A 55,646-nucleotide genomic window follows, 5' to 3' on the forward strand; every position below is an offset into this window, starting at 1 on the left:
GCCGAGCAGCGAAACCACCAGCGCCGTCGAATCGCCCAACGCCACAGCAGCCACCAGCGGCACATTGGCGCGCCGTCCGTGCGACATGGAATAGCTGATCACCGTGAGGATGGTCGGGCCGGGAATGATCAGCAGCACGGCCGATGCCGCCACGAAGGCGAGCCAGAGTTCAACGGGCATGAAAAGTCTCCAGGGTTGTTGTTGCGGTCAGGTGCCGAAGCGCGCGGCCGACCTGGCCTTGGCACGCTCCGCCTCTATGGCGCGGTCGCGCGGCTCGGCAGTGGTCACCAGCGAATCGATCAGGCGCGCAGCCGTTGCAGCCACTTCGTCGACCGCGCGCTCGAAGGCCTCCTCGTTGGCCTTGGAGGGCACGCTGAAGCCGCTGAGCTTGCGCACGAACTGCAGCGCCGCGGCGCGGATCTCCTGCTCGGTGGCGGGAGGCTCGAAGTTGTAGAGGGTCTTGATGCTTCTGCACATGGGCGAACTCCATTCGGCAGTATTCGGCAGTGGATGCGTCCGCCAGTCTAGCGAAGCAGCGCCATCGCGTGGGCGTCGTGATAGACGCCGACGATCAGGCTGGCGCGGCGCACGAGGCCTTCGTGCTCGAAGCCGAAGCGGTCGTACAGCGCCTTCGCATTCAGGTTGTCCGTGCGAACCGTCAGCTGAATGCGCGTGAGTCCGCGTGCCCACGACCTGTCGATGGCGGCCTGCAGCAGCTGCGCACCGAGCCCCTGGCCGCGTGCCTCGGGCAGCAGTGCGATGCCCAGGAGGCCGATGTGGGCGCGCGAATGGCCGAATACCGGCGACACGTCGCACCAGCCCACGACCTTGCCGGTGCCATCGACAGCAACGAAATGAGGGAAGCCCGTGGACAGCACATTCTGATAAAAGGCAAGCGACTGCTCCAGCGGCGGTGCTTGCGTGAGCGCGAGGTACTTCTGCTCGCGCGCCACGGCGTCGAGCGCCTTGTGCAGGCTTTCGAAGTGGTGTTCTTCGGTGGCAACGACGGAATGGTTCATGCGCGCGAGACGAAACGCGTGCTCATTCGATCAGCCCGCGCTCCGCGGCCTGCGCCTGGTTCTCGAAGACGGCCATGGCGGTCTTCATTCGCCTGAAGCCGAACTTTTCGTAGAAGGGCTCCTTGCCCGCCACCGCATACAGAATGATCTTGCGGTGGCCTTTTGAAAGCTCCATGAGCCGAGAGACGAGCTGCTTGCCGAGGCCCGTGCCCTGATGGGTGGGGTGCACCGCCACGTCACAGATGTAGGAGCAGTCGAGCCCGTCGGCCACTGCACGCCCGGCGCCGACCATGTGGCCGTTGTCGTACACGAAGCACTTGAACATGCTGTTGGAGAACACGAGCTTCAGGCCGTCGGGCTGCTTGTTGCCGAGCGGTGCGGCCTGGTAGAGCCGCGAGAGTTCTTCCCAGTCGATGCCTTCGAGCGAATGGCGCCATTCGAGTGTCATGGAGCTTGCCTTCTCTGTTCTCGGCCGGTCACCCGGCCGCGTTCAACCGCAGGATGGCCTCCGCCACGGCCTCGATGCCTTGGTCCGTGAGGTCCGGCGCAGCCACCTGCTGGCGCAGCGGCCACTTTTTGAAATGGCGCGCCTGCGAGCGTTCGTAGTGCGGATCGTAATGAAGCGCCATCAGTTCCGCAAAAAGCTGCGGCAGGTCGCCCGCCATCGCCCATTCCTGCCAGCGCTGTACCACGGCCTTGCCCTGCATTTCCTTCAGCCTGCCTAGCTGTTCTGCGAGCGCCGCGCGGTCGTCGCCCAGGTAGGCATAGTCGCGCAGCAGGTAGTCGAGCCGGGCGGCCGCATCCGCTTGAATTTCGATGCATGCCGCGGCGCGCATGTGCGCGACCAGGGGAATGGGAACCGAGAGCCTGCCGATGCGGGCGCTTTCGCCTTCCACATACAGCGTGCGCGAGAGGTCGAGCGCACCGAAGCAGGTGGCAATGCGCGTTTCGAACTGCTTTTGCGACGGCTGCGGCACGCCGGGCAGGGCGCCCAGCAGCGAGCCCTTGTGGCTGGCGTAGTGTTCCAGGTCGAGCACCTGTTCGCCGCGGTCAGCCAGTGCCTGCAGCACGCGCGTCTTGGCGCTGCCGGTGGCGCCGCAGATCACCTTGAGCCGAAGCTTCGGCACCGCGGCCTCGATTTGCGCCAGCACATGGTGGCGAAAGCTCTTGTAGCCACCGGCAAGCTGCTGCGCGTCCCACCCGACCAGGCGCAGCCAGGTGACCATCGAACCGCTGCGCAGCCCTCCGCGCCAGCAATACACGAGCGGCCGCCAGTTGGCGGGTTGCTCGCCGAAGCGTTCGCGCAGGTGCCGCGCGAGGTTGGCGGCCACCATGGCGCCGCCCACGCGACGCGCCTCGAATGCGCCGGTCTGCTTGTAGATGGTGCCGACGATGCGGCGCTCTTCGTCGTCGAGCACCGGGCAGTTGATGGCGCCGGGAATGTGGTCGAGCGCAAACTCGGAAGGCGAGCGCGCATCGATGACGGTGTCGAACCGGTGCAGGTCGGCCACGCGCGTGGGCTGGTGGCGCGGGTTGTCGTGCTCACGCATGGGCGTGCCCCAGGTTGCGCCGCAGCCGGCCGCTTGCCAGGTCGACAAGCGCCACCAGGACGAACATTGCAATCAATACGGTCATGGCCTGCTGCTGTTGAAAGATCGACAAGTGAAAGTAGAGAAGCTGGCCCAGGCCGCCGCCGCCGACAAAACCCAGCACGGCGGCCATCCGGATGTTCATTTCCCAACGATACAGCGCATAGGCCACCCATTGCGGCAGCACGAGTGGAAGGCTGCCGTAGGCAAAGGCCGCTGCCGCGCCGGTACCACTGAGAACCAGTGCCTGCTCGGGTTCGCGCGGCGCGTTCTCCAGGCTTTCTGCGAACAGGCGGCCCAGCACGCCGGTGGTGTGCAGCGCGAGCGCGAGCGCACCGGCAAACGGGCCGATGCCCGCGGCCAGCACCATGAGCGCGGCCCACACCAGTTCAGGCACGCTGCGCAGAAAGTTGAGGACAAAACGGCAGCCCTGCCGTACCAAGAGGCCCGACCGGCCGGAGGCCGGTAACGCCAGCGCGGCGGCACCCGCGGCAGCCAGCAGCGTGCCGAGCGCCGAGACGGCCAGGGTCTGCAGTGCGCCCCACGCCGTCTTGGCGAGAAAGGCGCTCGACAAATCGGGCGGAAAGAACTCGGCGATGAACTTGCCCATGAAGCCGATCGACTCCGCTGTGAACAGCGCACGGTAGTCGATGGCCAGGTAGGCGAAGCTGGCCACCACGGCCGCGAGCACCAGCGCCGATGCGATCCAGCAGCGGATGCAGCGAGGTGGTCCGGCCAGGTCGACGTGCCCGTTCATGCCAGCAGCCGCCGCAACGCATTGCTCAGCGCATCGGCGAGCAACACCAGCACCAGGAACACCAGCAGGATGCTGCTGGCTTCGCCGCCGTTGAGCATCTTCATCGACTGGTCCATGAGCTGGCCCAGGCCGCCCGCGCCCACGAAACCCATCACCACCGAGGCCCTGACGGCGCATTCCCAGCGGTACACGGTGTAAGAGATGAGCTCCTGCGCGGAGTTGGGCAACAGGCCGTACACCAGTGCGGCAAAGCGCCCGCTGCCGCTTTCCAGCAACGCGCGGGCGGGGCGGGTGTCGGTCGATTCGAGCACTTCGGCATACACCTTGCCGAGCATGCCGCCATAGGTGATGGCCAGTGCCAGCACGCCGGCCGCCGGGCCAAGGCCCAGCGCACGCACGAAGACCAGTGCCCAGACGATCTCGGGCACGGCGCGCAGCACCATCAGCACCGAGCGCCCGGCTTGCCGCACCATGCCGGCTTGCGCACGGCCAGGTCCGGGGCCGATGCGCGAAACCGAGAGCGCGCGGGTGGTCACAAAAGCCAGCGGCGCGCCGATGACGAATGCCAGCGCCGTGCCGGCGGTGGCCATGGCCAGCGTCTCCAGCGTGGCCTTGGCCAGCATCGCCAGAAAATCCGGTGCGGTTTCCGGCGGCAGAAAGCCAGCGAGGAAACCGCCGATCACCTGCAGGTTGCCGGGGGCGAACAGGGCCGAGGGCGCAAAGCCCGACAGCTGCAGCATCGGCCATGCGATGACGAACGCGGCCAGCAGCCACACTAGGCGGCGGCGCGCCAGCGGGTCGCGCAGCGCGGGCGCTGTGCGTTGCGGCAATGGCTGCTGCACGGTGCTCACAGGCAGTCAGGGCGTTCGATGGTGTTGGCGGCGCCCGAAGCGAATGCGCCCGACGCGATGTCGATCGGCCGTTCGCGTGCCTGCACCGGCAGCCCGCCTTCGCTTGCATAGAGCGCCACGAGCATCGGCTCGGTCACATTGCCGACTGGCTCGTCGAACACCACCTGCCCACCGCGCATGCCGACGATGCGAGGAAACCAGCGCAGCGCCAGGTCGACCGCATGCAGCGAGGCCACGAGCGTGGCGCCGGTCGATTCGCTTTGCGCCACCAGCTGCTGCAGCGCGGCATCGGCCAGCGTCGGGTCGAGCGCGGACACCGGTTCGTCGGCCAGCAGCAGCGCGGGCCGCTGGTAGAGCACGCGGGCGATACCCACGCGCTGCAGCTGGCCGCCGGAAAGACGGTCGCAGCGGTCGAACAACCGCTCTTCGAGCGAGAGGCGCGACAGCACCTCGTGCGCCCCTGCAAGGTCTGACGGGCGCAGCAGCGAAGCCAGAGCGCGCATTGCGCTCCATTGCCCCAGGCGCCCCGAGAGCACGGCGGTGACCACGCGCAGGCGCGGCGCGATCGGCGGGCTCTGGTGCACGGTTCCGATGCGGGAGCGCAGCTTGCGCAGTGCGGGCGCAGCCAGGCTCCAAGGCGATTGGCCGAGCAGCTGCACCGTGCCTTCGCCGGGCCGCAGCGCAGTGCCGAGCACGCGCAGCAGCGTGGTCTTGCCGGCGCCAGAAGGCCCGATGACGGCCACGCGCTCGCCCGCACGTGCGGCAAACGACACGCCTCGCAGCGCGCGATGGCCGTTCGGGTGAACCAGCCCGACGTGGTCGAGCGAGAAACTCACGCGACGGCTCCGCTGGCGCGCCGCAATCGCATCACTTGATCAGCCCAGCCGACTTGGCGGCGGCTTCGATGCCGTCGTAGTTCGACGACTTGGTGGCAATGAACTTGCTCGCGCGCTGAAGGTTCATGATGTCTTTCATGGCGGGGTTGGCCGGGTCCAGCTTCAGGAAGGCCTCGGTGAGCTTTTTCGTCAGTGCCGGATCGAGGCCGGGGCGCACCGTCCAGTTGTAGTCGTAGTAGGTCGGCGTGGTGGCCAGCACGCGCACCTTGGCGGCGTTCGGGTTCTTGCTTTCGACCAGCTTCTCCCACACCGACGCATTCAGCACGCCGGCTTCGGCGCGCGAGGCGGCCACGAAGGCCACGGTGGCGTCGTGCGCGCCGGAAAACGCGACCGTCTTGAAGTCCTTTTCAGGGTCGATGCCGGCCTGCATGAGGAAGTAGCGCGGCATCAGGCTGCCCGAGGTGGAGGAGGGTGCGCCGAACGCGAAGGTCTTGCCCTTCAGGTCGGCCAGCGTCTTGGCGGTGCTGTCCTGCGGCACGATGAACTTGCTGGTGAACACTTCGTCTTCCGCGCGCTGCACGATCGGCACCGCGCCGCCGTTGGTGCGAAGGCGGGCCTGCACAAAGGTAAAGCCGCCGAGCCACGCCAGGTCGATCTTGTTCGTGGCCAGGCCTTCGACCACCGCGGCGTAGTCGGTCACGGGCGTGAACTGCACGTCCATGCCGGTTTCCTTCTTCAGATAGTCGCCCAGCGGCGTGAACTTGCGCTGCAGTTCGGTGGGCGCCTCGTCGGGAATGGCGGAGACGCGCAGCACCTTGCCTTGTGCAAAGGCACCCAGGGCGAAGGCGGACAGCGAGAGTGCAAGGGCGATGCGAAGGATGGGTTTCATGGCGTGGCGCGGCATGGCGCAAGGGAGAAGGGACAACCTTCGATTGTAGAAACCCGTGTCCGGGCGCCGTTTGCGCGCGGCTTCGATAATGGGCGACTGCCCTGATACGGATTGCGCCATGACCGACACGCCGACGATTTCACCCCTCAACCCGCTGGCTCCGCTGCGGCTCACCAGCTTTTCGCACGGCGGCGGATGCGGCTGCAAGATCGCACCCGGCGTGCTGTCTGAAATCCTGAAGAACAGCGGCGGCGGCCTCATTCCGCCGGAGCTGATGGTGGGCATCGAAACGGCCGACGACGCGGCCGTGTACCGCCTGAACGACAAGCAGGCGCTGATCGCGACCACCGACTTCTTCATGCCCATCGTGGACGACCCGTACGAGTTCGGCCGCATTGCAGCCACCAACGCCATCAGCGATGTCTACGCAATGGGCGGCAAGCCGATCATGGCGCTGGCGCTGGTCGCAATGCCGGTCAACCAGCTGCCGGTGGAAGTGATCGGCGACATCGTGCGCGGCGGGCAGGACGTGTGCCGCGCGGCCGGCATTCCGATTGCGGGCGGCCACACCATCGATTCGGTCGAACCGATCTACGGGCTCGTGGTGATGGGCCTGGTCGACCCGGCCCACGTCAAGCGCAACGCCGAGGCCCGCGCGGGCGACGTGCTGGTGCTGGGCAAGCCGTTGGGCGTGGGCGTGCTCTCGGCTGCGCTCAAGAAAGAAAAGCTTTCGCTTGCCGGTTACCGGCAGCTCATCGAAAACACCACGCGGCTCAACACGCCGGGCATTGCGCTGGCCACGATGCCGGGTGTGCATGCGCTCACCGACGTCACCGGCTTCGGGCTGGCCGGCCATGCGCTGGAGCTCGCGCGCGGCGCCAAGCTCACGGCCACCATCGACTGGCCGCGCGTGCCGCTGCTGGACGGCGTGGCCGCCATGGCGGCGGATGGTTTCGTGACGGGCGCCTCCGGCCGCAACTGGGCCGGCTACGGCGCGGAGATCGAGCTTGCGAAAGGCCTCCCGGCCATGGCGCAGGCACTGCTGAGCGACCCGCAGACCTCGGGCGGCCTGCTCGTGAGCTGCGCTGCCGAGTCGGCCGAAGCGGTGCTGCAGGTCTTTCGGCGCGAAGGCTTTGCGGATGCCGCTGTGGTCGGCCGCATGGAGCAAGGCCCCGCGCGCCTGCTCGTGTTGGCCTGAAGACCGTGCGGATGACGCCGAAAGCGCCGAGTTCGAGCCAGAATGATGCCAGGGGCAGACAACAACGCCAGGCTCCGGCAGCCAACAGCGAGGGTCGCATGATGCGCACAACGGTCCTTTTCATTTCGGTCTTTGCAGCCGCGGCCTTGGCGCATGCTGCAGACGTGGTTCGCTGCACCGACGCCAGCGGCGGCATCGTCTACACGCAGGGCCAGTGCCCGCCCGGTACCAAGCTTTCGCGCCAGGTGCCTATTTCCGAGCCGTTGTCGGTGGTACCGCCTGCTTCCTCCTCCGAAGAAGCGCGCCGCCCGGCCTACACGCCGCCGCCGTCGAGCGCGGCGTTGCCGCAGCCCCCCGTCAGCAATGTGCCGCAGGGCCCCGCCATCATTCCGCGCAACGTCGAAGAGCCGCGCGTGGCCCCCGAGCCGCCGCCGGTCTACAGCTGGGGGCCCGATCCGTACTACGACGGCGGCCGCCCGGTCATCCGCCCGCGGCCTCCTCGCCCGCAGGACCCGGGCCCGCCACCGGGCCAGCGGCCGTGCCAGAACCTGGCGGGCATCAAGCGCAGCAACTGCTGAGCCGACGCAGCCGATGCAACTTCGCCCGTGGACCGTGTACTGCGACGGCAGCGCCATGCCGAACCCCGGCCGCATGGGCGCCGGCGCGGTCATCACCGAGCCCGACGGCACCCGCCACACCTTGTCGCTGGCCAGCCACGCCACCGGCTGCAACAACGAAGCCGAGCTGAGGGCACTGACCCTTGCGCTCGAAGAACTGAAGGCAAGGGGAGCGACCGCGGTGCTGGCCTATACCGACAACAGCATCCTCGTCGAGCAGCTCGTCGAGCCCGGCGCCAGACCGATCGCGCGCATGGCCGGCTTGTTCGAGGATGCCCGAGCGCTGCTCGGCTCGTTTGAAGAAGCGAGCCTTCGGTGGGTGCCGCGGCACCGCAACCAAGAGGCCGACGCGCTCGCGCGCGCCTCGCTCGGGTTTGCGCCCAAGGCGCCCGCCAAGGCAACAAAGAAGCGGCGTTAAGCTGCGCGGTTCAGTTTTTCAGATAGATAACCGTTTATTCCATGACCGAAGCCAATTCCCTCCCACCCCTTCCCGACCACCTGTCCACCGACCCGCGCAGCCCGCACCACGTCGCGGCCGTTTTCGAGCACGACATCGGCATCCGCTTCAACGACAAGGAGCGCCTGGACGTCGAGGAATACTGCATCAGCGAAGGCTGGATCAAGGTGCCCGCGGGCAAGACGGTGGACCGCAAGGGCAAGCCGCTGCTGATCAAGCTGAAGGGCAGGGTCGAGGCGTTCTATCGGTAAGAGAGCCTGCTGGTGACTCGATCTGCCGTGACCCACGGCGGATCAGAGATCAGGGCGGCGAGGGCAGGGAAAGAATCCAGCGCGCGAGCAGCCGCGCATCCGCTTCCGACACATGGGGCTGGCGCGGCATGATGACGCGCCCCCAAGTTCCAACGCTGCCGTTCCGGATCTTTGCTGCGAGTTGCGACGGCGCGGCCGGATCGTTGCGATACCGATCCGCAATCTGGGCGAACCCGGGGCCGACTTGTTTTCGAAGCATGCCATGGCATGCGGTGCAGCCGCGCTCATGCGTCAAGGCACGCATCCGCTCTTCGGCGGCGGTGGCACCCGCAACCGGTGCCATCAATCCGAAGAGCAGCGCGAGCTTGAAAAAACCCATACCCCGAACAATGTAGAAAGCGAGCCGCCGCCGCGTCGAAGGGCGGCGGTCGCGCTTACTTCGCCGCCTCCACCTTCACCCGCGCATTCGGCGTTTCGCCGAACATCTCGGGCGCATACATCGCTTCGACGCGGCTCGGCGGCAGCGCAAAGTCGCCCACGTTGTTGAGGCGCACGGTGTATTCCATCTTCACCACGCCCTTGGGCAGGTACTCGTAGTAGCTGCGGAAGGCTTCGAAGCTGCGCTCCTCGAAAGCCGGCCAGCCGGCGCCCGACTTCTTCTCGCCTTGCGTGGCGATCTGCGAATCGCGGCCCAGGCCGCTGCCCAGGATGGTGGCGCCGCCGGGAATCGGGTCGCTGATCACGACCCAGGTCATGTCGGCGCTGGCGTTCACCTCGATGCTCACGCGCAGCACGTCGCCGCGCGTGTACTTGCCCGCGGTGGCTTGCTCGACGGGCGTGATGGTCTTCTTGAGCGCATAGCCGGCGGCGAACGGCGCCTTCAACTGCACGGCGGCAATCGACTGCATCGTGAGCCACGGCTTGCCGGTGCCTTGCTGCGTGACCAGCAGCGTGTCGCGCACCGGCGCGCCCGAAGGCGATGCCGCCCACGGCAGGAACATGGTGTTGTTCTTCAGGTTGCCCGGTGACGCGGGCGCGCCGAAGAAGGTGCTCTGGTTCGGTGCGCCGGCCGCATCGGTGGTCTTCACGCGATCGACCTTGCTCCAGTCGACCTGCGCCTTGGCTGCGCCGAGCGTGGCGGCGGTGATGCCCGCCACCGGCGTGCTTTCGAATACCTTGGAGAACTTCTCGAGCGCGAGCCCGCCCCACAGGTTGGCAGTGGTGGTGTGCCAGGCGCCGTTCTGCTGGCGGCCGATGAAGCCGTTGGCGAGCTTGCCGATGTCGTCCTTCCAGGCCGGGTCGTCCATCACGCTGAGCAGCAGCCGCGCGGTGTTGACGTCGCCGTTGGTCATGAGCCACCACCAGTAGTCGTCCCGCTCGGTGCTGAAGACGAGCTTGGTGCCCTGGTAGGACAGGCGCGCTTTCAGCACGTTGTTGGCCTCGTCCAGCCGCTGCTGCCGCTGCGGCACGTCGGGCAGGCGCTTGAGGATGTTGAGCCAGTCGATCACGGCGCTGGTGGGCCACTGGTTCGGCGCAATGGTGATGCTGCCGAGCATGCTGGCCTTGGCACTGCCGTAGCGCGACAGCGCCTCGAGCGCGGCGAGCTTGCGCACGTCCAGGTCCTTGCGCGGGCTCCAGAACTCGCGCTGGATGCGGCCGTCGACAAAAGCGATAAGACCCGACTCCATGGGCGCGCGCACGTCGTCCGCCAGCGCGAAGGCCGGGTTCAGCGCGGCGGCCTCGTGCGTTGCGGCCAGCAGGTACGAGGTGAGGATGTCGCTGCCGCGGTTGGCTTCGCCGTCTCGCGGTGGAAAGTAGTTGGCCAGGCCGTCGCTGTCCAGGTAGGTTGGCAGCTGGGCCAGCACGCCTTGCCACATCTTTGCGTCGCGCAGGCCGACCGATTTGCTGGTCTTCTGTTCGAGGCAGATGAACGGGTAGTTCGCAAACCAGTCGCGCACGCCCGGCAGGCCTTCGGCGAGCTTGGGCTGCAGGGCGAGCTTGAGGCCGCCGCGGCCGGGCAGGGCATCGGCCGGCGGCGCCACGTCGATGGTGAAGGGGCCGTCGAGCTGCACCAGCGTGGCCTGCTGCACCGTGAGCGGCACCGAAGGCACGATGCGCTGGCGCACCTTGAGCGCGTCGCGCGCGCCGCCGAGGGTGTCCTTGGCCTCGATCTCCCACAGGATGGCCTCGGCACGCGTCTGCGCAAGCTGCGCGGGTGCGGTCACGGTCCATGCAACTTCACGCGCCTCGCCGGGCGGAATTTCCACCGTCTGCGTCTCCAGCGTGAGCAGCGTGGCACGCGGCGTGGCTTCCACCTTCATCGGCTTTTGCGTGGTGTTGCGTAGCGTGATCTGGGCGCGGAACTGGTCGTCCTCGCGCACCAGCGGCGGCAGGCCGCTGATGATCTGCAGGTCTTGTGTGGCCTGAATGCTGGTCTGGCCCGTGCCGAAGAGGCTGGTGCCCGAATCGGCCACCGCCACGATCTTGAAGGTGGTGAGCGCGTCGTTGAGCGGCACTGTCACCACGGCCTGGCCGTTGGCGTCGAGCACCACCTTCGGATTCCAAAGCAACAGGGTGTCGAGCAGTTCGCGCGTCTGGCCCTTGCCGCCGCCGCCGCCCGCGGGCACGGCCTTGCGCCCGTAGTGGCGCCGGCCGACGATTTCCATCTGCGCGGTGGAGGTGCTCACGCCCCAGCTGCGCCGCTGCAGCATGGCGTTGAGCAGGTTCCAACTCTCGTTGGGCATGAGCTCCAGCAACGCCTGGTCGACCGCGGCCAAGGCCACCTCGGCACCGGCCGCGGGCTTGCCGTCGGGCAGCTTGGCGGAAATGGTGATCTGCGCCTTGCTTCGCACCGGGTAGCTGGGCTTGTCGCTGGTCACGGTCACGTCGATCTGGTGCGCGCGCGTGCCGACGCGAATTTCTGCCATGCCCAGGCGATAGGCGGGTTTGCTCAGGTCGACCATGGCGGTGGGCGCGACATATTCCTTGCCTTCGTACCAGAAGGCGGTCCACCATTCGCGCGGTGCCTTGAAGCCCCAGGTGAAGAAGCTGTACCACGGCACGTCGCGCAGGCGGCCGCGCAAGGCGAGCACGCTCACATAGGCGTTCGGTCCCCACTCGGGCTTGACCTGCAGGCTCACGGTCGGGTCCTTGCCGTTGAGCTGCACCACGTGCGTTTCGATGATGCCTTCGCGTTCCACCGACACCAGCGCGGTGGCAAAGCGGAACGGGCTGCGCACCTGGAACTTGGCGATCTCTCCGGGCTGGTAGCTCTTCTTCTCAGGCAGCACGTCGATACGGTCGTTGTCCTCGCCGCCAAACCAGAGTTCGCCCTGCTTGGTCACGTACACCGAGCTGGCGGCGCGGCTGTCGCGGCCTTCGCTGTCGGTGGCGCTGGCCACCAGCTCGACCTCGCCGGCCTCCTTCAGCTCGGATTCGCACAGCAGCAGGCCGCGTGCGTCGCTCTTGCCGCTGCAGACCGTGCCGATGTCCTTGGTCTCGGTCTTGTTGTCGTAGGTGTAGAAGCCGCCCACCATGCGCTTGCGGCTGGTGGTGGTGATGCGTGCCACGGCGCGCACATTCAGCGTCACACCGGCCTGGGGCTTGCCCGAAAGGTCGAGCGCAAGCGCCTGGTACTTGAGCTTCTGGCTGGTGGAGACCCAGCCTTCGGTCTTGATGCCGGCAATGACGGAGGAGGGCCACAGCGTCTGCGTGCTGCGAATGGTCTGCACCTCGCCGTTCGGGTCGGCGTAGGTGGCTTCGAGCAAGAGCTCGCGCGCGGCCTTGACCTTGGGCACCTTGTCGATGGTGACCTTGCCGGCGCCGTCCTTGTTGAGCGTGAGGGGCAGCTTGTCGGCGACCACGCGGGTGTCGCTGGCGCTGTTGATGTCTTCCTCGCCGCCCGCGGCATCGGCGGCCGGCGTGGCCGCCTGGGCACCGTCGGCCTGCACGCGCGGCGGGCTGAAGCTGAAGGCCTCATGGTCGGCAAAGGCGAGGCTCTTGCCGCGCACCATGGCCGACACGCGCACCGGCAGGTTGGCGGCGCCGCCGCCGGCCACGTAGTTGATCTGCACGTCGGCCGGCACCGCGGTCACGCTCACCAGCGGCTTCTTGTCGGCGGGCGTGATGCGGCCTTCGAGCACCGGCAGGCGGAATTCTTCGACGCGGAACAGGCCGGTGGAGAAGCTCCGGTTGTAGTTGCCGTCTTCTCCGTCGCCTTCGGAGTCGCCGTTGCCGTTGCGCAGCATGACCTCGTACACGCCGAGCTTGGCGGCCGGCGGAATGGCGAAGGTGTTTTCGGCGCTCAGGCCGCCGGTCGGCGTCTTGCGCCATGCCAGCGGCTGCGTAAAGCGCTGGCCGCTGCCGGTGTGGGTTACCACCAGCGTGTCGGGCCGGTTTTCAGGCAGGCCGAAGCCCTTGCTGGTCTGGGTGCGGATCAGGTGCTTCATCGACACCGTTTCGCCGGCGCGCAGCAGCGTGCGGTCGAAGATGGTGTGGGCCACGCGGTCGGGCTCGGCCTGCAGGCTGGTGGGCACGTTGAAGCGCCAGGGCTCGATTCCGCGCTGCCAATCGCTCCAGGTGAAGGCCAGGTCTTCGATGCCCTTGTCGTCCTTGGCGCGCGCGCTGACGAACCATGCGCCCGCGTTGTAGTCGTCCGGGCCGCTGCAGTTGGGCGCCTCGGGCGCAACGCCCGCCAGGTTGACCACGCCGTTGGCGTCGGTCTTGCCCGATGCGACGGCCACGCCGCGGCAGTCGGACACGCGCACTTCGGCGTTCGGCACCACCTTGCCCTTGTCGAGCGTGGTGACCCACGCCACCGAGTTTTCACGGCCGAGCTTGAAGTGCACGGCCAGGTTGGTGGCCAGCGCGGTGGTGCGCACATACATCGTGCGGCTGGCGCCGTAGCGCTCGTCGAGCAGCGCGTCGCCGAGCTTCTGCGACGCGATCTCGAGCACGTGGAAGCCGGGCGTCAGCGGAATGCCGATGACTTCGAACGGGCGCGGATCGCCGCTCTCGGCCTTGGGCATGTCGAGCGCCTTCACGCCAGGCTGGCCTGCAAGAAGAGACAGCATGCGGGTCTGCAGGCTGGTGCGGTCGTCCTTGTCGATGACCGGCGGCAGCGCGCCCTTGATGTCCTTGCGGGCCTGCTCGCGCGAGACGGTGTAGTTGTCGTAGCGGCGCACCTTGCGGAACCACGCAATGATCTCGGCGTCCGTCTTGGGGTTCATGTCGCTCACCTTGCCGGGCGTGAGCGCCTGCACCATGAGCGCGGGTTCCACGCGGCGCACGGTCACCGGCATCATGGCCGGTGTGCCGGGCTCGGCCAGCCGCTCGACCACGCCGAAAGGCGAGGCGGCAAACTTGGCCAGCGGCGGCATGGCGCCGGTTGCCACGTTCAGCGGAAAGCTGCCGGGCGAGGCCAGCGGCCGGCCCGATGCGTCCTCGAACTTGGCGGGCAGCTCGACGGTGAACTTGGTGTCCTCGGCGAGCGGCGGGCCAAAGCTCGCAGAACTGACCACGTCGTCTTCGCTGGGTGTGCCGCCGTCGTTCTCAAGGGTGGCGGCAATCGACTTTCCGCCGCCCTTGAGCTGGATCTGCGAGGCCATCTTGCGCGTGACCGGCGCATTGAACTGCAGCTGCATCGGCCGCAGCGGCAGGCAGGCGGCCTGCGCGTTCTCGCGCTCGCAGGTGAAAGACACCGCGAACGGCTCGCGCACCTGGAAGCTCAGGCGGCGTTCCACGTTGTTGGCAACACCCGAAGGCGTGGCCACGCCCTTGCCGTAGACGATCTGCACCTTGCTGCCGGGCGTGAGCGTACGGTTGCACTGCAGCGCAATAAAGCGCAGCGGGTCTTTCGCGGCTTCCTTCTCGCGGCTGAAGGCCTTGAGCAGGCCGGCGCGCTGCTCGCCTTCGAGCAGCCTGACGGGAATGCGCTCGCCAATGCCCTCGGCCGCGCACCACACGTTCTGGCGCACGCTTTCGACGGTGGCCGCGCCGTTGAGCTCGAGCATGAACATCTGCTGCTCGTCGATCCGCCCATAGCTGCCCGGCATGAAATTGCGCACGAACGGGCCGCCGCTATTGAATTGATAGCGCTCCGGTCCGGTCAACTCGCCGCCGCCGCTCGGCTTGAAGGTGGAAATCCGCGTGACGGTGCAGCGCACGCCGGGCGGCAGGTCGTTTTCGAAGTCGTACACCCACTGCTTGGCATCGGTCCAGCGGCCCGTGCCCTTGCCGGCCTGGGCGTCGGTGCAGCTCACGGCCAGCGGCGCGGGCGCCTTGGGGTCGCCGAAAGTCACGGCGGTCTGGTCGAACTTGGCAACGATCTGCCGTACGCGCGCCACTTCGCCCTGGGGCGTGAGGCTGGTGATCTGGAGGGCGTGGCCCGGGCCGGCAAAAAAGGCACTGCCGGCCAGAAGCAGTGTTGGAATGGTTTTTTTCATTTATTCGTTTCTCCACCTTGAAGCACCGCGCAGCGTAGCCGATTTGAAAGGCGGTTCGGCAGTGCCAGGAGTCATATGCCGTGGCGGTCTTCATACAATCGGAGGTGTCGTGCGTGCGCCGCGCGGACCGCCACCAAGACCTCGCCGCCGACCGATGAAACGCTACTGGGAAATAGACGCCTTGCGCGGGCTGATGCTCGTGCTGATGACCGTCACCCATTTGCCGACGCGCCTCACCGATCCGCTGGGGCAGCCGTTCGGCTTCGTTTCGGCGGCTGAGGGCTTCGTGCTGCTGTCGGCCTTTGTGGCGGGCCTGGTCTACAGCCGCATCGGCTACGTGCGCGGCGTCGACTCGATGCGGCAGGCCTTCTGGCGGCGCGTGCTCAAGGTGTATCTGTGCCAGGCGGCGATCCTGCTGTTCCTGTTCACCGTCATTGCCGCGCTCGGCCTGCACATCGACCAGCCGGCGGTGAAGAACCTGGTGTCGTACTACCTTGCGGAGCCGCGCGACGGCTTCCTGTTCGGGCTGCTGCTGGTCTACGAACCGGCGCTGCTCGACATCCTGCCGATGTACATCTTCTTCATGTTGATGAGCCCCTGGGTGCTGGCATTTGCCATGCGGCATGGCTGGGCGCTGGTCATGGCCGTGAGCGCGACCGTGTGGGCCCTGGCCCAGTTCGGGCTCAGCGAATGGATCTACGGGTTGGCCGTGCACTACCTGCACATTCCGGTGCCATTTCATGAGATGGGCGCCTTCAACAGCTATGCGTGGCAGTTTCTCTGGTTCGCGGGGCTGTGCATCGGCGCGAGCCGCAACCTGCCCGATGCGCGGCCGATGCGTTTTCCGGCCTGGCTGTGGGTGCCCGCGCTGGCCATTGCGGTTTATGGCTTCTGGTGGCGCCACCACGGCATCAACGGCCAGGCGCCCTTTGGCGGCGACGTGGAGCTGAACCTGCTGTTCGACAAATGGCAACTCGGGCCGCTGCGCCTGGTCAACCTGGTGGCGCTGGGCATCCTGGCGGTGCGTTTCGGGCCGTGGTTCATGCGCAAGATTCCGCGCCTGCACTGGCTGGAGGCCATGGGCTCGGCCTCGCTGCCGGTGTTCTGCGCGCACCTGGTGGCGGTGCTGCTGGTGCTGGCCTTCTACGGCGACAGCCAGACCGCGCGGCCCTGGTGGGGCGATGGCTTGCTGCTGCTGGCGGTTTTTGCCGGCATGTATGCGGTGGCGCGATTCGCGCGCGGGGCCGACGATGCCGCCGCCGGCGGACGACGTGCCGACCGAACCTGTGCGGGCCTGAAAGCGTTCAGGGCAGGGCAGGCGCAGGTGCCGTCACAGGAACGGGCATCGGTGCCGGGGCCGGAACCGGGGTCGCCGCCGCAACGGCTCCCGGCAGCCGGGCAGCGATGATCGACTGCCAGAGCCGGTAGCCCTCGTCCGTCATGTGCAGCCTGTCGCTGCGGAACAGCTCCGGCCGCGGCCGGCCGTCGGCGCCGAGCATCGGCGTGAAGACGTCGATGTATTCGCTGTCGGGCAGCCGGTTGAGGTAGGCCGCAATCACGTTGTTGGTTTCGCGCACCAGCGGCATCAGGTGCTCGCGCGAGGGACTCGGCTTGACGGAGATGAAGCTGATGCGCGTGTTGGGCAGTTCGGCGCGCACCGTGTTGACGAAGCGCGCAAAGCTTTCGAGCACCTGCAGCGGCGTGCGGCCTTCGGCCAGGTCGTTGTCACCGGCGTATACCAGCACCTGCCGCGGCTTGTAGCGCACTACCAGGTCGCGCGCGAACAGGCTGCAATCGGCCATGGTCGAGCCGCCGAAGCCGCGGTTGACGACGCCGGGCACCTGGCGAAAGTCTTGCAGCAGGCTTTTCCACATGCGCACGGAGGAACTGCCCACGAACACCACGCCGCCGGGCGCTGGAAACTGCTGCTGGTCGGCGCGCGAAAAGGCCGCGAGCTCGTTGTGCCAGCGCGCCTTGGCCGCCAGGTACTCGGAAGACGTATCGACCGCCGTGCTGTCCAGCGACTCGTAGGGCAGCACGGCATTGTGGTTCTGGGCGTGCGAGGCGAGTGCCGCCGTCAGCAGCAAGGCCGCGGCCAGCGCGGTTTTGATCGAAGGCATCGGAAACAAGGCGGAACGCAAGTCAGGTGGTTTTTTCAGGCACGGCCCGAGGCTGGTCTTCGGCGCGGGCACGCGAGCGTCCTATTCTGACGCAGTCAGCTGCGGGCGGCTTTGTCGCACCGGCCCATGCAATCCATTTGCGCTTGGCATGCGTACAAGCATGCGAGACCGTCCGGGCGCACGGCGCCGAGGCACGGACTCGCCTTCACGGGCTCGTCTTTTCATTCACCTCTCGCTCAGGCGACAAAGGAACCGACCATGACCATCCGCACCCTGACCGTCCTCGCAGCCGCCGCGGGCCTTGCCGCCTGTTCCGGCATGGGCGCCAAGCCCCCGATGTATTCCCAGGCCGGCCTGCCCGACGCGGTGAAGGTGCCGGCCGGCCACACCGTAGTCATGGAAACCGTGGGCGCAGGCGACATCACCTACGAATGCCGCGCCAAGGCCAACATGCCCGGCCAGCACGAGTGGGTCTTCGTCGGCCCGGACGCCAGGCTGATGGACCGCGCCGGCAAGCAGGTGGGCAAGTACTACGGCCCACCGGCCACCTGGGAGAGCATGGACGGCTCCAAGCTCACGGCCACCCAGGTGGCGGTGGCGCCCGCCGGCACCGGCAACATTCCCTACCAGCTGGTGAAGGCCAACCCGGCCATGGGCTCGGGCGCGATGCAGGGCGTGAGCTACATCCAGCGCGTGTCGACCCAGGGCGGCGTGGCACCGGCGGCGGCTTGCGGCGCCTCGAACATGGGCCAGAAGCAGGTCGTGAAATACCAGGCCGACTACATCTTCTACCGCGCCGTCTGAGCGGCTTTCAGGCCCGGTTCATCGCCTCAGGAAACATTCGGCAACGTATACTTCCCCGCAAAATCGGAGCGGAGCGCACCAGCGTGTGCGGGCGGGGAATGAAGCAAATTGCGATCGTTGTCGCGCTCTGCGTGGGCGCGTGGTACTTCTTCATCGGCGGGCGCAAGCTCGACGAATCGATGGTGCGCACGTACTACGAGAAAGAAGCCCACGCCATCTATTCGCGTGACGCCGACAAGCTGTGCAAGCAGCTCAGCAAGAAGGTCGTCATCCAGAGCAAGACGGTGATGATGGGCCGCACCACCGAGACCAGCAGCGACCGCGAACAGGCCTGCGACTCGTTGCGCAAGACTTTCAAGATGTTCGAGTCGGTGGGCGAGCGCATGGGCGGCATTCTCACCATCGAGTACGAGTACCACATCGACAGCATCGAGGTGGCCAGCGACCGCAAGAGCGCGACCGTCGAAGGCACCAGCGTGCTGAAGATGGGCGAGGCGGCCATGCAGTTCAAGAGCACTTTCACGCAGCGGCTGGAGCGCGAACTCGGGCAGATGCGGCTGGTACGCGGCGACGACGTTACCGTGGTGCGCATGGGCGGCCGCGGCGCCATGAGCCAGAGCGACTTCTTCAAGTAAGCGCGGAGCGCCGCCACCATGCTCGTCAACGACTCGCTGCCGCCCCCGCCGCCGTTCTGGCACCGCCTCAACAGCTTCTTTGCGTTTCCGTTCCAGCTGCGGCCGCTGATGTACGGCCTGGTGCTCGCGTTCTGCAGCCTGTTGTTCGAAGCCATTCCTTTTCTGCACCCCGGGCTGTCGCTGCTGGTGATCGAGCTGGGCATCGTGCTGGCGGCCAGCCGCTACGGCTTCAAGGTGACCGCTCTCGGCTCGCGGGGCATCTGGCGTTCGGAAGACTTTCCGCGCGAGCTGAATGAAGACTGGGTCAACCTGCCGTGGAAGCTGTTTGCCATTTCGGTGGTGCAGGGCGCGCTGATCGGTTGGCTGGCCTGGTACGAGCCGGTGCTGGGCACCGTCGGGGTGTTCGTGGTGTCGTTCACTTTTCCGGCCGCAGTGATCGTGCTGGTGCAGTCGGGCAGCTTCTTCCAGGCCATGAACCCCGGGCACGTGATGGATGCAATGCGCATCATCGGCTGGCCCTATGCGCTGCTGTGCTTCTTCCTGTTTCTGTTGAGCGCGGGTGCGCAGATTGCCATTGGCATGGTGCTGCCGATGATCGACGGCCTGATCGTGCTGCCGATCGCCAATTTCGCGTTCATCTACTTCGGCTGGGTCATGGCCAGCCTGCTGGGCTATGTGATGTACCAGCACCATGATGCCTTCGGCATCGACCTGCTGCCCGGCGGCGGAGTGGACGACGGCGCGCCGGTAGACCGCCGCACGCCCGAGCAGATTGCCGCGCAGCGCACCGATGCCGAAGTGGCGCAGCTGGTGACCGACGGCGACGTGGCCGGTGCGCTGGGCGTGGCCTACGAAGCGCAGCGCGTGGCGGCGGCCGACGACCTGGCGGCGCAGCGCCGCTACCACCGCGTGCTGCTGCTTGTGCCCGACAAGGCGCCCACCTTGCTCGACCATGCGCGCCGCTACATCCCGCTGCTGCTGCGGCGCGACCTGGCGTCCGAAGCGCTCAAGGTCTTCAAGGCCTGCCGCGAAAAAGACAAGGCCTTTGCGTTGGACGACGCGCCCACGGTCATGACGCTGGCAAAAGCCGAATGGCGCAATGGCGATGCGCATGCCGCGCTGGCGCTGCTGTCGGGCTTCGACCGGCGCTTTCGCGGGCACGCGGCCATTCCGCAAGCCTACGAGCTGGCAGCCAGGGTGCTGGTGCAGGGGCTGGGCCGCGCCGACATGGCGCAGCCGATCCTGAAGACGCTCGAATCGCGCTTTCCGGACAGCGAGCAGACGCAGGAAGTGCGCTGGCTGCTGCGGCCCACGGCCTGAGTTCTTCTTGCCGGCTCAGGCGCGCTCGAGGGCGCGCGTCACCATGTCGTTGGGCGCAAGCCGCAGCAGATGCGGCAGCCAGCCCTTCGCCATTTCGCGCTCGCCGGCATGCAGCAATCCGTTGGCGCAGGCTGAGAGCGTATCGGCCAGTTCCGGATGGTCGGGCGCGGTCTTCAGCAGCACGCGGCACAGCTTGTCGGCGTCCTGGAACTGGCGCACGCGCGTGAAGCGCCGGGCGAGCCGGGCCATGTCGTCGGGCTTCAGGCGCGCGCCGGGCTTGGCCTGGTCGAGGTAGGTGGTGTAGCTGGCGTGCTGCAGCGCCAGCGTGTCGGGGTCGGTGGCGGGCAGGCGGAAGATGCGGCGCGCGGCCTGGTGAAAGTCTTCGCTCGCGGGCTGCAGCCGCGCGGTGTTGAACCAGGCGCGCAGTGTGTCGGTGTCGCCAGGTTGCAATGCGGCGGCGGCGCGCCATTCGGCGGCGGCGGCCTCGAACTTCATGGCGGCGCCCAGCCGCCGCGCCGCGGCCACGTGGCCGTTGAACTCCTCGTCGCCGTTCGACTGTTCCGAAGCCACGGTCTCCGGCGTCTTCACGCGGTTCAGCGCCATGGCGCAGGCCATCAGCGCTGCGCCGGTCAAAAGGCCGCCCAGGTGCGCCATGTAGGCAATGCCCTGGCCGCCCACCGCGTGCTGGAGCAATTCATTGGCAATCCAGGCCGGCAGCAGCAGCAGGGCCGGCGCCGTGACGTAGTTGAAATAGAAGAACAGCTGGTAGAAGAACCGGATGCGCCGCAGCCTGTACATCACCGCGTACATGCCCATCAGCGCCGACACCGCACCCGAGGCGCCCAGGCCGTAGCTGCCCTTGCCCGCATAGGCCCAGTCGGCCAGCACCGAGGCGCCCACCGCGCCCAGGATGTAGAAGCTCAGGTAGGTGCCGCGGCCGAGTGCCAGCTCGACCGAAAACCCGAACAGGAAGAGGAACAGCATGTTGCCCAGCAGGTGCCCTGTGCTGCCGTGCAGGAAGGCCGCGGTGACCCAGGTCCAGGGCTTGAACTCCGCGTCCTTGGTGTAGTCCTGCGCCCAGCGTTCAGTGAACGGCGCGGGCTGCATCGATTCGTACTGCTGGCGGTCGCGCTTCCACTCGGCGTACCGAGGGTTCGCGGGTGTGACCACGCCATCTGCCCGCAGCTTTTGCAGGAACGCTTTTTCCTGCTGCATGCCGTCGAGCAGCGGCCCTGTCTGCTTGCGGGCCAGCAGCCGCTGCGCGGCCTTGGCGCGCGGGGAACGTGTTTCCTCGAGCCAGTCCACGAAGGGCGGCAGCTCCAGCTCGGGCAGCACGCTCTGCGCGTAATAGTGGGCCGCGCGTTCGTCGGCCTTTTCTTCACTGCGCTGCGGCCCCCAGAACACGATCATGTTCACGAGGATCAGCAGCACCGTCATCCACGGTGGATTGCGCCAGCTCGGTTTGTTCTCGAGCGGGATGGCGTAGAACAAGCGGGGCCTTGAAGGTCAGGCGAGGCGTGCGCGATGGCGGGCGATTTGCGCCTTGACCTGCGCCGGCGCGGTGCCGCCGAGGATGTTGCGCGCGTTGAGCGAGCCGCGCAGGCTCAGCACGTCGTACACGTCCTTCTCGATCTTCGGGTTGAACTGCTGCAGCACGGCCAGCGGCAACTCCGCGAGGTCGACCTTGTGCGAGGTGGCGGCCTTCACGGCGTGGGCCACGGTTTCGTGCGCATCGCGGAAGGGCAGGCCCTTTTTCACGAGGTAGTCGGCCAGGTCGGTGGCGGTGGCGTAGCCGCGCAGGGCGGCGGCTTCCATGGCCTCGGGCTTCACGGTGATGCCGCCGATCATCTCGGCAAAGATGCGCAGCGTGTCCTTGAGCGTGTCGACGGTGTCGAACAGCGGCTCCTTGTCTTCCTGGTTGTCCTTGTTGTAGGCCAGCGGCTGGCCCTTCATCAGCGTGATGAGCGCCATCAGGTGGCCGACCACGCGGCCGGTCTTGCCGCGCGCCAGCTCAGGCACGTCGGGGTTCTTCTTCTGCGGCATGATCGAAGAGCCGGTCGTGAAGCGGTCGGCAATCTGGATGAAGCCGAAGTTCTGGCTCATCCAGAGAATGAGTTCTTCGCTCATGCGGCTGATGTGCACCATGCACAGGCTGGCGGCGGCGGTGAACTCGATCGCAAAGTCGCGATCGCTCACGGCGTCCAGGCTGTTCTGGCACACGCCGTCCATCTTCAGGGTCTTGGCCACCAGTTCGCGGTCGAGCGGGTAGCTGGTGCCGGCCAGTGCGGCGGCACCCAGCGGCAGGCGGTTCACGCGCTTGCGCACGTCCTGCAGGCGCTCGGCGTCGCGGCTGAACATTTCCACGTAGGCCAGCATGTGGTGGCCAAAGCTCACCGGCTGCGCCACCTGCAGGTGCGTGAAGCCGGGCAGGATGACGTCGACATTCTTTTCGGCGATGTCCACCAGCGAGACCTGCAGCGCGACGAGCAGGTCGGCGATCAGGTCGATTTCGCCACGCAGCCACAGGCGCACGTCGGTCGCGACCTGGTCGTTGCGGCTGCGGCCGGTGTGCAGGCGCTTGCCGGCATCGCCCACGAGCTGGGTCAGCCGGGCCTCGATGTTCAGGTGCACGTCTTCCAGGTCGAGTTTCCACTCGAAGGCGCCCGATTCGATTTCAGCGCGGATCTGCGCCATCCCACGTTCGATTTCGGCGTGGTCCTGCTTGGCGATGATGCTTTGGGCGGCCAGCATGCCGGCATGCGCCAGCGAACCCTCGATATCGGCCTGCCACAGACGCTTGTCGAAGAACACGCTGGCGGTGTAGCGCTTCACGAGGTCGCTCATGGGTTCGGAGAACAGGGCCGACCAGGCTTCGGATTTCTTGTCGAGTTGGTTTTGGGTCATGGGAGCCGTTCGAGAGGCAATAATGGGTTGGTTACCCAATGTATCTGTGATGCGCAACCCGGCGATTTTATCGGCCACCTCCAACCCCACGCCTCCGTCCTCGCCGGAAAGAGGGCGTTTGCCTGCGCGCGGCGGTTCCGGGCTGTTCGACGCCTGCCAGATCGGCGTGGTCCTGCGCGCGGTTCTCTTCGTCGAGGCGCTGGTGGCAACCGCCACGCTTTTCGTATCGTCCTCCCCGGGCGAATGGCTGGTGCAGACCGCTACCGTCACCGGCGGTGCCCTGCCCGCTACGCTTCTTTGGCTGGTGGCGGCCTGCGCGCTCAAGAAGCCGCTCGGGCGCCTGCCGCGGCAGGCGCAGTACGCCGCGGGCGCAGTGCTGGGCGCGGTTTCGGCGCTCTACGGCTGCGGCCTGTTGCGGCTGACCGGTGTGCTGGGCACGGCGCCGTGGCTCGCCAGCGCCGTGGCGGGCGCCTTCATCGCCGGCATGGTCATGGCGGCCATGGTGCTGCGCGCGCGCGGCCAGACGCCCGCCGCCATGACCGCCCGGCTCGAGGAACTGCAATCGCGCATCCGCCCGCACTTTCTGTTCAACACCCTCAACAGCGCCATTGCACTGGTGCGCGAAGAGCCCGCCAAGGCCGAGACCATGCTGGAAGACCTGGCCGAACTGTTCCGCCAGGCGCTGGCCGACCCCGGCGAATCGGGCACGCTGGCCGACGAGATCGCGCTGGCCGAGCGCTACCTGGCCATCGAGCAGGTGCGTTTCGGCGACCGCCTGCGCATTCGCTGGGACCTCGATGCCGCGGCCAGCAGCGCGCGCCTGCCGCCGCTGCTGCTGCAGCCGCTGGTGGAAAACGCCATCAAGCACGGCGTGGAGCCCAGCCCCGAAGGCGCCAGGCTGCGCATCCGCACCGAGCGCCGGGGCGATGTGGTGGTGATCGAGGTGGTCAACAGCCTGCCGCCCCTGCGCTGGGCCGACGAGCCTTTGCCGCGCGGCCACGGCATTGCATTGGCCAACGTGCGCGACCGGCTGCGGCTGCTGCACGACATGCAGATGCAGTTCAGCGCCGGCATGGACCAGAAGAACTACCGCGTGCGCATTGCCATTCCCGCCGAATCATGACCCTCAAGACCCTGATCGTCGACGACGAAACCCTTGCGCGTTCCCGGCTGCGCACCTTGCTGCGCGACTGCCGCTCGCCCGCGGCCGAAGTGGTGGCCGAGGCGGCCCAGGGCGCCGAGGCGCAGCAACACCTGGCGAGCATGGCAATCGACCTTGTGCTGCTCGACGTCCACATGCCCGGCGTCGACGGCATCGAGGTGGCGCGCATGCTGCGCGAGCAGGCGGACGCGCCAGCCGTGGTGTTCGTCACAGCCCACGCGGCCCATGCGGTCACGGCGTTCGATCTCGATGCGGTCGACTACCTGACCAAGCCGGTGCGGGCCGAACGCCTGCAGCAGGCGCTGCAGAAGGCCGGGCGCTTTCTGAAGGAACGGCGGGCACTGCAGGCGAACGCGGTGCAGGAAACCGTGCTCATCCAGGACCGGGGCCGCGCCGAGCGGGTGCCGCTTTCGGAGGTGCTCTACCTGAAGTCGGAATACAAGTACCTCACGGTGCGCACCGCCACGCGCAGCCACATCCTGGACGGTTCGCTGAACGAATTCGAAGAGCGGTACCCGGGGCGCTTTTTGCGCGTGCACCGCAATGCGCTGGTGGCGCGCACAGCCATCCGCGCACTGGAGAAATACGATGACGGGGAAGACGCCGAAGGCTGGGCCTTGCGGCTCGACGCGATTCCCGAACCCGTCGCGGTTTCGCGGCGGCAACTGGCTGCAGTGCGCGAAGTGCTGAAGGAAGCCCGATGACCGACGACAAGAAAACCGCCGACGAGACAACGGCAGCAGGACAGCCTCCGCCGGAGGCTGCCGAAACCCCACCCGAACTGCCCCTGAGCCCGTTGCGGCGCCTCCGCCACAAGCAGCGGCCCCCGAACCTGAACCGGAACCTGAACCCCAGCGCATGCTGCTGCACATGCCGGTCGATGTGCGCAGCGCTTCGCTGGTGGTGCTTGCGGTGCTGGCCGGCGTGTTTGCGTTGCGATGGGCTTCGGCGGTCTTCATTCCGCTGATGGTGAGCCTGCTGCTGAGCTATGCGCTCTCGCCCCTGGTGGACCGGCTGGAGCACTGGAAAGTGCCGCGCTGGATCGGCGCGACGGTGATCCTGCTGGGCCTGACCGGCGGCCTGGGCTGGACGGGCTATTCGCTGTCGGGCAGCGCCTCGGAGCTGCTCGATTCGCTGCCGGTTGCCGCGCAAAAGCTGCGGCAGGCCACGCGCAGCAACAAGAGCGCCACCGCCACGCCGCTCGACAGCGTGCAGCAGGCTGCCGCGCAGCTCGAACGCGCGGCCGAGGAAAATTCGGCCCGCGTTGCGGCCCGCAAAGGCGTGGCGCGCGTCGTCATCGAGCGGCCGGCCTTCAATGTGCGCGAGTACCTGTGGAGCGGCACCGTCGGGCTGCTGGCCGCCGCGGGGCAGTTCACGCTGGTGATCTTTCTGACCTTCTTCGCGCTGTGCTCGGGCAACACGTTCCGGCGCAAGCTGATCAAGATCACCGGCCCCAGCCTCGAAAAGAAAAAGATCACCGTGCACGTGCTGGACGACATCACGCGCAACATCGAGCGCTACCTGCTGGTGCAGATACTCACCAGCGTGCTGGTCGGTGTGGCCACGGGGCTCGCTTTCTGGAGCCTGGGGCTGGAGAACGCGGCCGTGTGGGGCATTGTTGCGGCGGTGACCAACCTCATTCCGTACATCGGTTCCGTCATCGTCATGGCCGCCGCGGGGCTGGTGGCCTTCCTTCAGTTCAACACGCTTGAAATGGGGCTGCTGGTGGCCGGCACGTCGCTGCTTATCCACACCCTGGTGGGCAACCTGCTGCTGCCGTGGCTCACCAGCCGCACCAGCCGCATGAACCCGGTGGCGGTGTTTGTCGGCGTGATCTTCTGGGGCTGGCTCTGGGGCGTTTGGGGGCTGCTGCTGGGCATTCCCATCACCATGGTGGTCAAGTCGATCTGCGACCGGGTGGAAGACCTGCAGCCGATCGGGGAGCTGCTGGGAGACTAGGCAGGTGGCGCCGCAAGGGCTTCAGCCGGGCCGGGCGCGGGCCTGGTTCAGCCTCGAGAAGCGCACGATCATCCACGGTCCGAGCAGCGCACCCAGGCCGACGGAGCTCCATGCCGCGACCCAGCCGTAGGTGCTGCCGAAGCCGAAGTGCGACTGTCCCCAGTCCAGCGCCAGGCCGAACACCCAGGGGCTCAAGGCACCGGCGCCGAAGCCCATCACCGAGCGCACGGAGTACGCCACGCCCAGGCGGTGCGGCGCCACCACGTCGGCCAGCGCGGTCGAATAGACCGACGAGTCGGCGATGGCAAGCAGGTTGTAGATGGCGGCCATCGCGGCCAGCAACCACAGCGGCCAGGTCCACATCCAGCCGAAGCTGAACGACATGCACAGGCTGGCCACCGTGGCAACCATCATGATTCGCGCACGGCCGAACCGATCGGATGCGGCGCCGCCCGCGATACTGCCGAACACGCTCACCAGGTGCGCAAGCGCGGCCAGTGCAATGCCCGCGCCTTGCCACGGCGCGCTACCGCCCGCGGACGCCACGAGGTAGGCGGGCAGCCACGCCCACAGGGCCATCAGCTCCCAGCAATGAAAGGCGTAGGCCCAGTTGCCGGCCATCGCGGGCTTGTCGCGCACCGTTTCGCGCAGCGCCTGCCAGGTGCCTTCGCGCGGCGTGCCGGCATCGGCAGGCGGTGCGGGTGGGCGCATGCGCCGCAGCGCGGGTAGGGTCAGCAATGCACCCGCCAAGGTGCAGCCAGCCGCCACGAACAGCCCGAGCCGCCAGTGCTGCACATGGCTCAACACCGCCACCACCGCGAGCGACAAGGCATAGCCCATCGACGCCGCGCCGAGAAACAGCCCCATCGCGCGGCCGCGCACGGCGGGTTGGGTGTTGCGCGCCAGGAGCTGCAGGCCGGGCGTGTACGAGGCGCCTGCGCACAGCCCCGTCAGGCCGTAGAGCAGCATGGCCGAACGATGGTCGTGCGCGAACACCGCGAAAGCCGCTGCCGCCACAGCACTGATGATGCTGCCGATGAGCAACACGCGGTGCGGTCCGAAGCGATCGGCCAGCAGGCCCACCGCGAACAGCGAGCTCATGTAGCCGATGTGCCAGGCGCTCTGGATGGAACCTGCCTGCGCGGCCGTCATGTGCCAGTCGACCATCATGAACGGCAGCACGCCGGAGTAGGCGGTGACGATCATTGCCTGCAGCAGCCGGCTCGCGCACAGCAGCGCCAGCCATCCGCGTGCGGGTGCGGCCTCAGCGCAGTGCACGTTGCATGAGCACGGTGTCGACCCACTGCCCGAACTTGAAGCCCACGTTGCGCAGCACGCCCACCATCTCGAAGCCGAGGCTTTGGTGCAGGCGCTGCGATCCGGCATTGGCGCTGTTGCCGACCACCGCCACCATCTGCGTGAAGCCGCCATCGGTGCAGCGCCCGATCACCGCCTGAAGCAGCGCCTTGCCGATGCCGCGGCCCTGCATGCCTTGCGCGATGTAGACCGAATCCTCCACCGTGTGGCGGTACGCGGACCGGCTGCGGTAGGGGCTTGCATAGGCATAGCCGGCCACCTCGCCGTCCTTCATTGCCACGAGGTAGGGCAGGCCGCGTGCAAGCACGTCGGCGCGCCGCGCTTGCATCTGCTGGACGGTGGGAACCTCTTCCTCGAAGGAGCACAGGTCGTGCAGCACGTAGTGGCTGTAGATGGCCTGCACCGCGGGCATGTGGTGCGGTTCGGCGTCGAGGATTTCCAAGGAGGTGGAGGCGAGAGTTTGTGAGGGCATGCCCCGGATCTTGACGATCCTTCATGGATAAGTGAAGCTTGGTCGGCCTATGCAAAGCATAAGGAATACTTTGGAAAAGACATTGAACCTCGACCAGCTGAAGTCCTTCGGGCTGGTCATTGAAACCGGCAGCTTCTCCGCCGCGGCCGACAGGCTCGGCCTCACGCAGCCCGCGGTAAGCCTGCAGATCCGCCAGCTGGAGCGCAAGCTGGCCGTGCGCCTGGTGGAGCGTGTGGGCCGGCAGGTCAAGGCCACGCCCGCCGGTGCGGCACTGCTGCTGCACGCCCAGCACATCGAGACCGCGGTGGAGAACGCCATCGACGCGTTGGCGGACCACACCAGCGGCGTGACGGGCCGCGTACGGCTGGGCACCGGCGCAACGGCCTGCCTTTATTTCCTGCCGGGCTTGCTGCGCGGCCTGCGTGAGCGGTTCCCGGCGCTCGGCATCGTGGTGAGCACCGGCAACACCGACGACCAGGTCCGCAAGGTGGAAGAAAACAGCATCGACCTCGCGCTGGTCACGCTGCCGGCGGCGGGCCGCTCGCTGAGCGTGGTGCCGGTGCTCGACGACGAGTTCGTCGCCATAGGCCGCGGCGATCTCGCTCCGCTGAAAGCCCGCGTGGGGCCCGCGGACCTGGCCGCGCTGCCGCTGGTGCTGTTCGAGCCCGCGGCCAACACGCGCAAGCTGGTCGACCGCTGGTTTGCCGCCGAAGGCCTGCAGCCGCAGCCCGTCATGGAGCTAGGCAGTGTCGAGGCCATGAAGGAGATGGTGGCCGCGGGGCTGGGCTACGGCATCGTGCCGCGCATGTCCATGGCGGGCCGCGGCGCCCACCCCGGGTTGAAGACAAGCCGGCTGAGCCCGGGCATGCACCGCACGCTGGCCATCGTGATCCGGCGTGACAAGCCGGTCAGCAAGGCCCTGCGCGTGGTGCTCGATGCGATTCTTGCGGCGGGCAAGAAGGGGAGTTCGGCCTTTACTCCGGCCTTTACTCCGGCCGTTATTCCGGCCGTTATTCCGGCCGTCACTCCGGCGAAAAGGCCGAAGACGTAGCACGCGCCGCGCCGCCGCGCGCGCGGCCCAGCGTGCCGACGATGAGCGCGGCAACCAGCACCAGCGCGCCGCTGAGCACCATCGCGCTCGAGATGCCGTAGTTGTCGACCGTCACGCCGCCGATCAGCGCGCCCGAGGCAATGGCCACCTGGAAGCCGCTCACCAGCAGTGCTTGTCCGGCCTCGGGTGCATCAGGCACCGCTTCCATCATCCAGCCCGTGAGCGCCACCGGAATCAGGCCGAAGGCCACGCCCCAGATGAAGACCACGACCGCGCCCGCGACAAAGCCGCTGCCGATCACCGTCGAGAGCAGCAGCGCGGTCGCCAGCATCAGCGCCGCGAGCAGGGTGGTGCCCCGCACGCTGCGTGCGACGAGGCTACCGCCCAGGAATGTGCCAATGAAGCCCACGGCGCCGTACACCAGCAGCAGCGTGGAGACGGAGTGCGGCGCCAGGCCGAACACCTGCTGCAACAGCGGCTTCAGGTAGGTATAGGCGGCGAAATGGCCGGCAATGAAGAACAGCACGGCAAGCAGGCCGACCTGCGCCATGCGGCGCGTCAACGGCGTGAGCAGGTCGCGTGCGCCGATGGCGCGCACCGGCGGTATCGCGGGCAGCAGCCACAGCTGCACCAGCAGCACGACCGCGGCAAGCGCGCCGGTCACCGCGAACGAGGCACGCCAGCCGAACAGCGTTCCAAGCAGGGAACCGGCGGGCACGCCGAGCACCGTGGCCGCGGACACGCCCGCCAGCACAAGCGACATGGCCCGCGCCTTCGAGGCTTGCGGCACCAGTTGCGTGGCTGCCGCCGGTGCAAAGGTCCAGAAGCCGCCCACGCACAGGCCCAGCATGAGCCGCGCAACCAGCATGGTGGCGAAGTTGGGCGCAAAGGCCGCCAGCAGGTTCGATGCGATCAGCAGCGTGGTGAGCGCGATCAGCACCGTGCGCCGGTCCAGGCGGCCCGAAGCGACGATGAGCCCGGGCCCTGCAAGAGCGGCAAGCACGCCTGGCATGGTGATCATGAGCCCCGCCGTGCCGTCCGACACATTGAGCCCGCGAGCGATGTCGGTCAGAAGGCCGATGGGCATGAACTCGGTCGAAACCATTGCAAAGGTGCCGACGGCAATCGAGCTGACGGCCAACCAGGCCGAACGGGTCGTCTTGACCGGCTCCGGCGACAGATCGTCGATGCAGGGGTTGCTGCTGGGTGAATTCATCATGGGAGGGTCCTGGAGTCGCACCGGCCAAAAAGGCGCGCGCCGATGCGTTGTTGCGAAAGGCTGTCCAGTGTCGAAGCGGACGGACTCTTCACAAAGGGCCTTGCCGGCAGTAGTCAGTTTCCCGGTCGCGAACAATCGCCGGTTTCAGCGCAACCTCAGGTGGCCGCCGAGCGATGCTGCAGCACCCGTCCGTCGGCGATGAAAGAGTCGCCGACCAGTACACGAAAGACCGCACCGTCGGGCAGTCGCGCGCTTGCCGTCTCTGGCGTCAGCAGCTCGACGTCGAGCGCGTGCGGCTTTCCGCGTTCGAGCTGCGCGCCGTGCGGCACGAGCCAGCGCGCGGAAAAACCTTCGTTGCCGACCACCAGCGCGCAGCGGTATTCGCCGGCCGCCAACGGCACGTCGTGCGAAGGCAGCGCCGGCGGGCGCAGCGTGAGTTCGACGGAAAGATGCGGCGTGAAGGCGCGCGCCGAATCGAAGGTCGGAGGCTGCGCTGGCGGTGCACGCCGCGGCAGCTTGCCGATGAGCCACGCGATGACGTTGCCGATGATCGGCACCCACAACACCATCAGCAGCGTGCCGATGTCGCGCGTGGTCGAGCCGGGGGTTGCGTAGTGCCGCACGACCGCGCCGCCGACGGCCACGCACAGCAGAACGGCGACGATCAGCTTGCGCCGGGACTGTATGGTGCTGCTCATGGCGGAGCGGTTGCCTGTAGGTCCATCGCATCAGCCCGTGTTCCGCAAGCCCGCCGCCACCCCGTTGATCGAAATGTGGATGCCCCGCTGCAGCCGCTCGCCGCCTTCGCCCGCGCGGTAGCGCTGCATCAGCTCGACCTGCAGGTGATGCAGCGGGTCGATGTACGGAAAGCGGTGGCGCACCGAGCGCTGCATCTCGGCATTGCCTTCGAGGCGCTGCTTTGCGCCGGTGATCAGCGTGAGCGCGTCGGAGGTGCGATGCCATTCGGTGTCGATCATCGAGAACACCTTCTGGCGCAGCTTGCGGTCGCCTACCAGCTCGGCATAGCGCGAAGCCAAGGCGAGATCGCTCTTGGCAAGCACCATGTCCATGTTGGAGAGCAGGGTGCGAAAGAACGGCCATTGCGCATACATGCGGCGCAGCAGCGCCACGCGCTCCTTGCGCGCGGCCGGCGTGCCGGCCGACGCGAGGAACTGCTCCACGCCCGAGCCGAAGCCGAACCAGCCCGGTATGGTGAGCCGGCACTGGCCCCAGCTGAAGCTCCACGGCACGGCGCGCAGGTCGTCGATCTTGTGGCTCGGGTTGCGCGATGCGGGGCGCGAGCCGATGTTGAGTTCGGCAATTTCGCGGATGGGCGTGGAGCCGAAGAAGTAGTCGCCGAAGCCCGGGGTTTCGTAGACCAGCTTGCGGTACGCCGCCATGCTCGCGGTCGACAGCTCCGCCGCCGCCGAAAGAAAGGTGGCGGGTGCCGACTTGCCCTGCGGCAGCAGCGTGGCTTCGAGCGTGGCGGCCACCAGTGTCTCGAGGTTGCGCCGGCCGATCTCGCGGTTGGCGTATTTGGAGCCGATGACTTCGCCCTGTTCGGTCAGGCGGATCTGGCCACGCACCGTGCCCGGCGGCTGCGCGAGGATGGCCTGGTAGCTCGGGCCGCCGCCGCGTCCCACCGTGCCGCCTCGGCCATGGAACATGCGCAGGCGGATGGGGTTGGTCTTCTTTTTCTTGTTGAGCTCGTCGAACAGCGACACCAGCGCAATGCCGGCGCGGTAGAGCTCCCAGTTGCTGGTGAAGATGCCGCCGTCCTTGTTGCTGTCGCTGTAGCCGAGCATCACGTCCTGCTCAGCGCCGGAGCGTTCGATCAGCTCTGCAATGCCGGGCAGGGCGTAGAAGGCGCGAACGATGGGGGCGGCATTGCGCAGGTCTTCGATGGTTTCGAACAGCGGCACCACGATCAGGTCGCAGGTTGCATTGCTGTTCATTGCACCGCGCAGCAGGCCCACTTCCTTTTGCAGCAGCAAGGCTTCGAGCAGGTCGCTCACCGTTTCGGTGTGGCTGATGATGTAGTGGCGAATGGCCGCCGCGCCGTAGCGGGCACGCGCAGTGCGGGCGGCCGCGAAGATCGCGAGTTCGCTCTGTGCGAGCGGCGAATATTCGGCATCGGGCACGCGCAGCGGACGTGCATCGTCGAGCAGCTTGAGCAGCAATTGCTGCTTGGCTTCTTCGGCCAGCGACGCATACGAGGGCTCGATGCGCGCGGTGGCCAGCAGTTCGGCAATCACGGCCTCGTGCTTGTCGGAGCTTTGGCGCAGGTCGACAGTGGCCAGGTGAAAACCGAACACCTCGACCGCGCGGATCAACGGCCGCAGGCGCGGCGCGGCCAGCACGCTGCCGTGCTTTTCGTTGAGCGACTCTTCCACGGTGCGAAGGTCGGCCAGGAATTCTTCGGCCGCGGTGTAGGGGTTTTGCGGCGGCACCGCGTGGCGTGCCGCCTCGCCGCCGGTCAGGTCGCGCAGCGTGGCCGCAAGGCGTGCATACACGCCGGTGAGTGCGCGGCGGTAAGGCTCGTCCTTGCGGTGCTCGCTGGTGTCGGGCGAACGCTCGGCCAGCGCCTGCATTTCGACCGATACATCCACCAGCGTGGCCGAAAGCGAGAGCTCTCCGCCCAGGTAGTGCACCTCGGTCAGGTAGTGGCGCAGCGCCAACTCGGCCTGCCGGCGCAATGCGTACTCGAGCGTTTCGGCCGTGACGTTCGGGTTGCCGTCGCGGTCCCCGCCGATCCATTGGCCCATGCGCAGGAAGGGTGCCACCGAGGGCACCACGCCGTTCTGGCCCAGTGTCTTTTCCAGGTCGGCATAGACGCGCGGAATCTCGCGAAGGAAGGTGGCTTCGTAATAGCTCAGCGCGTTTTCGATTTCGTCGGCCACGGTGAGCTTGGAGAAGCGCAGCAGGCGCGTCTGCCAGATCTGCGTGACGCGGATGCGCATCTGTGTTTCGTTCTCGGCAAACTCGAGCGGCGTGAGCGCGTCCTTGCCGCCTGCGTAAGCGCTCTGGCGAAGCTTGATCTCGTCGCGCGTGGTGAGCAGCTGCGCAATGGCGCGCTCGGCGTCGAGGATGCTCTTGCGCTGCACTTCGGTCGGGTGCGCGGTGAGCACCGGCGACACGTAGCTGTGCGCGAGGGAGGCGACCACTTCGTCGGGCTTGACGCCGGCCTTGCGGATGCGTGCAAGAGCGGTCTGCAGGTCGCCGTCGGCGCTCTCGCCGGCACGCTCGGCCTCGGTGCGGCGGCGAATCAGGTGCCGGTCTTCCGCCAGGTTGGCCAGGTGGCTGAAGTAGGTGAAGGCGCGAATCACGCGCACTGTTTCGGCCGCGCTCAGGCCCTTGAGCAGGTTCTTGAGTGCGCGGTCGGCCGCATGGTCCGCGTCACGCCTGAAAGCCACCGAGAGCGTTCGGATCTTCTCGACCAGCGCGTAGCTTTCTTCGCCCTCCTGCTCGCGGATGACGTCGCCGAGGATGCGGCCCAACAGCCGGATGTCGTCGATCAGTGGCTGGTCTTCGGCTTGCCGGCGCTTGGCGGGCGCAGGAGTCTTGCTGGCTTTCATTCGATGTTTTTCCTGGACTAGAAAGGAGACGTCGCCTGCGTTGCTGCGGCGCAACATGCTAGCATTCCGGCGGTCTGAAACATGTACTTTTTGGGAGCGATCTTGAGCAACATCGTGATCGCCACGCGCGAAAGCCGGCTGGCCCTGTGGCAAGCCGAACACGTGCAAGCGCTGCTGCAAGAAAGAGGCCACACGGTCAGCTTGCTGGGAATGACCACGCGGGGCGACCAGATCCTCGACAAGTCGCTCAGCAAGGTGGGCGGCAAGGGCCTCTTCGTGAAAGAACTCGAACTCGCCCTGGAAGAAGGCCGCGCCGACATCGCGGTTCATTCCCTCAAGGACGTGCCGATGGATTTGCCCGAGGGCTTTGTCCTGGCCTGCGTGCTCGAACGCGAAGACCCGCGCGACGCGCTGGTGTCGCCCCGCTACGCCTCGCTGGACGAACTGCCGCAGGGCGCAGTCGTCGGTACCTCCAGCCTGCGGCGCGTGGTGCTGCTGCGAGCCATGCGGCCCGACCTGCGCATCGAGCCGCTGCGGGGCAACCTCGACACCCGCCTTCGCAAGCTCGACGAAGGCCAGTACGACGCCATCGTGCTCGCTGCAGCCGGGCTCAAGCGGCTTGGCCTTGAATCGCGCATCCGGGTTGCGTTCGATCCCGACATCATGCTGCCGGCCGCAGGGCAGGGTGCGCTCGGCATCGAGGTGCGGGCCGACCGCGCCGACCTGATTGCATTGCTCGCGCCGCTGTCGTACCGCAGCGACTGGCTGGCCACCGCCGCCGAGCGCGCGGTGAGCCGATCGATGGGTGGCAGCTGCTCGATGCCGCTGGCCGCGCACGCGCGCTGGCAGGCCGACGGCACGCTGCGCATCGATGCGGCCTGGGGCGATCCGGAAGGCAACGCCGCGCTGGTGCGGATTCACGCCCAGGCCGAAACGGCCGATTTCGCGCAGGCAGGCGCGCTCGGCGAACGGGCCGCAGACCTGCTGCGCGGCGCAGGCGCGCACTGAGCGCAGACCAAAGACAGATGGCCGCCAAGCCCGTCATCGTCACGCGGCCGGCGCGCGAGGCCGCGCAGTGGGTGGACGACTTTCGCGCCGCAGGGCTGGTTGCTGCGGCACTGCCGTTGATCGTGATCGAACCGGCCGCCGACGCTGAACCCCTGCGGACCGCCTGGCGGCGAATTTCGGACTACGCCGCGCTGATGTTCGTGAGCGCGGCTGCAGTGGAGCACTTTTTTTCCTATGCCGAGAAGAATGCCATTGCGGCGGGTCCGCGCTTCTGGGCCACCGGCCCCGGCACGGCGCGCGCCCTTCGGCGCGCCGGCGTGCCCGACGAAGCCATCGACGCACCGCCGCCCGATGCATCGAGCTTCGACTCCGAAGCCTTGTGGGAGCGCGTGAAAGGCCAAGTTTCGGCGGGCGTGCGGGTGCTCATCGTCCGCGGCGGCGACGCGGCGGGAAACCCGAAGGGGCGCGACTGGCTCGCCAATGAAATCGATGCCGCGCGTGGATTGCGCGACACGGTGGTCGCCTACCGCCGCCTGTCGCCCTCATTCGGCGACGAGGAGCGCGCACTCGCACTCGATGGTGCAGAAGGGCGCGCGGTCTGGCTGTTCAGCAGCTCCGAGGCCATCGCCAATTTGCAAGTGGCAATGCCCACGACCGGCTGGCAGGCAGCCAGCGCCGTGGCCACGCACGCACGCATCGGCGAGGCCGCGCGCGCCGCGGGATTCGGATCGGTGCGCGTGTGCAGTCCCCAGCGTGAGGCGTTGATCGCGTCGATAGAATCCTTCTCATGAGTGCCGCGTCTCCGTCCGACGACTTCTCCCCCCCAACTGCCGCCGCGCCGGTGCCCGCAACGCTCGTGGCGCCGCAGTCGCCAGAGGCGCTGGCGGCCGCCGCAACAACGCTCTCCCGTATCGGCTTGGGCCTGCTGGCCCTCGTGTCGCTCGCGGCACTGGCCATTGCGATTGCGCTCTGGCAGAAGGTGAGCGGCATGCAGGAGCAGCTGGCGCGCCAGAGCGCGGATGCGCAGGCCCAGTCGCTCGAGGCGCGCACGCTCGCGCGGCAGGCCATGGATACCGTGCGCGACACCGCAGCGCGCGCCGCCCTTACCGAAACCCGTGTGGCCGAAGTTGCGCTGCAGCGCTCGCAACTCGAAGAACTCATGCAAAGCCTCTCGCGTTCGCGCGACGAGAACCTGGTGGTCGACATCGAATCGGCCGTGCGCCTGGCGCTGCAGCAGGCCCAGGTCACCGGCAGCGTGGAGCCCTTGCTGGCAGCGCTCAAGTCGGGCGACCTGCGTATCGCGCGCGCCGCGCAGCCCAGGCTTGCGCCGCTGCAGCGCGCCATGCAACGCGATGCCGACCGCCTGCGCAGCAGCGCCAGCGCCGACAGCGGCGAGGCGCTGCAGAAACTCGACGAACTGATGCGCAGCGTGGACGACCTGCCGCCGCTCAATGCCGTGGCCACGCGCGGCTCCGGCGTCAACGCCTGGCAGCCAGAGCCCATTCCGGCCGATGCGGCCTGGTGGGAGCGGGCGCTGCTGACCGTGCGTGCCGAACTGCGGTCGCTGGTGCGCGTCGGCCGCATCGAGCGCCCCGAAGCCGTGCTGCTGGCGCCCGACCAGACCTACTTCCTGCGCGAGAACCTCAAGCTCAAGCTGCTCAACGCAAGGCTTTCCCTGCTGTCCCGGCAGGTGGATTCCGCGCGCAGCGAGCTCGCCACGGTGTCCGCATCGCTGAACCGCTATTTCGATCCCGCGTCGCGGCGCACGCAAGCAGCCGCCACGCTGCTGCAGCAGCTCCAGGCACAGGTGAAGACCTCCGAACCCCCGCGCATCGACGACACCTTGGCCGCTCTCGCAACGGCAGCGGCGGGGCGCTGACATGAGAGCAGCCCTCTGGCTTCTGGCGCTGTTCGCCATTGCCGCGGCGGTGGCGCTGTTCGCCGGCAACAACCAGGGCACGATCACCGTGTTCTGGCCGCCATGGCGCGTGGACCTTTCGCTGAACCTGGTGCTGGTGATCCTGCTGGGCGCCTTCGCTCTGCTGCACCTTGCGCTACGTGGCCTGGCGGCGCTGTTCTCTCTTCCGACCCAGGCACGCCAGTGGCGGCTGCAGCAGAAGGAACGCACGCTGCATTCGGCCTTGCTCGACGCCATGGTGCAGTTGCTCTCAGGCCGCTTCTCGCGCGCGCGCAAGGCCGCGCAAGCCGCGCTGGTGCAAGAGAAAACTCTGGCAGCGCTGGGCGCCAACCTGCCGCAGGCGCAGCAGGTCCGCGTGATCTCGCATCTGCTGGCCGCCGAGAGCGCACAGGCATTGCAAGACCGGCCCGCGCGCGATGCCCATCTGCAGCAAGCCCTCAATGAAAGCGTCGACCGGACCGTGCTGGCAAGCCCCGAGACGCGCGAAGGCGTGCAGCTGCGCGCCGCGCGCTGGGCGCTCGAAGACCGCGATCCAGCGGGCGCACTGGCCCGGCTCGAAGAGCTTCCGCAAGGCGTGCAGCGCCGAACGCTTGCGCTGCGCATTCGCCTGAAAGCGGCCCGCCAGGACCGGCGCACGCTCGAAGCGCTGGAAACCGCGCGCCTGCTTGCCAAGCACCGCGCTTTTTCCGACGCCGCTGCGCAGAGCATCGTGCGGGGCCTGGCCACCGAACTGCTGGGCGGCGCGCACGACCCGGCGCAATTGCTCCGCGCCTGGGGCGAGCTCGACGCCGCCGAGCGCGAAATGCCAGAGGTGGCGATTCATGCCGCCCAGCGCATGGTGGCCCTGCGCGGCGACCTTGCCTTGGCACGGGGCTGGCTGCTGCCGGCCTGGGAGCGCATGGTGTCGCAGCCGCGCGGCCTCGGCGATGCGTTGCGCGTCAGGTTGGCGCGCGCGCTCGAGGCGGGGCTCGATTCGGTGGACGCCGATTGGCTCGCCCGCATCGAGACGGCGCAACGCAACAACCCGAGCGACCCCAATCTGCAATACCTGGCCGGCATGGCGTGCATGAAGCGGCAGCTGTGGGGCAAGGCCCAGCAGCTGCTCATGCAGGCCGGCATGGGCTTGCAGGACACGGACCTTTATCGCCGTGCATGGCTCGCGCTGGCCGAACTGGCCGAGGCGCGTGGAGACGCGGAGCAGGCCGCTGCCGCGTGGAAGCGCGCGGCCCAGGCGGAGAAGGCCTGAGCATTCGGCTGCGACGTTGCTGCGGGTCGCTGTTGCCGGCAGGCATCTCTTCGTTTCCCCATAAAAAAACGGCGCCAATCGGCGCCGTTTTTTATTGCGTCAGGCCCGAGGGCCTGATGAGCATCTTCAGTTCACGCCTTGCGCGTCGGTCGAGGCCTTCTCGAAAGGCAGCGTCATTGCGCTGAGCTCGCGGCGGGTTTCGACCAGCACCAGCGGACCTTCATCGAGCGTGATCGCGGGCGGGCGTTCGCGCGGCACATGCACCGGCTTCGGCTCGGCCGCGATGGCGGCGCGGGCCTGTGCAATGCGCTCTGCATCGGAGTTGACCCACTGCAGACCCGAGCGCTCGGCGATTTGCGCGAGTTCGTTCAGCGGCAGTTCGAAGGGCTGAACCTTAGGCAGGGCACGGCCGTTGGCGGCGGGCTTGCTGCTGCTCTTTTCGACGGCAATCGGTGCCGCGACGGGAGCGGGAGCGAAGCTTGCCACCGGTGCAACTGCTTCCACAGGCGCAACGGCTTGCACAGGTGCCACCGGAGCGGCAACCGATGCAGGCGCCGCTGCAGGACGGTCGAAGTAGCTCCGCGGTGCTGCGGGTGCACGCGATTCTTCTTCGGGCATTGCAGCGCGGGCTTCGTTCGGCTCGGCCACGGCGTTGTCGGCCGATGCGCCAGCCACGTTGGCTTCGCTTTCGTCGCGCGGACCGCGTTCACGGCGGTCGCGGCCGTAACGGTCGCGCGAACGGCCGCGGCGCTCGTCGCCTTCACGGCGCGGTGCCTGATCGTTGGCATCGGTTTCGCCTTCAGCGCCCGGAGCGACGGCAGTTGCCTCGTCGGCGGGTGCCTGTGCTTCGCCGTTGGCAAAGCGCGGCTGGCCTTCATTGCGGCGCTCACGGCGGCCGTCGTTGCGCTCGCCACGCTGGCCACGCTCTTCACGGCCATTGCGCGGTGCGCGCTCGGCTTGCGAGCCGTCCTGCGGAGCGACGTTGTTGTCGTCGCCGGACGCTTCGCGCGGTGCGTCGGTGCCATTGCGCTGTTCGTTGCGCTCACCGCGTTCGCCACGGTCCGCACGTTCGCCGCGCTCACCGCCACGTTCACGGCGTTCGCCGCGGGCGCGAGGCGCGCGTTCTGCCGGGGCATTGCCTTCGTCGCCGGCGGGCGCGAGTTGCTGCGCTTCGAGGTTGCCGTCGATCAGCTCGGCCGATGCGGGCCGTGCTTCGCGGCCTTCGCCTTCGCGGCGCTCGCCGCGGCCACCGCGGCGCTGTTCGCCTTCGCGCGGACCGCGTGCTTCACGGGGTTCGCGCTGTTCGCGGGGCTCGCGCTGTTCACGCGGTTCGCGTTGCTCGCGCGGCAGTGCGGCTTCGTTGCGCTGTTCGCCGCTGCGGCCTTCGCGGCCTTCACCACGGCGCTCGCCACCGCGACCGCCGCGGCGTTCGCCGTCGCGGCCGCCGGAACGGCCGCCGTTTTCGCTGCGGCCTTCGCCGCCGCGGCCACCGCGGCGCTGCTCGCCGTCGCGGGCGCCGCGTGCTTCGCCGTCACGGCCGGAACGGCCGCCATCACGGCGCGCGGGCTTCGGCGCTTCCACGGGAATCACGGCAGGTGCGGGCGCCGGTGCCGGCGTGCCGCCGAACCAGCTCTTGATGCGAGCGAAGAAGCCCATTTCGGCCGGTGCGGGTGCGCTTGCCACGGGCGGTGCAACCGGCGCCGGAGCAACGGCGGGCGTGCGCACGGCTTCGGGCCTGGGCGGCACCACGGGTGCCGGTGCGTCGGGCAGCACGCCCTTGATGACCGGCGTCTGCTTGTTGGTCGGTTCCTGCGAACGGCGCGTGACGGCCGTCGGGTCTTCGATCTCGTCAGCCATCTTGTAGCTGGCTTCGATGTGGTCGAGGCGCGGATCGTCGTGCTTCAGGCGTTCGAGCTTGTAGTTCGGCGTTTCGAGCGTCTTGTTGGGCACCATCAGCACGGTGACGCGCTGCTTGAGCTCGATCTTGGCGATTTCAGGGCGCTTTTCGTTCAGCAGGAACGACGCCACTTCGACCGGCACTTGCACATGCACTGCGGCCGTGTTGTCCTTCAGGCACTCTTCCTGGATGACGCGCAGGATCTGCAGCGCGCTCGATTCGGTGTCGCGGATGTGGCCCGAGCCGCCGCAGCGGGGGCAGGGGATCGACGAACCTTCGCTGAGCGCCGGCTTCAGGCGCTGGCGGCTCATTTCCATCAGGCCGAACTTGCTGATGGAGCCGAACTGCACGCGGGCGCGGTCTTGCCGGAGCGCGTCGCGCAGGCGGCTTTCGACTTCGCGGCGGTTCTTCGACTCGTCCATGTCGATGAAGTCGATGACGATCAGGCCGCCCAGGTCGCGCAGGCGCATCTGGCGGGCCACTTCGTCGGCGGCTTCGAGGTTGGTGCGGGTGGCGGTTTCTTCGATGTCGCCGCCCTTGATGGCGCGGGCCGAGTTCACGTCGACCGAGACCAGCGCCTCGGTGTGGTCGATCACGATGGCGCCGCCCGAGGGCAGCTGCACGGTGCGGGCGTAGGCCGATTCGATCTGGTGCTCGATCTGGAAGCGGCTGAACAGCGCCGCGTCGTCGCGGTACCGCTTCACGCGGGCGGCATGCTCGGGCATGACGTGCGCCATGAACTGCTGCGCCTGGTCGTAGATGTCGTCGGTGTCGATCAGGATGTCGCCGATGTCGTGATTGAAATAGTCACGAATGGCGCGAATGACGAGCGACGATTCCTGATAGATCAGGAAGGCGCCCTTGCCGCCCTTGGCCGCGCCGTCGATGGCCGTCCAGAGCTTGAGCAGGTAGTTCAGGTCCCACTGGAGTTCGGGCGCCGAGCGGCCGATGCCGGCGGTGCGCGCGATGATGCTCATGCCCTTGGGGTACTCGAGCTGGTCCATCGCCTCCTTGAGTTCGGCGCGGTCGTCGCCCTCGATGCGCCGGCTCACGCCGCCGCCGCGCGGGTTGTTGGGCATCAGCACCACATAGCGGCCGGCCAGCGAGATGAAGGTGGTGAGGGCTGCGCCCTTGTTGCCGCGTTCTTCCTTTTCGACCTGGACGACCAGTTCCTGGCCTTCCTTGATGACGTCCTGGATGCGTGCCTGGTTGGCGGAAACGCCTTCGGCGAAGTATTGCTTGGAGATTTCCTTGAACGGCAGGAAGCCGTGGCGGTCTTCACCGTAATCGACGAAACAGGCTTCGAGCGAGGGCTCGACGCGCGTGACAACAGCCTTGTAGATGTTGCCCTTGCGCTGTTCGCGCCCTTCGATCTCGATTTCGTAGTCGAGGAGCTTTTGCCCGTCGACGATGGCCAGGCGGCGTTCTTCGGCCTGCGTGGCATTGATCAGCATCCGCTTCATGATGCGTTGTCCTTATATGTATCGTTCTACCGGCCCATGACGGGCCAACGATGCACGGACGACGCCCGCGAAACGAGGGGAATTGCCGCTTGGCCCCGGATGCTGTCACTGCCGCGGCAAGCGCGAACAGGCCTCTTGAACGTCAGTTCAAGAAGACAGCCGGGGTGGGGGCGCGTGGATGGGCGCGAGCCAGATTCGGTGTTGAGCAGCTATCTTATTGATAGCTGGTTGCGCAATGGTGGCGCGCGGTGCGGATGATTCAATGCCTGAGGCCGCTGGCAAAAGCCAGGTGGGCCAACGCAGGCACAGTTGAATCAGCAGCATCAACACAAGGGACTCGCTTCGATCCGCTTGCAGCTTGGAAGCTGCAGGCTGGGTATTCCGTATCGGTGTTTCGTGGGTGTCGGCTTGACTTGGGTGCCGGGTCTGCCACTTTGCGCAATTGCGCGGGGTTTGCAGTCTCGGCGCCAAAGCGGCATCGACCTCGCAGCGTTGTCCTGGGCGTTTGACTGCAGTGATCTAAACTTCTGTCTAATCAAGCACTTACACGACCGCGCTGGTGAAAAACATTATAGGTGCGAAGCGAAGCCCCGCGGCCGCTCCGAATCCCGCAGTTCCGGATCCCGCGGCCCAAAAGGCCGTGGTGGACGCCGCAGCGCCGCACGCTTCAATCAAATTCATTACCGTGGATGCGGAATCCGCGGGCCAGCGGCTGGACAACTTCCTGTTCCGCCACCTGAAGGGCGTGCCCAAGACGCATGTCTACCGGATCATCCGGTCGGGCGAGGTGCGCATCAACAAGGGCCGGGCGCAGGCCGAAACCCGCATCGAGGCCGGCGATGTGCTGCGGCTGCCGCCGGTGCGCATATCGCCGCGCGCCGAAGAGGGCGCCACGCCGCCAGCGCCGGCGCGCGAATTTCCGGTGTTGCTGGAAGACGACGCGGTGCTGGCCATCGACAAGCCTGCCGGCGTGGCGGTGCATGGCGGCAGCGGTGTGAGCTTTGGCGTGATCGAGCAACTGCGTACCGCACGGCCGGCCGCCAAGTTCCTGGAACTGGTGCACCGGCTCGACCGCGAGACCTCGGGCATCCTGCTGGTGGCCAAGAAGCGCAGCGCGCTGGTGGCGCTGCAAGACCAGTTCCGCGACCGGGAAACGGGCAAGACCTATCTTGCGCTGGTCGAAGGCGCCTGGCCGGCCAACAAGAAGGTGCTCGATGCGCCGCTTGCCAAATATCTGCTGCCGGGCGACGGCGCCGGTGCCGGCGAACGCCGCGTGCGCGTGGTCGCCAAGGACCATCCCGACGCCATGCGCGCCGTCACGCTGGTGCGCGTGCTGGCGCGGCTCACGCTGCCGGGCGACGCCACGCCGCTGTCATTGCTGGCGGTCACCATCAAGACCGGCCGCACCCATCAGATTCGCGTGCACCTTGCTTCGGCCGGCCATCCGATTGCGGGCGATGACAAGTACGGCGACTTCGAGCGCCAGCGCACGCTGCAAAAACTCGGCCTCAAGCGCATGTTCCTGCACGCCTGGCGCTTGCAGTTCAGCCACCCAGCGACCGGCGAGCGCGTGGCGCTGCAGGCCGGCCTGCCGCCTGAACTGCACGGCTTGATGCCCCCGCAGGCGCTCGAGGCGCTCGCCCAACATCCAACTCCCACGGCCAATGACTGATTCTTCCCGACCCCTGCGCTTCGATCTGATCGCCTTTGATTGGGACGGCACGCTTTACGACTCCACGCGGCTCATCGTGCGCTGCATTCAGGCGGCCGTGATCGACGTCGGCGGCGCCAAGCCCAGCGAAAACGATGCCGCCTGGGTCATCGGCCTGGGCCTGGCCGAGGCCCTGGCGCGCGCGGCCCCCGATGTGCCGAAGGAAAAATACGCCGAGCTCGGCGCGCGCTACCGCTATCACTATCTGCAACACCAGGACGACCTGGTGCTGTTCGACGGCGTGCTGCAGATGATCGATGCCCTGCGCGCGCGCGGCCACAAGCTGGCCGTGGCCACGGGCAAATCGCGCCGCGGCTTGAACGAGGCGCTGAAGACGGTCGCGCTGCGCGACCGCTTCGATGCGTCGCGCACCGCCGACGAGACATTCGGCAAGCCGCATCCGCGCATGCTGCTGGAACTGATGGAAGAGCTCGAGGTGCCGGCCGAACGCACCCTGATGATCGGCGACACCACGCACGACCTGCAGCTGGCGCTGAATGCCGGATGTGCCAGCGTGGGCGTGAGCTACGGTGCGCACGAGCCCGAAAGCTTCGACGCGCTGAAGCCGCTGTTCATTGCCCACTCGGTGGCCAGCCTCGAGGCATGGCTCCTGGACAACGCCTGAGCGAAGATCTTGCGATGAGCGAAGAAGAGCCCATTCCCCTTTGCAACGCCTCGGACCTGGTCGAAGGCAGCCTCGCCGTACCTTTCGACGTGGTCTACGGCGGCGAAACCTGCCGTGCTTTTGCGGTGCGCTTCGAAGGGCAGCCGCACGCCTACCTGAACCGATGCAGCCACGTGGCCATGGAGATGGATTTCCAGCCCGACCGCTTCTTCGACGACAGCGGCCAGTGGCTGCTCTGCGCCACCCACGGCGCGGTCTACAAGCCGGACACCGGCGAATGCGCCGGCGGCCCGTGTCGCGGCGGCCTGGTGAAGATCGCCCTCAGCGAACGTGACGGCGTGGTGCACTGGCATACTGCCTGGAACCTCCATCCCCTGACCTTTTGACAATGACCGACCCGAACCGCACGGAACCTGAAGGTTTTGATCCTTTTGAGCCGGCCACTCCCATTGCGTCTTCTCAAGGCGCGCCGAAAAACATGGCCAAAGACCCCACGCAGCGTCCCGGGTGGGAGCGCGCAACGCTCGAGAAACTCGCCTTCGCCTCCCTGAACGAGCAGAAGGCCGCGCGCCGCTGGAAGACCTTTACGCGTCTGTCGTGGCTCGCCTTCTTCATCTTCCTGGTCTGGCTGGCCATGTCGCGCAGCACGCCGAGCACCGCCAAGACCACGGCCCACACGGCGGTTGTCGAGATCAAGGGCGAAATTGCCAACGGCGGCGACGCGAGCGCCGAATTCGTCATTGCCGCAATGAAGACGGCCTTTGAGGACGAGGGCGCCAAGGGCATCGTGCTGCTCATCAATTCGCCCGGCGGAAGCCCCGTGCAGGCGGGCATCATCAGCGACGAGATCAAGCGGCTGAAGGCCAAGCACAAGAAGCCGGTGTATGCCGTGGTCGAAGAAACCTGCGCCTCAGCCGCCTATTACATTGCCGCCGCCACCGACAAGATCTTCGTCGACAAGGCCAGCATCGTCGGCAGCATCGGCGTGCTGATGGATGGCTTCGGCTTTACCGGCGTGATGGAAAAGGTCGGCGTCGAGCGCCGGCTGCTGACGGCCGGAGACAACAAGGGCTTTCTCGACCCGTTCAGCCCCATGAGCGATGCGCAGCGTGCGCACGCCCAGGCCATGCTGAACCAGATTCACCAGCAGTTCATCAACGTGGTGAAAAGCGGGCGGGGCGACCGCCTCAAGCTCGACACCCCCGGTCTTTTCAGCGGGCTGTTCTGGAGCGGCGAACAAGCTGTCGAGTTCGGCCTGGCGGATCAGCTGGGCAACGTGGACTACGTGGCACGCGAAGTCATCAAGGCCGAAGAGGTGACCGACTACACGCGACGCGACAACGTGGCCGAAAAGCTCGCCAAGAAATTCGGCGCCGCCATGGGCGACGCCACGGTGCGCTCGCTGCAGTCCGCCGCCCCGGCGCTGCGCTAAGGCTGTTCCCCGGCGGCCGGCTCAGGCGGGCTGGTCGCCGCCGCTGTTCGTGTATCGGGCGGAGGCCGCAAGCGCCACGGCAAACACCACCACCACATACAGCGCGGCCGTCAGCGAGCTGGCTCGTGCCAGCAAGCCGATGACTGCCGGCCCGGCCATGAACCCGAGATAGGCCACGGCCGAAACGGCGGCAATGCCGGTGGCGGGTTCGACGCCGGGCACGCGCGCCGATGCGCCGAACAGAATCGGCACCACGTTGGCAAAACCGACGCCCACGCCCGCAAAGCCGATCAGCGCAAGCCACGGAAGATTCGTCAGCAGCACCAGCGTCATGGCCGCCGCCGCCAGCACGCCGCTGCCGAGCAGCAGCGCGGCCGGCGAAAAGCGGGCGCGCATGGCGTCGCCGCCGAAGCGCGCGGCCGCCATCGCCGCCGAGAAGCTCGCATACGCCAGCGCGGCCTGCTTTTGCGGGCTGCCGAGTTCCTGCTGCATGTAGAGCACGCTCCAGTCGTAGATGGCGCCCTCGGCAATCAGGCCCAGCGCCGCGAGCACGCCCAGCACCGCAAGCGCGCCGCGGGGCAGCCGGAATTTGCGGTCTGCGGCAGTTGCATCGCTTGCGGCCGGCGGGTTGGGCAGCATGCGCATCGAAGACACGGCCACCAGCAGCGCCATGGCGCCCGCAACCCACAGCAGGTGCGCCTGCGCGCCCAGGCCCGCGGCGAGTGCGGCGCTGCCGCTCGCGGCTCCGGCCATGCCGCCCAGGCTGAACATGCCGTGCATGCCGCTCATCAGCGGCGTGCCGCCATGCAGTTCGAGCTGCGCCGCTTCGGTATTGATGGCCACGTCGAACACGCTGGTCACCAGGCCGAAGGCCGCCAGCAACGCCAGCAGGGCGAGGTAGCCGGGCATGGCGATGAGCCCGGCCAGCAGCAGTGCGTAGACGCAGCCGCAGACGGCCGCCATGCGCCGGGGGCCGTGGCGCCCGATCCAGCGGCCGGCGCTGGTCAGGCCGTACATCGCACCGGCACCGGCGGCGAGCATCGCGAGGCCGAGCTGGGCCTCGTCGATGCCGTAGTGGGCCTTGACCGTGGGCACGTGCACGCCCCAGGTTGCAAAGATGAAGCCGGAGGAAAAGAACTGCGCGCGAGAGGCCCAGCGGGTGCTGGCGGTGACCAGCATCGTCAACGCCCGATCGCGAACACCGCGGGCAGGCGTTCGTCCGTAGCGGTACCGGGCGCCTTGGCGCGCCAGGCCTTCACTGTTTCGCTGCGCACGTGGGCGGTTGCCAGCGTGAGGCCGCGCGCCACCGCAAGGCGGGTGTTGTGCTGGAGCGTTTGCACCAGCGCCTGGAGCAGCGCGGCGTTGCGATAGGGGGTCTCGATGAAAAGCTGCGTCTGGCCGGTCTTGAGCGCCAGCGCCTCGAGCTCGCGAATGCGGCTTTGCCGCTCGCCCGGAGTCCTGGGGCAGGTAGCCGACGAAAGCGAAGTTCTGGCCGTTGAGGCCGCTCGCGGCCAGCGCCAGCAGCAGCGACACCGGGCCGGTGAGCGGCACCACGACAATGCCCAGGTCATGCGCGGCGCGTGCCACCGAAGAGCCCGGGTCGGCCACTGCCGGCATGCCGGCTTCGCTCAGCAGGCCGATGTCATGGCCTTCGAGAGCCGCAGCCAGCAAGGGCCGGGCATCGAATTGGCCGGCGTGGTCGCCCTTCTTGTGCACTTCGCGCGGCAACTCCCGGATGTCCTGCGCCTGCAGGGGAGCCGCCAGCGGAACGACGGCATCGATCCGCTTCAGGTACGCGCGGGCCGACTTGGCGTTTTCGCAGATCCAGTGGGTAATGCCGGCGGCCGCCTGCAGCGTGCCGAGGGGCAGGGCGTCCTGAAGCGGTGCCTGGGTGTCGCAGCCGAAGTCGAGCGGCGCGGGTACGAGATAGAGCTTGCCCGGCGTCACAGCAATTCGACTCCGGCGCAACGCAGCATGCGGCAGGTGCGAATCAGCGGCAGGCCGACCAGGGCGGTGGGGTCGTCGCTGTCAATGGCGCTCAGCAATGCGATGCCGAGTCCTTCGCTCTTGGCGCTGCCCGCGCAGTCGTAGGGCTGTTCGGCCTGCAAGTAACGCTCGATGGCCGCATCGTCGAGGTCCCGGAAAACGACCCGAACCGGCGCCAGGTCGCGTTCGACGAAGCCGGTAGCTTGGCAAACGACGGCCACGGCCGTCTGGAATATCAGCGTCTGGCCGCGCATCTTGCGCAATTGGGCCGTGGCGCGCGCGTGGTCGCCGGGCTTGCCGAGCGCCTCGCCGGCCAGGTCGGCCACCTGGTCCGAGCCGATCACCACGGCCTCGGGAAAGCGTGCGGCCACGGCGCGGGCCTTTTCAAGGCCAGGCGCTCGGCCAGTTCGCGCGGGGTTTCGCCGGGAAGCGCGGTTTCGTCGACATCCGGGGGCTGCACGTCGAAGGGCAAATGAAGGCGGTTCAGCAGTTCGCGCCGGTAGCGCGAGGTCGAAGCAAGAATCAGGGGGCGTTGCATGGAGACGATTGTGCGTGAGCCCGCAAGAGCCTTTGGCCGCACTGCGCCAATTCCCCGGCTGGCGCGCTAGACTGGTGCGGATGAAGAGAGAATTTGTTCCCCAGCGGCTCGACGTGGCCGCCTTTGCCGCTGAAGCCGCGGTGCTTTCAGCTGGCGACCCGGTGCCTGATTACTCCCGGCTGGCGCAAGAACTGGCGGCGCCGGCCCCCGAAGCCCTGGTGCACTGGGAGGCAACCGGCGAACAGCGCACCGGCGCTGACGGCAAGGCCGAACCATGGCTGCATCTGGTGGCCGAAACGACGGTGCCACTGGTGTGCCAGCGCTGCCTGGCACCGGTTGATACGCTTGTTGCATCCGACCGCTGGTTCCGTTTTGTGGCCGATGAGGCCACGGCGGATGCGGAAGACGACGAATCCGAAGAAGACCTGCTGGTCGTGAGCCGCGATTTCGACCTGCATGCCCTCATCGAGGACGAGCTTTTGATGGAAATTCCCGTCATGCCCGTCCACGAGGTGTGCCCCACGCCAATCCAGCTTTCGTCCAGCGACGAGGACTTCAAGGCGGCCGAAGAGGCCAAGCCCAACCCGTTTGCGGTGCTCGGCGCGTTGCGTTCGCGCAAGCCGGAAGAGGGCAAGTAGCCCTTTCTCGCAGGCTGGGCTATAATCATGGGCTTCGCGCGCGCCGCCGTGAGCAGCAAGACAGACAAAGGCATTCCATACATGCCCCTGTATTGCCACCGCAAGAGAGCGCATCCACTCACTCACCTAACAGTCCAGGAGCCATCATGGCCGTCCAGCAAAACAAGAAGTCGCCTTCCAAGCGCGGCATGCACCGTTCCCACAATGCGCTGGTCGTGCCCGGCATTGCCGTGGAACCGACCACCGGTGAAACGCACCTGCGTCACCACATCAGCCCGAACGGTTTCTACCGTGGCCGTCAGGTCCTCAAGAACAAGTCCGAAGCCTGATTTCGCATCCCAAGGCCGAGGCCCGAAGCTACTTTTGCTGTAGCGTCGGGCCTTTGTTTTGATGGTTACGTCTTCCTCCTCCGAATCCTCCGCCGCGCCCGCCGCAATCACGCTTGCCGTCGATTGCATGGGTGGCGATCACGGGCCGCGCGTCACGCTTGCGGCCTGCCGCGCGTTTCTCGATCGGCATGCGGAAGCATCGCTGCTCCTGGTCGGCGCGCCCGCGGCCCTGGCCGCCTTCGGCGAGCACCCGAGGGCGCGCATCGTTGCCGCCAGCGAAGTGGTGGGCATGGACGACCCGGTCGAGATTGCACTGCGCAAGAAGAAAGACTCTTCGATGCGCATCGCAATCCAGCAGGTCAAGGACGGTGCCGCCCAAGCCGCCATCTCGGCCGGCAATACGGGCGCGCTGATGGCAATTGCGCGCTATCTGCTCAAGACGCTCGACGGCATCGACCGCCCAGCGATCGCTCCGCAACTGCCGAACATCAAGGGCGGCGCCACCACGGTGCTCGACCTGGGTGCGAATGTCGACTGCGACGCTGAAGACCTGCTGCAGTTTGCCGTGCTCGGCTCGGCGCTGGTTTCCGCGCTCACGGGCAACGAGTCGCCTTCGGTCGGCTTGCTCAATGTGGGCGAAGAAGCCATCAAGGGCAGCGAAACAATCAAAAAAGCGAGTCAACTGCTTCGTACTGCAGCTAATTCCAAAGATCTCAACTTCTACGGAAACGTGGAAGGCAACGATATCTTCAAGGGCACGACCGACATCGTCGTGTGTGACGGTTTTGTCGGGAACGTTGCGCTGAAGGCGAGCGAAGGCGTCGCGTCGATGATCGGCGAATTCATTCGCGTGGAATTTTCGCGGAGCATTTTCACCAAGGCTGCGGCTATCGTTGCTTATCCGGTGCTAAAAGCGTTTAAAAATCGCCTAGATCATCGTCGTTACAACGGTGCGGCCTTGTTGGGCTTGCGCGGGCTGGTTTTCAAGAGCCATGGCTCGGCTGACGAAGTGGCTTTCGGCCATGCGCTGGATCGCGCTTATGATGCCGCTCGCAACAACCTGCTCGATCGCGTGCGGGCCCGCATCGCCCACGCCGCGCCTTTGCTCGCGCGGCAGGAGCCAGCGGTGCCGGCGGACGCGACGGCCCTTCACGCTTGATGAGCCCTTATTCACGCATCACCGGCACTGGCAGCTATCTGCCTCCGCGCCGGGTGACCAATGACGACCTTGCCAAGGAATTGGCAACGCGCGGCATCGAAACCTCGGATCAATGGATCGTCGAGCGCACCGGCATCCATGCGCGCCACTTTGCGGCGCCCGAGGTGACGAGCAGCGATCTCGGCCTCGAAGCCGCCCGGCATGCGCTCGAGGCCGCCGGACGCAAGGCTGAAGAGATCGACCTGATCATCGTCGCCACGTCGACGCCCGACATGGTGTTTCCGTCGTCGGCCGCCATTCTTCAGAACAAGCTCGGCATTGCCGGCTGCCCGGCGTTCGACGTGCAGGCGGTGTGCAGCGGTTTTGTCTATGCGCTGACCGTGGCCGACGCCATGATCCGCACCGGCACCGCGCGTTGCGCGCTGGTGGTCGGCGCCGAGGTGTTCTCGCGCATTCTCGATTTCAACGACCGCACCACGTGCGTGCTGTTCGGCGACGGCGCCGGCGCCGTGGTGCTCGAAGCGAGCGAAGAGCCCGGCATCCTGGCGAGCGACCTGCATGCGGACGGCAAGCACGTCGGCATTCTTTGCGTGCCGGGCCATGTGTCCGGTGGCAACGTGCTGGGTACGCCCCTGCTGCATATGGACGGCCAGGCCGTGTTCAAGCTCGCAGTGCGCGTGCTCGAAGAAGCGGCGCGTGCCACGCTCGCAAAAGCCGGCAAGACCGACGCCGACATCGACTGGCTCATTCCGCACCAAGCCAACATCCGCATCATGGAAGGCACGGCCAAGAAGCTGAAGCTTCCGCGCGAGAAGCTCATCGTCACGGTCAACGAGCACGGCAATACCTCGGCCGCCTCGATTCCGCTGGCGCTCGACGAAGCGGTGCGCTCCGGCAAGGTGAAAAAGGGCGAAACCGTCATGCTCGAAGGCGTGGGCGGTGGCTTCACCTGGGGCGCGGTGCTATTGAATCTGTAGCGCATTGCGGCGCCCGCGTGGGGCCGCAGTGCGACATGACGCGTTTAAAACAATGAAATCCTTCGCTTTTGTCTTTCCGGGTCAGGGCTCGCAGGCGGTCGGCATGCTCGACGCCTGGGGCGACCATCCGGCCGTTGTCGAAACCCTGCGCGAGGCCTCCGAGGCGCTGGGCGAAGACATTGCCGCGCTGATCAAGAGCGGCCCCAAGGAAGAACTGGCGCTCACCACCAACACCCAGCCTGTCATGCTGGTGGCCGGCGTGGCGGCTTGGCGCGCCTGGCTGGCCGAAGGCGGCGCAGCCCCTTCCGTCGTGGCGGGACATTCTCTGGGCGAATACTCCGCGCTGGTGGCGTCCGGCGTGCTCACGCTGGCGCAAGCCGCGCCGCTGGTGCGGTTTCGTGCGCGGGCCATGCAGCAGGCGGTGCCCGTCGGCACCGGCGCCATGGCCGCCGTTCTGGGCATGGAAGCTGGCAAGGTCGTGGCGGGCTGCGCGGAAGCCACCGCGTCTTTCGGCGCGGGCAGCGCCGAGATCGTCGAAGCCGTGAATTTCAACGATCCGATGCAAACCGTGATCGCAGGCAGCAAGGCGGCTGTCGACAAGGCCTGCGAGCTGCTCAAGGCCAATGGCGCCAAGCGCGCGTTGCTGTTGCCCGTGTCGGCCCCGTTCCATTCGAGCCTGATGAAGCCCGCGGCCGAAGCGCTGCGCGAAAAGCTCAGCACCATCACCCTCGCCGCGCCCCAGATTCCGGTACTCAACAATATTGACGTGGCCGTGGAAACCGATCCGGCCCGCATCCGCGAAGCCCTGGTGCGCCAGGCCGCCGGCCCGGTTCGCTGGGTTGAAAGCGTGCAGGCCTTGAAACTGCGCGGTGTAGCCGCCATCATCGAGTGCGGGCCCGGCAAGGTGCTGGCCGGAATGGTCAAGCGCATCGCCCCCGAGCTCGAAGCCGCGTCGGTGTACGACCCGGCAACGCTCGCGGACACCCGACAACTGCTCGCCGCCTGAACGGCGAAAGGCCCGGACACTTCTTTTATGAGCATTCCCAAATTCGAAGGGCAAGTCGCCCTGGTCACCGGCGCGTCGCGCGGCATTGGCGCAGCCATTGCGCTCGAGCTCGCCCAGCGCGGCCTCAAGGTGGTTGGCACCGGCACCACCGAAGAAGGCGCGGCCAAGATCACTTCGGCGCTCAGCGCCTTCGGCGGCCGCGGCCGCGCACTTGACGTGAACGACGGTGCCGCCGTCGAGGCGTTGATTGACGAGATCGTGAAGGCCTATGGGGCCATCCACGTGCTGGTCAACAACGCCGGCATCACGCGCGACACGCTCGCCATGCGCATGAAGGACGACGACTGGGATGCCGTGCTTGCCACCAATCTCAAGGCTGTGTTCGGCCTTTCGCGCGCGGTGATTCGCCCGATGATGAAGCAGCGCTACGGCCGCATCATCAGTATCACCAGCGTGGTCGGCGCCTCCGGCAATGCAGGCCAGGCCAACTACGCGGCAGCCAAGGCCGGCGTTGCCGGCATGACCCGCGCGCTGGCACGTGAACTCGGCAGCCGCAACATCACGGTCAACTGCGTCGCGCCTGGTTTCATCGAAACCGACATGACCGCCAGCCTGCCCGAGGCACAGCAACAGGCGCTGCTCCAGCAGATTCCGCTGGGCCACCTGGGCAAGCCGGCCGACATCGCGCATGCGGTGGCGTATCTCGCATCTCCGCAGGCTTCCTATGTGACGGGGCAGGAACTGCACGTCAACGGCGGCATGCACATGTAATTGGCCGCAAGGCGCAATCTTTCCCCGTCCCGGGTGCACGGCAAATGCCACAATGCGCCCGGCTAAAATCCACCGATTACCTACAACCCTCAGAGGGAACCAAATGAGCGATATCGAAGCACGTGTCAAGAAAATCATCGCCGAGCAACTCGGCGTGGAAGAGTCCCAAGTAACGAACGAAAAGGCCTTCGTGGCCGACCTCGGCGCGGACTCGCTCGACACGGTCGAACTGGTGATGGCACTCGAAGACGAATTCGGCATTGAAATTCCGGATGAAGACGCCGAGAAGATCACCACGGTGCAAAACGCCGTCGACTACGCCACCAAGAATCAAAAGGCCTGATCGGGCCGGCTGCAACTGCGACGGCCGGCGGCGCTTCTTTCAAGCACCGTACGCGCCGCCAGCAGCTGTTCAGCGCTTCCAGAAAGGTTTGCCGGCATGACCAAACGCCGCGTCGTCGTGACCGGACTCGGTTGCATCGCTCCTGTCGGAAACACCGCAACCGAGTCCTGGGCCAACCTGTTGGCCGGGAAGTCGGGCATTGCGAACATCACCGCATTCGATGCAAGCGCCTTCGCCTGCAAGTTCGCAGGTGAGGTGAAGGGTTTCGACATCACCCAATACATCTCGGAGAAAGAAGCGCGCCACATGGACCGCTTCATTCATCTGGGGCTTGCCGCCGCCATCCAGGCGGTGCAGGACAGCGGACTGCCGACCGGCGAAGCGCTGTCGTACGAAGAAGCCGTGCGCATCGGCTGCAATATCGGCTCCGGCATTGGCGGCCTGCCGATGATCGAAGAGACGCATGGCGAATACGCCAGCCGCGGCCCGCGCCGCATTTCGCCGTTCTTCGTGCCGGCTTCGATCATCAACATGATCTCGGGCCACGTGTCGATCAAGTACGGCTTCAAGGGCCCGAACATTGCCGTGGTCACCGCCTGCACCACCGGCCTGCACGCCATCGGCACCTCGGCGCGCATGATCGAATACGGCGATGCCGACGTCATGATCGCGGGCGGCGCCGAGTCGACCATTTCTCCGCTCGGCATCGGCGGCTTTACCGCGCCGCGTGCACTGAGCACGCGCAACGACGATCCCGCCGCGGCCTCGCGTCCGTGGGACAAGGACCGCGACGGTTTCGTGCTGGGCGAGGGCGCCGGCGTGCTGGTGCTCGAAGAGTACAAACACGCCAAGGCGCGCGGCGCCAAGATCTACGCGGAAGTGGCGGGCTTCGGCCTGACCGGCGACGCGTACCACATGACGGCGCCCGACGTCGACGGCCCGAGCCGCTCGATGGCCATGGCGCTCGCCAATGCGGGCGTGAATGCGGACCAGGTGCAGTACCTGAATGCCCATGGCACTTCCACGCAGATCGGCGACCTCAACGAGACCAATGCGGTCAAGAGGACTTTCGGCGATCACGCGAAGAAGCTGGTCGTGAACTCGACCAAGTCGATGACCGGCCACTTGCTGGGCGGTGCCGGTGGCATCGAGTCGGTGTTCACGGTGCTCGCACTGCATCACCAGAAGAGCCCGCCGACCATCAACATCTTCAACCAGGACCCGGAGTGCGACCTCGACTACTGCGCCAATACGGCGCGCGATCTCAAGATCGATGTCGCGGTCAAGAACAACTTCGGCTTCGGCGGCACCAACGGCACGCTGGTGTTCAAGCGCGCTTGAGCGTTGCTCTTTCATGCACAGCGCACCGTCGGTGACCTATCCGGTGGGGCGCTCGCGCGGCGCAACCCGGATACTGATTGCCACCTGGGCCCTGGGCGCCTGCTGTGCAGGCCTCTCTTGCTATCTCTTCGATAGTGCCGGATGGCGCCAACTGCTCCTGGTTCTGAGTGTTCTGTTCGCCGGCATCGCGGCCGCGCTCGGCCTGCGAAGCGACGGCGCTGGCGTGTTGCACTTCGACGGGCTCCATTGGACCCTGACGGGTACCGACCGGGGCCGCGCCGTTCATGCCGCGCAGGCTTCCGTGGCGCTCGATCTTCAATCGCTGCTGCTGGTCCGACTGACCGAGCCAGGCCGCGCCGCGCGTTGGATATGGATTGAACAGCGCGCCCAGCCTGAGCGCTGGCGCGATTTGCGCCGTGCGGTATATTCGCGCCCCCCGTCCGCCTCGCCTGCCGCAGAGCCTTGGCGGGCGACCGTGCCGGCCGACGCGCCCTGAACCTCCCCGATGACCACTTCTCCGCCGCCAGTGCCACCGGACTCCGGCTTGACCGATGTGTCCGTCGAGGCGCCGCGCCCGGGTGAGGTCGATCTCCAGCTCGTCCAGCGCACGGTGGCGGGCGACCAGAAGGCGTTCGAGCTGCTGGTCATCAAATACCAGCGCCGGATCGAGCGCCTGATCGGGCGCATGGTGCGCGATGTCGACCTGGTCGAAGATATCGCGCAGGAAACCTTTATTCGGGCCTATCGGGCGCTTCACCAGTTCCGTGGCGACGCCCAGTTCTACACCTGGCTTTACCGGATTGCGGTCAACACCGCCAAGAAGGCGCTGGTCGACATGAAGCGCGACCCCACCATCTCCGAAAGCGCCTTGCGGCCGTCTTCTGACGAAGACGATGAAACTTACCGCCCCGGAAACGAACCAATCAGCGACGAAACCCCCGAATCGGTGCTGGCGGCAAACGAAATCGCCAGCGTGGTCGAAGCGGCCATGGAAGCATTGCCTGCCGAACTGCGGCAGGCAGTCACCCTTCGCGAGATCGAGGGCATGAGTTACGAAGAGATTGCCGAGGTCATGGATTGCCCTATCGGCACGGTGCGTTCGCGTATTTTCCGGGCGCGCGAGGCCATTTCGGCCAGGGTCAAACCGCTGCTGGACAACCAGTCGGGCAAGCGTTGGTAGGTAAGCAGGTGAATGAAATGAATCAGACGATGACGGCTCGTGAACAGGTGTCCGCACTGGCGGACGGTCATTTGCAGGGCGACGACTTCGCGCGGGCCATCGAAGCCGTCTGCGCCGAAGACGATGCGCGCGCTGCCTGGCGCTCCTATCACCTCGTGGGCGATGTTCTGCGCTCGGGTGCCCATGCGCCTTGCAGCGACAGCAACGCGTTCCTGACCCGGTTCCAGCAGCGCCTTGCGGCTGAGCCCGTGGTTGCAACCCCGATCCTGGCGCCGGTAACGGCCACCAAGGTGGTCACGCTGCAGCGCAGGGCCGATGCCGCCAACGAGCCGGTGTTCCGCTGGAAGCTGGTGGCCGGCGCCGCGTCGCTGGTGGCCGTGGCCGCCATCAGCTGGACATTGGTGGGCAACGGAGCGGGTTTCCCGTCTTCCGGGGCGCAGATTGCGGCCCAGCAGCAACCGGCCGCCAATTCGGTACTCGCCGCTGCAGCGGTCAACAGCCAATCGCCTGCGGCCAATACCCTGACGCCGACCCGCGTGATGGTCGGTAACGGCAGCCCGCAGGTCATGCTGCGCGACCCGCGGCTCGACCAGTTGCTCGAAGCGCACCAGCAGGCCGGCGGCGCTTCGCAAA

Annotated in this window: 52 protein-coding genes and 2 pseudogenes (2 of these 54 only partly in view); 31 read left to right on the plus strand and 23 right to left on the minus strand. The window is 67.1% G+C overall.

Going from position 1 to position 55,646, the window contains the following annotated elements:
• The 9 genes in view from M0765_RS16235 to M0765_RS16275 are tightly spaced (at most 47 nt apart) and all read right to left on the minus strand, a layout consistent with a single transcriptional unit that may run on beyond the window.
• Positions 1-180: the start of a LysE family translocator gene (locus M0765_RS16235; protein WP_258504675.1), read on the minus strand. The gene continues 447 nt to the left of window position 1, outside the view; only the first 180 of its 627 coding nucleotides appear in the window; it begins with the start codon at positions 178-180; its stop codon lies off the left edge, out of view.
• A gap of 27 nt (positions 181-207) precedes the next feature.
• A complete protein-coding gene (locus M0765_RS16240) occupies positions 208-477 on the minus strand; it encodes a DUF2277 domain-containing protein (protein WP_258504676.1) in 270 nt (89 codons plus the stop codon).
• A gap of 47 nt (positions 478-524) precedes the next feature.
• Positions 525-1,019 (minus strand): GNAT family N-acetyltransferase, encoded by a 495-nt coding sequence (locus tag M0765_RS16245; RefSeq protein WP_258504678.1) that lies wholly within the window; start codon positions 1,017-1,019, stop codon positions 525-527.
• Between the two features lie 22 nt (positions 1,020-1,041).
• On the minus strand, positions 1,042-1,467 hold the full coding sequence (locus M0765_RS16250) for a GNAT family N-acetyltransferase (protein ID WP_258504680.1): 426 nt from the start codon (positions 1,465-1,467) through the stop codon (positions 1,042-1,044).
• A gap of 28 nt (positions 1,468-1,495) precedes the next feature.
• Positions 1,496-2,569 carry a tRNA 2-selenouridine(34) synthase MnmH gene (mnmH, locus tag M0765_RS16255; protein ID WP_258504682.1) on the minus strand — a complete coding sequence of 358 codons (1,074 nt, stop codon included), beginning with the start codon at positions 2,567-2,569 and terminating at the stop codon, positions 1,496-1,498.
• Positions 2,562-3,365 carry a phosphonate ABC transporter, permease protein PhnE gene (phnE, locus tag M0765_RS16260; protein WP_258504683.1) on the minus strand — a complete coding sequence of 268 codons (804 nt, stop codon included), beginning with the start codon at positions 3,363-3,365 and terminating at the stop codon, positions 2,562-2,564. The genes mnmH and phnE overlap by 8 nt, the downstream gene beginning before the upstream one ends.
• Entirely contained in the window at positions 3,362-4,195 is an 834-nt protein-coding gene (locus tag M0765_RS16265; protein ID WP_258504684.1) for a PhnE/PtxC family ABC transporter permease, read from the minus strand. The genes phnE and M0765_RS16265 overlap by 4 nt, the downstream gene beginning before the upstream one ends.
• Positions 4,196-4,212: 17 nt before the next feature.
• Positions 4,213-5,052: a phosphonate ABC transporter ATP-binding protein gene (locus M0765_RS16270; protein WP_258504686.1), complete on the minus strand. Its 840-nt coding sequence runs from the start codon at positions 5,050-5,052 to the stop codon at positions 4,213-4,215.
• Between the two features lie 31 nt (positions 5,053-5,083).
• The gene (locus M0765_RS16275; protein WP_258504688.1) at positions 5,084-5,941 is read right to left on the minus strand and encodes a putative selenate ABC transporter substrate-binding protein; all 858 of its coding nucleotides are present in this window, start codon (positions 5,939-5,941) and stop codon (positions 5,084-5,086) included.
• Between the two features lie 118 nt (positions 5,942-6,059).
• On the opposite strand from M0765_RS16275, the gene selD reads away from it, so the two are divergent.
• The 4 genes from selD (at position 6,060) to M0765_RS16295 (ending at position 8,464) form a co-directional block, all read left to right on the plus strand.
• A complete protein-coding gene (gene selD / locus M0765_RS16280) occupies positions 6,060-7,139 on the plus strand; it encodes a selenide, water dikinase SelD (RefSeq protein WP_258504689.1) in 1,080 nt (359 codons plus the stop codon).
• Between the two features lie 101 nt (positions 7,140-7,240).
• Positions 7,241-7,717, plus strand: a complete 477-nt coding sequence (locus tag M0765_RS16285; protein WP_258504691.1) for a hypothetical protein — start codon at positions 7,241-7,243, stop codon at positions 7,715-7,717.
• Between the two features lie 13 nt (positions 7,718-7,730).
• Positions 7,731-8,174, plus strand: coding sequence for a ribonuclease HI family protein (locus tag M0765_RS16290; RefSeq protein ID WP_258504692.1), 444 nt, complete (start codon positions 7,731-7,733; stop codon positions 8,172-8,174).
• A 41-nt stretch (positions 8,175-8,215) separates the two neighbouring features.
• On the plus strand, positions 8,216-8,464 hold the full coding sequence (locus M0765_RS16295; RefSeq protein WP_021006088.1) for a DUF3297 family protein: 249 nt from the start codon (positions 8,216-8,218) through the stop codon (positions 8,462-8,464).
• Between the two features lie 49 nt (positions 8,465-8,513).
• Here M0765_RS16295 and M0765_RS16300 read toward each other — a convergent pair whose 3' ends face one another.
• Both M0765_RS16300 and M0765_RS16305 read right to left on the minus strand, forming a co-directional pair.
• Complete coding sequence (locus tag M0765_RS16300) at positions 8,514-8,843, minus strand: c-type cytochrome (protein ID WP_342456017.1); 330 nt, start codon at positions 8,841-8,843, stop codon at positions 8,514-8,516.
• Between the two features lie 55 nt (positions 8,844-8,898).
• Positions 8,899-14,907 (minus strand): alpha-2-macroglobulin family protein, encoded by a 6,009-nt coding sequence (locus tag M0765_RS16305; RefSeq protein WP_258504694.1) that lies wholly within the window; start codon positions 14,905-14,907, stop codon positions 8,899-8,901.
• Between the two features lie 154 nt (positions 14,908-15,061).
• On the opposite strand from M0765_RS16305, the gene opgC reads away from it, so the two are divergent.
• Entirely contained in the window at positions 15,062-16,315 is a 1,254-nt protein-coding gene (gene opgC / locus M0765_RS16310; protein WP_446751561.1) for an OpgC domain-containing protein, read from the plus strand.
• On the opposite strand, the gene M0765_RS16315 is transcribed toward opgC, so the two are convergent.
• Positions 16,212-17,027 carry an SGNH/GDSL hydrolase family protein gene (locus M0765_RS16315; protein WP_274708792.1) on the minus strand — a complete coding sequence of 272 codons (816 nt, stop codon included), beginning with the start codon at positions 17,025-17,027 and terminating at the stop codon, positions 16,212-16,214. The genes opgC and M0765_RS16315 overlap by 104 nt on opposite strands.
• A 258-nt stretch (positions 17,028-17,285) precedes the next feature.
• Between M0765_RS16315 and M0765_RS16320 the strand changes: the two genes are divergently transcribed.
• From M0765_RS16320 to M0765_RS16330, 3 genes are all read left to right on the plus strand, one after another.
• On the plus strand, positions 17,286-17,831 hold the full coding sequence (locus tag M0765_RS16320; RefSeq protein ID WP_258504696.1) for a DUF3455 domain-containing protein: 546 nt from the start codon (positions 17,286-17,288) through the stop codon (positions 17,829-17,831).
• 98 nt (positions 17,832-17,929) lie between these two features.
• Positions 17,930-18,466: a hypothetical protein gene (locus tag M0765_RS16325; protein WP_258504697.1), complete on the plus strand. Its 537-nt coding sequence runs from the start codon at positions 17,930-17,932 to the stop codon at positions 18,464-18,466.
• Between the two features lie 18 nt (positions 18,467-18,484).
• Positions 18,485-19,786 carry a tetratricopeptide repeat protein gene (locus M0765_RS16330; protein ID WP_258504698.1) on the plus strand — a complete coding sequence of 434 codons (1,302 nt, stop codon included), beginning with the start codon at positions 18,485-18,487 and terminating at the stop codon, positions 19,784-19,786.
• A gap of 15 nt (positions 19,787-19,801) precedes the next feature.
• Here M0765_RS16330 and M0765_RS16335 read toward each other — a convergent pair whose 3' ends face one another.
• Both M0765_RS16335 and argH read right to left on the minus strand, forming a co-directional pair.
• Positions 19,802-21,277 carry a rhomboid family intramembrane serine protease gene (locus M0765_RS16335; RefSeq protein WP_258504700.1) on the minus strand — a complete coding sequence of 492 codons (1,476 nt, stop codon included), beginning with the start codon at positions 21,275-21,277 and terminating at the stop codon, positions 19,802-19,804.
• A 15-nt stretch (positions 21,278-21,292) separates the two neighbouring features.
• Complete coding sequence (argH, locus tag M0765_RS16340; protein ID WP_258504701.1) at positions 21,293-22,690, minus strand: argininosuccinate lyase; 1,398 nt, start codon at positions 22,688-22,690, stop codon at positions 21,293-21,295.
• A 49-nt stretch (positions 22,691-22,739) separates the two neighbouring features.
• On the opposite strand from argH, the gene M0765_RS16345 reads away from it, so the two are divergent.
• The 3 genes from M0765_RS16345 to M0765_RS16355 all read left to right on the plus strand — a co-directional run bounded on the left by M0765_RS16345 (position 22,740) and on the right by M0765_RS16355 (position 25,811).
• A complete protein-coding gene (locus M0765_RS16345; RefSeq protein ID WP_443098542.1) occupies positions 22,740-23,813 on the plus strand; it encodes a sensor histidine kinase in 1,074 nt (357 codons plus the stop codon).
• Positions 23,810-24,556, plus strand: coding sequence for a LytR/AlgR family response regulator transcription factor (locus tag M0765_RS16350; RefSeq protein WP_258504704.1), 747 nt, complete (start codon positions 23,810-23,812; stop codon positions 24,554-24,556). The genes M0765_RS16345 and M0765_RS16350 overlap by 4 nt, the downstream gene beginning before the upstream one ends.
• Positions 24,557-24,710: 154 nt before the next feature.
• Positions 24,711-25,811, plus strand: a complete 1,101-nt coding sequence (locus M0765_RS16355; RefSeq protein WP_258504705.1) for an AI-2E family transporter — start codon at positions 24,711-24,713, stop codon at positions 25,809-25,811.
• Between the two features lie 21 nt (positions 25,812-25,832).
• On the opposite strand, the gene M0765_RS16360 is transcribed toward M0765_RS16355, so the two are convergent.
• Positions 25,833-27,089 carry an MFS transporter gene (locus M0765_RS16360; RefSeq protein WP_258504706.1) on the minus strand — a complete coding sequence of 419 codons (1,257 nt, stop codon included), beginning with the start codon at positions 27,087-27,089 and terminating at the stop codon, positions 25,833-25,835.
• Positions 27,076-27,600 carry a GNAT family N-acetyltransferase gene (locus tag M0765_RS16365; RefSeq protein WP_258504708.1) on the minus strand — a complete coding sequence of 175 codons (525 nt, stop codon included), beginning with the start codon at positions 27,598-27,600 and terminating at the stop codon, positions 27,076-27,078. Before M0765_RS16365 ends, M0765_RS16360 begins: the two co-directional genes overlap by 14 nt.
• 49 nt (positions 27,601-27,649) lie before the next feature.
• On the opposite strand from M0765_RS16365, the gene M0765_RS16370 reads away from it, so the two are divergent.
• Complete coding sequence (locus tag M0765_RS16370; RefSeq protein ID WP_258504710.1) at positions 27,650-28,651, plus strand: LysR family transcriptional regulator; 1,002 nt, start codon at positions 27,650-27,652, stop codon at positions 28,649-28,651.
• Here M0765_RS16370 and M0765_RS16375 read toward each other — a convergent pair.
• The 3 genes from M0765_RS16375 to ppc form a co-directional block, all read right to left on the minus strand.
• Entirely contained in the window at positions 28,623-29,870 is a 1,248-nt protein-coding gene (locus M0765_RS16375; protein WP_258504711.1) for an MFS transporter, read from the minus strand. The two genes, M0765_RS16370 and M0765_RS16375, sit on opposite strands and share 29 nt — an antisense overlap.
• A 155-nt stretch (positions 29,871-30,025) precedes the next feature.
• Entirely contained in the window at positions 30,026-30,568 is a 543-nt protein-coding gene (locus M0765_RS16380) for a hypothetical protein (protein WP_258504713.1), read from the minus strand.
• 30 nt (positions 30,569-30,598) lie between these two features.
• Positions 30,599-33,445 (minus strand): phosphoenolpyruvate carboxylase, encoded by a 2,847-nt coding sequence (gene ppc / locus M0765_RS16385; RefSeq protein ID WP_258504715.1) that lies wholly within the window; start codon positions 33,443-33,445, stop codon positions 30,599-30,601.
• A gap of 81 nt (positions 33,446-33,526) precedes the next feature.
• Between ppc and hemC the strand changes: the two genes are divergently transcribed.
• The 4 genes from hemC to M0765_RS16405 are packed head-to-tail and all read left to right on the plus strand — an operon-like array spanning position 33,527 to position 37,617.
• Complete coding sequence (gene hemC / locus M0765_RS16390; RefSeq protein WP_258504717.1) at positions 33,527-34,453, plus strand: hydroxymethylbilane synthase; 927 nt, start codon at positions 33,527-33,529, stop codon at positions 34,451-34,453.
• Positions 34,454-34,470: 17 nt separating this feature from the next.
• Positions 34,471-35,244: a uroporphyrinogen-III synthase gene (locus tag M0765_RS16395; protein ID WP_258504718.1), complete on the plus strand. Its 774-nt coding sequence runs from the start codon at positions 34,471-34,473 to the stop codon at positions 35,242-35,244.
• Positions 35,241-36,332 (plus strand): uroporphyrinogen-III C-methyltransferase, encoded by a 1,092-nt coding sequence (locus M0765_RS16400; protein ID WP_258504720.1) that lies wholly within the window; start codon positions 35,241-35,243, stop codon positions 36,330-36,332. Before M0765_RS16395 ends, M0765_RS16400 begins: the two co-directional genes overlap by 4 nt.
• Before the next feature lies 1 nt (position 36,333).
• Positions 36,334-37,617, plus strand: a complete 1,284-nt coding sequence (locus M0765_RS16405) for a heme biosynthesis protein HemY (RefSeq protein WP_258504722.1) — start codon at positions 36,334-36,336, stop codon at positions 37,615-37,617.
• 126 nt (positions 37,618-37,743) lie between these two features.
• Here M0765_RS16405 and M0765_RS16410 read toward each other — a convergent pair whose 3' ends face one another.
• On the minus strand, positions 37,744-40,977 hold the full coding sequence (locus M0765_RS16410; protein WP_258504724.1) for an Rne/Rng family ribonuclease: 3,234 nt from the start codon (positions 40,975-40,977) through the stop codon (positions 37,744-37,746).
• Positions 40,978-41,536: 559 nt separating this feature from the next.
• Here M0765_RS16410 and M0765_RS16415 point away from each other — a divergent pair.
• The 4 genes from M0765_RS16415 to M0765_RS16430 are packed head-to-tail and all read left to right on the plus strand — an operon-like array spanning position 41,537 to position 44,745.
• Complete coding sequence (locus M0765_RS16415) at positions 41,537-42,649, plus strand: RluA family pseudouridine synthase (RefSeq protein ID WP_258504726.1); 1,113 nt, start codon at positions 41,537-41,539, stop codon at positions 42,647-42,649.
• Positions 42,642-43,313 (plus strand): HAD family hydrolase, encoded by a 672-nt coding sequence (locus M0765_RS16420; protein WP_126745738.1) that lies wholly within the window; start codon positions 42,642-42,644, stop codon positions 43,311-43,313. The genes M0765_RS16415 and M0765_RS16420 overlap by 8 nt, the downstream gene beginning before the upstream one ends.
• Positions 43,314-43,327: 14 nt before the next feature.
• Positions 43,328-43,699: a Rieske (2Fe-2S) protein gene (locus tag M0765_RS16425; protein WP_258504727.1), complete on the plus strand. Its 372-nt coding sequence runs from the start codon at positions 43,328-43,330 to the stop codon at positions 43,697-43,699.
• Between the two features lie 2 nt (positions 43,700-43,701).
• Positions 43,702-44,745, plus strand: coding sequence for a S49 family peptidase (locus tag M0765_RS16430; protein WP_258504729.1), 1,044 nt, complete (start codon positions 43,702-43,704; stop codon positions 44,743-44,745).
• 21 nt (positions 44,746-44,766) lie between these two features.
• Here M0765_RS16430 and M0765_RS16435 read toward each other — a convergent pair whose 3' ends face one another.
• The 3 genes and pseudogenes from M0765_RS16435 to M0765_RS16445 all read right to left on the minus strand — a co-directional run bounded on the left by M0765_RS16435 (position 44,767) and on the right by M0765_RS16445 (position 47,269).
• The gene (locus tag M0765_RS16435; protein ID WP_258504731.1) at positions 44,767-45,924 is read right to left on the minus strand and encodes an MFS transporter; all 1,158 of its coding nucleotides are present in this window, start codon (positions 45,922-45,924) and stop codon (positions 44,767-44,769) included.
• 2 nt (positions 45,925-45,926) lie between these two features.
• Positions 45,927-46,692 (minus strand): annotated as a pseudogene (locus M0765_RS16440) (SAM-dependent methyltransferase).
• Positions 46,689-47,269 (minus strand): annotated as a pseudogene (locus M0765_RS16445) (Maf family protein). The pseudogenes M0765_RS16440 and M0765_RS16445 overlap by 4 nt, the downstream one beginning before the upstream one ends.
• 80 nt (positions 47,270-47,349) lie before the next feature.
• Here M0765_RS16445 and M0765_RS16450 point away from each other — a divergent pair.
• The 11 genes from M0765_RS16450 to M0765_RS16500 form a co-directional block, all read left to right on the plus strand.
• Positions 47,350-47,907, plus strand: a complete 558-nt coding sequence (locus M0765_RS16450) for a YceD family protein (protein WP_258504732.1) — start codon at positions 47,350-47,352, stop codon at positions 47,905-47,907.
• Positions 47,908-48,053: 146 nt separating this feature from the next.
• Positions 48,054-48,236 (plus strand): 50S ribosomal protein L32, encoded by a 183-nt coding sequence (rpmF, locus tag M0765_RS16455; RefSeq protein ID WP_007830466.1) that lies wholly within the window; start codon positions 48,054-48,056, stop codon positions 48,234-48,236.
• Positions 48,237-48,297: 61 nt separating this feature from the next.
• A complete protein-coding gene (gene plsX, locus M0765_RS16460; RefSeq protein ID WP_258504735.1) occupies positions 48,298-49,395 on the plus strand; it encodes a phosphate acyltransferase PlsX in 1,098 nt (365 codons plus the stop codon).
• Complete coding sequence (locus M0765_RS16465) at positions 49,395-50,372, plus strand: beta-ketoacyl-ACP synthase III (protein WP_258504736.1); 978 nt, start codon at positions 49,395-49,397, stop codon at positions 50,370-50,372. The genes plsX and M0765_RS16465 overlap by 1 nt, the downstream gene beginning before the upstream one ends.
• 52 nt (positions 50,373-50,424) lie before the next feature.
• The gene (fabD, locus tag M0765_RS16470; protein ID WP_258504737.1) at positions 50,425-51,378 is read left to right on the plus strand and encodes an ACP S-malonyltransferase; all 954 of its coding nucleotides are present in this window, start codon (positions 50,425-50,427) and stop codon (positions 51,376-51,378) included.
• 27 nt (positions 51,379-51,405) lie between these two features.
• The gene (fabG, locus tag M0765_RS16475; protein WP_258504739.1) at positions 51,406-52,149 is read left to right on the plus strand and encodes a 3-oxoacyl-ACP reductase FabG; all 744 of its coding nucleotides are present in this window, start codon (positions 51,406-51,408) and stop codon (positions 52,147-52,149) included.
• Between the two features lie 103 nt (positions 52,150-52,252).
• Positions 52,253-52,492, plus strand: coding sequence for an acyl carrier protein (gene acpP / locus M0765_RS16480; RefSeq protein ID WP_007830471.1), 240 nt, complete (start codon positions 52,253-52,255; stop codon positions 52,490-52,492).
• Between the two features lie 96 nt (positions 52,493-52,588).
• Positions 52,589-53,833 (plus strand): beta-ketoacyl-ACP synthase II, encoded by a 1,245-nt coding sequence (gene fabF, locus M0765_RS16485; protein ID WP_258504743.1) that lies wholly within the window; start codon positions 52,589-52,591, stop codon positions 53,831-53,833.
• A 13-nt stretch (positions 53,834-53,846) separates the two neighbouring features.
• Positions 53,847-54,329, plus strand: coding sequence for a hypothetical protein (locus M0765_RS16490; RefSeq protein ID WP_258504744.1), 483 nt, complete (start codon positions 53,847-53,849; stop codon positions 54,327-54,329).
• A 9-nt stretch (positions 54,330-54,338) separates the two neighbouring features.
• Positions 54,339-55,013 (plus strand): RNA polymerase sigma factor RpoE, encoded by a 675-nt coding sequence (gene rpoE, locus M0765_RS16495; protein WP_258504745.1) that lies wholly within the window; start codon positions 54,339-54,341, stop codon positions 55,011-55,013.
• Positions 55,014-55,030: 17 nt separating this feature from the next.
• Positions 55,031-55,646, plus strand: the 5' portion of a protein-coding gene (locus M0765_RS16500; RefSeq protein WP_258504746.1) for a sigma-E factor negative regulatory protein. The gene runs 50 nt beyond the window's last position; only the first 616 of its 666 coding nucleotides appear in the window; the start codon lies at positions 55,031-55,033; its stop codon lies beyond the right edge, outside the window.

This window comes from Variovorax sp. S12S4, from assembly GCF_023195515.1.
Lineage (GTDB): Bacteria > Pseudomonadota > Gammaproteobacteria > Burkholderiales > Burkholderiaceae_C > Variovorax.

Coding starts and splice junctions, on each gene's coding strand:
- M0765_RS16435 (WP_258504731.1), bottom strand. CDS start 45,924: ATGCTGGTCACCGCCAGCACCCGCTGGGCCTCTCGCGCGCAGTTCTTT.
- selD (WP_258504689.1), top strand. CDS start 6,060: ATGACCGACACGCCGACGATTTCACCCCTCAACCCGCTGGCTCCGCTG.
- acpP (WP_007830471.1), top strand. CDS start 52,253: ATGAGCGATATCGAAGCACGTGTCAAGAAAATCATCGCCGAGCAACTC.
- M0765_RS16305 (WP_258504694.1), bottom strand. CDS start 14,907: ATGAAAAAAACCATTCCAACACTGCTTCTGGCCGGCAGTGCCTTTTTT.
- M0765_RS16315 (WP_274708792.1), bottom strand. CDS start 17,027: ATGCCTTCGATCAAAACCGCGCTGGCCGCGGCCTTGCTGCTGACGGCG.
- fabF (WP_258504743.1), top strand. CDS start 52,589: ATGACCAAACGCCGCGTCGTCGTGACCGGACTCGGTTGCATCGCTCCT.
- M0765_RS16350 (WP_258504704.1), top strand. CDS start 23,810: ATGACCCTCAAGACCCTGATCGTCGACGACGAAACCCTTGCGCGTTCC.
- M0765_RS16240 (WP_258504676.1), bottom strand. CDS start 477: ATGTGCAGAAGCATCAAGACCCTCTACAACTTCGAGCCTCCCGCCACC.
- M0765_RS16345 (WP_443098542.1), top strand. CDS start 22,740: ATGCGCAACCCGGCGATTTTATCGGCCACCTCCAACCCCACGCCTCCG.
- M0765_RS16395 (WP_258504718.1), top strand. CDS start 34,471: ATGGCCGCCAAGCCCGTCATCGTCACGCGGCCGGCGCGCGAGGCCGCG.
- M0765_RS16490 (WP_258504744.1), top strand. CDS start 53,847: ATGCACAGCGCACCGTCGGTGACCTATCCGGTGGGGCGCTCGCGCGGC.
- M0765_RS16295 (WP_021006088.1), top strand. CDS start 8,216: ATGACCGAAGCCAATTCCCTCCCACCCCTTCCCGACCACCTGTCCACC.
- M0765_RS16365 (WP_258504708.1), bottom strand. CDS start 27,600: ATGCCCTCACAAACTCTCGCCTCCACCTCCTTGGAAATCCTCGACGCC.
- M0765_RS16380 (WP_258504713.1), bottom strand. CDS start 30,568: ATGAGCAGCACCATACAGTCCCGGCGCAAGCTGATCGTCGCCGTTCTG.
- M0765_RS16400 (WP_258504720.1), top strand. CDS start 35,241: ATGAGTGCCGCGTCTCCGTCCGACGACTTCTCCCCCCCAACTGCCGCC.
- mnmH (WP_258504682.1), bottom strand. CDS start 2,569: ATGCGTGAGCACGACAACCCGCGCCACCAGCCCACGCGCGTGGCCGAC.
- M0765_RS16430 (WP_258504729.1), top strand. CDS start 43,702: ATGACCGACCCGAACCGCACGGAACCTGAAGGTTTTGATCCTTTTGAG.
- M0765_RS16330 (WP_258504698.1), top strand. CDS start 18,485: ATGCTCGTCAACGACTCGCTGCCGCCCCCGCCGCCGTTCTGGCACCGC.
- M0765_RS16410 (WP_258504724.1), bottom strand. CDS start 40,977: ATGAAGCGGATGCTGATCAATGCCACGCAGGCCGAAGAACGCCGCCTG.
- phnE (WP_258504683.1), bottom strand. CDS start 3,365: ATGAACGGGCACGTCGACCTGGCCGGACCACCTCGCTGCATCCGCTGC.
- fabG (WP_258504739.1), top strand. CDS start 51,406: ATGAGCATTCCCAAATTCGAAGGGCAAGTCGCCCTGGTCACCGGCGCG.
- M0765_RS16425 (WP_258504727.1), top strand. CDS start 43,328: ATGAGCGAAGAAGAGCCCATTCCCCTTTGCAACGCCTCGGACCTGGTC.
- M0765_RS16370 (WP_258504710.1), top strand. CDS start 27,650: ATGCAAAGCATAAGGAATACTTTGGAAAAGACATTGAACCTCGACCAG.
- M0765_RS16420 (WP_126745738.1), top strand. CDS start 42,642: ATGACTGATTCTTCCCGACCCCTGCGCTTCGATCTGATCGCCTTTGAT.
- rpmF (WP_007830466.1), top strand. CDS start 48,054: ATGGCCGTCCAGCAAAACAAGAAGTCGCCTTCCAAGCGCGGCATGCAC.
- M0765_RS16450 (WP_258504732.1), top strand. CDS start 47,350: ATGAAGAGAGAATTTGTTCCCCAGCGGCTCGACGTGGCCGCCTTTGCC.
- ppc (WP_258504715.1), bottom strand. CDS start 33,445: ATGAAAGCCAGCAAGACTCCTGCGCCCGCCAAGCGCCGGCAAGCCGAA.
- argH (WP_258504701.1), bottom strand. CDS start 22,690: ATGACCCAAAACCAACTCGACAAGAAATCCGAAGCCTGGTCGGCCCTG.
- hemC (WP_258504717.1), top strand. CDS start 33,527: ATGTACTTTTTGGGAGCGATCTTGAGCAACATCGTGATCGCCACGCGC.
- M0765_RS16405 (WP_258504722.1), top strand. CDS start 36,334: ATGAGAGCAGCCCTCTGGCTTCTGGCGCTGTTCGCCATTGCCGCGGCG.
- M0765_RS16355 (WP_258504705.1), top strand. CDS start 24,711: ATGCTGCTGCACATGCCGGTCGATGTGCGCAGCGCTTCGCTGGTGGTG.
- M0765_RS16285 (WP_258504691.1), top strand. CDS start 7,241: ATGCGCACAACGGTCCTTTTCATTTCGGTCTTTGCAGCCGCGGCCTTG.
- M0765_RS16465 (WP_258504736.1), top strand. CDS start 49,395: ATGAGCCCTTATTCACGCATCACCGGCACTGGCAGCTATCTGCCTCCG.
- M0765_RS16245 (WP_258504678.1), bottom strand. CDS start 1,019: ATGAACCATTCCGTCGTTGCCACCGAAGAACACCACTTCGAAAGCCTG.
- opgC (WP_446751561.1), top strand. CDS start 15,062: ATGAAACGCTACTGGGAAATAGACGCCTTGCGCGGGCTGATGCTCGTG.
- M0765_RS16325 (WP_258504697.1), top strand. CDS start 17,930: ATGAAGCAAATTGCGATCGTTGTCGCGCTCTGCGTGGGCGCGTGGTAC.
- M0765_RS16320 (WP_258504696.1), top strand. CDS start 17,286: ATGACCATCCGCACCCTGACCGTCCTCGCAGCCGCCGCGGGCCTTGCC.
- M0765_RS16290 (WP_258504692.1), top strand. CDS start 7,731: ATGCAACTTCGCCCGTGGACCGTGTACTGCGACGGCAGCGCCATGCCG.
- M0765_RS16275 (WP_258504688.1), bottom strand. CDS start 5,941: ATGAAACCCATCCTTCGCATCGCCCTTGCACTCTCGCTGTCCGCCTTC.
- M0765_RS16300 (WP_342456017.1), bottom strand. CDS start 8,843: ATGGGTTTTTTCAAGCTCGCGCTGCTCTTCGGATTGATGGCACCGGTT.
- fabD (WP_258504737.1), top strand. CDS start 50,425: ATGAAATCCTTCGCTTTTGTCTTTCCGGGTCAGGGCTCGCAGGCGGTC.
- plsX (WP_258504735.1), top strand. CDS start 48,298: ATGGTTACGTCTTCCTCCTCCGAATCCTCCGCCGCGCCCGCCGCAATC.
- rpoE (WP_258504745.1), top strand. CDS start 54,339: ATGACCACTTCTCCGCCGCCAGTGCCACCGGACTCCGGCTTGACCGAT.
- M0765_RS16375 (WP_258504711.1), bottom strand. CDS start 29,870: ATGATGAATTCACCCAGCAGCAACCCCTGCATCGACGATCTGTCGCCG.
- M0765_RS16250 (WP_258504680.1), bottom strand. CDS start 1,467: ATGACACTCGAATGGCGCCATTCGCTCGAAGGCATCGACTGGGAAGAA.